40 protein-coding genes are annotated in these 51,562 nt (G+C 56.4%); 6 read left to right on the top strand and 34 right to left on the bottom strand.

Annotated elements, in window-relative coordinates; translation table 11 throughout:
- Positions 1-700 precede the first annotated feature (700 nt).
- The 20 genes from KGA82_RS16285 to KGA82_RS16190 all read right to left on the bottom strand — a co-directional run bounded on the left by KGA82_RS16285 (position 701) and on the right by KGA82_RS16190 (position 27,434).
- Positions 701-1,444, bottom strand: a complete 744-nt coding sequence (locus tag KGA82_RS16285) for an SDR family NAD(P)-dependent oxidoreductase (protein WP_223451231.1) — start codon at positions 1,442-1,444, stop codon at positions 701-703.
- Between the two features lie 117 nt (positions 1,445-1,561).
- Positions 1,562-2,086, bottom strand: coding sequence for a nitrous oxide reductase accessory protein NosL (locus KGA82_RS16280; RefSeq protein WP_223451233.1), 525 nt, complete (start codon positions 2,084-2,086; stop codon positions 1,562-1,564).
- A gap of 32 nt (positions 2,087-2,118) precedes the next feature.
- Positions 2,119-2,949 (bottom strand): ABC transporter permease, encoded by an 831-nt coding sequence (locus KGA82_RS16275; RefSeq protein WP_008032080.1) that lies wholly within the window; start codon positions 2,947-2,949, stop codon positions 2,119-2,121.
- Complete coding sequence (locus KGA82_RS16270) at positions 2,946-3,869, bottom strand: ABC transporter ATP-binding protein (RefSeq protein ID WP_008037453.1); 924 nt, start codon at positions 3,867-3,869, stop codon at positions 2,946-2,948. The genes KGA82_RS16275 and KGA82_RS16270 overlap by 4 nt, the downstream gene beginning before the upstream one ends.
- A complete protein-coding gene (locus KGA82_RS16265) occupies positions 3,866-5,155 on the bottom strand; it encodes a nitrous oxide reductase family maturation protein NosD (RefSeq protein WP_223451230.1) in 1,290 nt (429 codons plus the stop codon). Before KGA82_RS16265 ends, KGA82_RS16270 begins: the two co-directional genes overlap by 4 nt.
- A gap of 27 nt (positions 5,156-5,182) precedes the next feature.
- On the bottom strand, positions 5,183-7,102 hold the full coding sequence (nosZ, locus tag KGA82_RS16260; RefSeq protein WP_223451229.1) for a TAT-dependent nitrous-oxide reductase: 1,920 nt from the start codon (positions 7,100-7,102) through the stop codon (positions 5,183-5,185).
- 64 nt (positions 7,103-7,166) lie between these two features.
- On the bottom strand, positions 7,167-9,347 hold the full coding sequence (gene nosR, locus KGA82_RS16255; RefSeq protein ID WP_223451227.1) for a transcriptional regulator NosR: 2,181 nt from the start codon (positions 9,345-9,347) through the stop codon (positions 7,167-7,169).
- 109 nt (positions 9,348-9,456) lie between these two features.
- Entirely contained in the window at positions 9,457-10,845 is a 1,389-nt protein-coding gene (gene hemN, locus KGA82_RS16250; RefSeq protein WP_223451226.1) for an oxygen-independent coproporphyrinogen III oxidase, read from the bottom strand.
- A gap of 22 nt (positions 10,846-10,867) precedes the next feature.
- Complete coding sequence (locus tag KGA82_RS16245; protein WP_008037459.1) at positions 10,868-12,214, bottom strand: coproporphyrinogen III oxidase; 1,347 nt, start codon at positions 12,212-12,214, stop codon at positions 10,868-10,870.
- Between the two features lie 109 nt (positions 12,215-12,323).
- On the bottom strand, positions 12,324-12,767 hold the full coding sequence (locus tag KGA82_RS16240) for a CopD family copper resistance protein (protein ID WP_008032069.1): 444 nt from the start codon (positions 12,765-12,767) through the stop codon (positions 12,324-12,326).
- Between the two features lie 204 nt (positions 12,768-12,971).
- On the bottom strand, positions 12,972-14,972 hold the full coding sequence (locus KGA82_RS16235; RefSeq protein ID WP_032832365.1) for a peptidase U32 family protein: 2,001 nt from the start codon (positions 14,970-14,972) through the stop codon (positions 12,972-12,974).
- 192 nt (positions 14,973-15,164) lie between these two features.
- Positions 15,165-15,740: a DUF1353 domain-containing protein gene (locus tag KGA82_RS16230; protein ID WP_223451224.1), complete on the bottom strand. Its 576-nt coding sequence runs from the start codon at positions 15,738-15,740 to the stop codon at positions 15,165-15,167.
- Positions 15,741-15,803: 63 nt separating this feature from the next.
- Complete coding sequence (locus KGA82_RS16225; protein WP_223451222.1) at positions 15,804-16,391, bottom strand: tetratricopeptide repeat protein; 588 nt, start codon at positions 16,389-16,391, stop codon at positions 15,804-15,806.
- A complete protein-coding gene (locus KGA82_RS16220; protein ID WP_223451220.1) occupies positions 16,388-16,876 on the bottom strand; it encodes a hypothetical protein in 489 nt (162 codons plus the stop codon). Before KGA82_RS16220 ends, KGA82_RS16225 begins: the two co-directional genes overlap by 4 nt.
- A gap of 63 nt (positions 16,877-16,939) precedes the next feature.
- On the bottom strand, positions 16,940-19,273 hold the full coding sequence (locus KGA82_RS16215; RefSeq protein ID WP_223451218.1) for a hypothetical protein: 2,334 nt from the start codon (positions 19,271-19,273) through the stop codon (positions 16,940-16,942).
- Positions 19,270-20,292 (bottom strand): NAD(P)/FAD-dependent oxidoreductase, encoded by a 1,023-nt coding sequence (locus KGA82_RS16210; protein ID WP_223451216.1) that lies wholly within the window; start codon positions 20,290-20,292, stop codon positions 19,270-19,272. Before KGA82_RS16210 ends, KGA82_RS16215 begins: the two co-directional genes overlap by 4 nt.
- Positions 20,293-20,538: 246 nt before the next feature.
- On the bottom strand, positions 20,539-21,924 hold the full coding sequence (locus KGA82_RS16205; RefSeq protein WP_223451215.1) for an efflux transporter outer membrane subunit: 1,386 nt from the start codon (positions 21,922-21,924) through the stop codon (positions 20,539-20,541).
- Positions 21,921-25,079 carry an efflux RND transporter permease subunit gene (locus tag KGA82_RS16200; protein WP_223451214.1) on the bottom strand — a complete coding sequence of 1,053 codons (3,159 nt, stop codon included), beginning with the start codon at positions 25,077-25,079 and terminating at the stop codon, positions 21,921-21,923. Before KGA82_RS16200 ends, KGA82_RS16205 begins: the two co-directional genes overlap by 4 nt.
- Before the next feature lie 2 nt (positions 25,080-25,081).
- Positions 25,082-26,215: an efflux RND transporter periplasmic adaptor subunit gene (locus KGA82_RS16195; RefSeq protein ID WP_192226428.1), complete on the bottom strand. Its 1,134-nt coding sequence runs from the start codon at positions 26,213-26,215 to the stop codon at positions 25,082-25,084.
- A 319-nt stretch (positions 26,216-26,534) separates the two neighbouring features.
- A complete protein-coding gene (locus KGA82_RS16190; RefSeq protein ID WP_223451213.1) occupies positions 26,535-27,434 on the bottom strand; it encodes a LysR family transcriptional regulator in 900 nt (299 codons plus the stop codon).
- Positions 27,435-27,843: 409 nt separating this feature from the next.
- Between KGA82_RS16190 and KGA82_RS16185 the strand changes: the two genes are divergently transcribed.
- Both KGA82_RS16185 and KGA82_RS16180 read left to right on the top strand, forming a co-directional pair.
- Positions 27,844-28,965, top strand: coding sequence for an amidohydrolase family protein (locus tag KGA82_RS16185; RefSeq protein WP_223451212.1), 1,122 nt, complete (start codon positions 27,844-27,846; stop codon positions 28,963-28,965).
- A 279-nt stretch (positions 28,966-29,244) separates the two neighbouring features.
- The gene (locus KGA82_RS16180; protein WP_008037490.1) at positions 29,245-29,514 is read left to right on the top strand and encodes a DUF2790 domain-containing protein; all 270 of its coding nucleotides are present in this window, start codon (positions 29,245-29,247) and stop codon (positions 29,512-29,514) included.
- Between the two features lie 142 nt (positions 29,515-29,656).
- Here the strand turns inward: KGA82_RS16180 and KGA82_RS16175 are convergent, their stop codons facing one another.
- The 4 genes from KGA82_RS16175 to KGA82_RS16160 form a co-directional block, all read right to left on the bottom strand.
- Positions 29,657-30,793: an FAD binding domain-containing protein gene (locus KGA82_RS16175; protein ID WP_223451211.1), complete on the bottom strand. Its 1,137-nt coding sequence runs from the start codon at positions 30,791-30,793 to the stop codon at positions 29,657-29,659.
- A 54-nt stretch (positions 30,794-30,847) separates the two neighbouring features.
- Positions 30,848-31,960 (bottom strand): alkene reductase, encoded by a 1,113-nt coding sequence (locus KGA82_RS16170; protein ID WP_192226418.1) that lies wholly within the window; start codon positions 31,958-31,960, stop codon positions 30,848-30,850.
- Positions 31,961-31,997: 37 nt separating this feature from the next.
- Positions 31,998-32,642, bottom strand: coding sequence for a DsbA family oxidoreductase (locus tag KGA82_RS16165; protein WP_223451209.1), 645 nt, complete (start codon positions 32,640-32,642; stop codon positions 31,998-32,000).
- Between the two features lie 112 nt (positions 32,643-32,754).
- Entirely contained in the window at positions 32,755-33,672 is a 918-nt protein-coding gene (locus tag KGA82_RS16160; protein WP_223451207.1) for a LysR family transcriptional regulator, read from the bottom strand.
- Between the two features lie 244 nt (positions 33,673-33,916).
- Here KGA82_RS16160 and KGA82_RS16155 point away from each other — a divergent pair, with 244 nt between their 5' ends.
- The 3 genes from KGA82_RS16155 to KGA82_RS16145 are packed head-to-tail and all read left to right on the top strand — an operon-like array spanning position 33,917 to position 37,904.
- Positions 33,917-35,191 (top strand): c-type cytochrome, encoded by a 1,275-nt coding sequence (locus KGA82_RS16155; RefSeq protein WP_223451205.1) that lies wholly within the window; start codon positions 33,917-33,919, stop codon positions 35,189-35,191.
- Entirely contained in the window at positions 35,188-35,652 is a 465-nt protein-coding gene (locus KGA82_RS16150) for a (2Fe-2S)-binding protein (protein ID WP_008037507.1), read from the top strand. The genes KGA82_RS16155 and KGA82_RS16150 overlap by 4 nt, the downstream gene beginning before the upstream one ends.
- Positions 35,649-37,904, top strand: a complete 2,256-nt coding sequence (locus KGA82_RS16145) for a xanthine dehydrogenase family protein molybdopterin-binding subunit (RefSeq protein WP_223451203.1) — start codon at positions 35,649-35,651, stop codon at positions 37,902-37,904. The genes KGA82_RS16150 and KGA82_RS16145 overlap by 4 nt, the downstream gene beginning before the upstream one ends.
- A gap of 220 nt (positions 37,905-38,124) precedes the next feature.
- Here KGA82_RS16145 and KGA82_RS16140 read toward each other — a convergent pair whose 3' ends face one another.
- The 9 genes from KGA82_RS16140 to KGA82_RS16100 form a co-directional block, all read right to left on the bottom strand.
- On the bottom strand, positions 38,125-39,462 hold the full coding sequence (locus KGA82_RS16140; RefSeq protein ID WP_032832366.1) for an OprD family porin: 1,338 nt from the start codon (positions 39,460-39,462) through the stop codon (positions 38,125-38,127).
- Between the two features lie 211 nt (positions 39,463-39,673).
- The gene (locus tag KGA82_RS16135) at positions 39,674-41,329 is read right to left on the bottom strand and encodes a cation acetate symporter (protein WP_008037510.1); all 1,656 of its coding nucleotides are present in this window, start codon (positions 41,327-41,329) and stop codon (positions 39,674-39,676) included.
- Entirely contained in the window at positions 41,326-41,688 is a 363-nt protein-coding gene (locus tag KGA82_RS16130; protein ID WP_008037511.1) for a DUF485 domain-containing protein, read from the bottom strand. The genes KGA82_RS16135 and KGA82_RS16130 overlap by 4 nt, the downstream gene beginning before the upstream one ends.
- Positions 41,689-41,719: 31 nt before the next feature.
- A complete protein-coding gene (locus KGA82_RS16125) occupies positions 41,720-42,940 on the bottom strand; it encodes an FAD binding domain-containing protein (RefSeq protein ID WP_008037515.1) in 1,221 nt (406 codons plus the stop codon).
- Complete coding sequence (locus KGA82_RS16120) at positions 42,937-43,419, bottom strand: VOC family protein (RefSeq protein WP_223434848.1); 483 nt, start codon at positions 43,417-43,419, stop codon at positions 42,937-42,939. The genes KGA82_RS16125 and KGA82_RS16120 overlap by 4 nt, the downstream gene beginning before the upstream one ends.
- Positions 43,420-43,724: 305 nt before the next feature.
- Positions 43,725-44,444 (bottom strand): TetR/AcrR family transcriptional regulator, encoded by a 720-nt coding sequence (locus tag KGA82_RS16115; RefSeq protein ID WP_223451201.1) that lies wholly within the window; start codon positions 44,442-44,444, stop codon positions 43,725-43,727.
- A 67-nt stretch (positions 44,445-44,511) separates the two neighbouring features.
- Positions 44,512-45,156, bottom strand: coding sequence for a DsbA family protein (locus KGA82_RS16110; RefSeq protein WP_223451199.1), 645 nt, complete (start codon positions 45,154-45,156; stop codon positions 44,512-44,514).
- Between the two features lie 89 nt (positions 45,157-45,245).
- Positions 45,246-46,163 carry a LysR family transcriptional regulator gene (locus tag KGA82_RS16105; protein ID WP_223451191.1) on the bottom strand — a complete coding sequence of 306 codons (918 nt, stop codon included), beginning with the start codon at positions 46,161-46,163 and terminating at the stop codon, positions 45,246-45,248.
- Between the two features lie 61 nt (positions 46,164-46,224).
- The gene (locus KGA82_RS16100; RefSeq protein ID WP_223451189.1) at positions 46,225-47,436 is read right to left on the bottom strand and encodes an MFS transporter; all 1,212 of its coding nucleotides are present in this window, start codon (positions 47,434-47,436) and stop codon (positions 46,225-46,227) included.
- A gap of 505 nt (positions 47,437-47,941) precedes the next feature.
- Between KGA82_RS16100 and KGA82_RS16095 the strand changes: the two genes are divergently transcribed.
- Positions 47,942-49,621, top strand: coding sequence for a methyl-accepting chemotaxis protein (locus tag KGA82_RS16095; protein ID WP_223451232.1), 1,680 nt, complete (start codon positions 47,942-47,944; stop codon positions 49,619-49,621).
- A gap of 57 nt (positions 49,622-49,678) precedes the next feature.
- On the opposite strand, the gene KGA82_RS16090 is transcribed toward KGA82_RS16095, so the two are convergent.
- Positions 49,679-51,094, bottom strand: a complete 1,416-nt coding sequence (locus KGA82_RS16090) for a serine hydrolase domain-containing protein (RefSeq protein ID WP_223451187.1) — start codon at positions 51,092-51,094, stop codon at positions 49,679-49,681.
- Positions 51,095-51,562 lie beyond the last annotated feature (468 nt).

Raw genomic sequence — 51,562 nt, 5'->3', positions numbered from 1 at the left:
TAACCCGGCATCCATGCCGGGTTGCCCACTGCGCAGAACCTGCGCTCGGCCTCTCGAGGGGGCGCTCAGATCAAAAGCGGAAGGCGAGCTAACGCTCGGCCTGATGAGTGGTGGGAATCAAAAGCGTGCGTGATTCCCTGTAGGAGCGAGGCTTGCCCGCGAAAAACGACCGGGCAACGCGTTCATTCAGACAGCCCGCGTTATCGTTGACGTCCATCGCCAGCAAGCTGGCTCCTACAATTTTGAATCGTGTGAACCCAATCACCGTGTAGGAGCCGGCTTGCTGGCGATGGCGTTCGTCCAGTCAATAAATATGTTGGCTGACCCACCGCTATCGCCAGCAAGCCGGCTCCTACAGTTGATTGGTGTCATGGCCAATTACCGCGTCTGCTGTTGCTTTGCTTTGCTTTGCTTTGGCTTTTGATTTTGATCTGCCCCGTCGGGAGGCCGAGTGGAGGTTCTGCGCAGTGGGCAACCCGGCATGGATGCCGGGTTAGCCGCCCCCGGCCAGGGATGGCCGATGGCGGCGGGCCCACGGAGCAGGACCGGAGCGAGGGAATGCCGAGCCTAGGCGAGGCACCGTACGTCAGGGGCAAAGCCTTTTGCTTACTTTTCGGCGTTTGGAAAAGTGAGTCGCTGTAAGAGCGAAACCATAAGCCGCCGTTACCGCAGAAATGGATATGTACCCCGATCCCCCCCGTCAGCCCAACGTATAACCGTTATCAACCTTCCAGTCCTGCCCATAAACCCCCCGCGCCCCCTGGGACAGCTGAAAAATAATCACGTTGGCCACCGCAGACGCATCAAGAAAATGCCCCGGCAAAAGACGCTTGCCAAGCGTGTCAGCAACATCGTCAAGCTCACCATCACTCAAGCCCAGGTTGTCCCACATCGAGGTCGCGGTCGGCCCCGGCGAGACCAGGTTGATGCGCACATCGAAACGGGCAAACTCCACCGCCAGCGTGCGCGCCTGGGCCGCCAATGCCGCCTTGCTGGCAATGCAGGCCGCCAGGCCGGGAAAACTCGACCCCGTCAGGAAGCTGCCGACAAACACCACCGACGCCGGGTTCGCCAACTCACTGCGCAACGCCGCCAAGGTGTTCAACGCACCCGCACCGTTGACCGCCCATTGCCGCTGAAAGGCCGGCATGTCCAGGCTGTCGGCCATTTCGGCAATGCCGGCGTTGGGCACCAGATAATCCACCCGCCCCAACGTCGCCGCCCGCCGGGCCAACCCTTGCAGATCGTCCTCGCAGGTAACGTCCCCTGCACACCATTGCAGCCGTTCACCATAGATCTGCTGCAAGGCCGGCAAATCACCGACGGTGCGCGACATCGCCAACACCCTGACCCCACGCGGCAACAGCGCCGCGCACAAGGCCAGGCCAATCCCGGAACTGGCGCCGGTGATCACGGCCAAACGATCCTGAAACTCGGTTTGCATCATGTTCTCCTGGGCATCGTCGATGCCAAGCACTGGGGACCTGGCGGGACCCTATCTTTGAACAGATGCAAAAATTCCGACTTGACGGCGATCAGATTTTCTCAATGGATCGACCGCTCAATGAGTCGAGTGCGACATGGCCGGTTGTTGCAGCACCGACTGATCGATCTCGCTGAACCGCAGCACGCGACCGCCCTGCTCCGTGGCCAGTTTTTCAGCAGCCTGCTGGCTGGAGAACGACGCCAACACCACCCCCATCGCCCCCTTGAGCCGGGTGCCGACCACGTAATACGCATCTTTGGCATCGATCAGCCGGGTATCATCCGGCGCATTCCAAGGGCTGTGCTCCATGTCGTGGACAAATAGTTTGGCATCGCCATGATGGTTTTCCGGCTGCAGCCACCAACCGATCATTTCCGCCGTGGAGCAGAATTTCTTGATGCCGCTGTGCTCGACCACTTCACCCTTGGGGCCGGGGAAGCCGTCGATGATCATGCCGCAGACATGGCACTCATCACTGGGATGAAAGGCGCTGGGGGCATCGCTGTAGCTGGCTTGCACGGGTTTGTCACACGCCGTCAGCAGCACACAGACCATCAGGCCCGCCAGGTTGCGCAGCGTCTTCCAATCAAGCGTTCTCATCATCAGGTGCTCCAAAAAACCAAAGTAAGAATTCAAGTCGCCCGTCGACGGAACAGCAGCCAGGCCGTACCCAACGGCGCCGCCACCCACAACAGCAGGCAGAGCCAGAGCATCGAGCCCGGCACAGGCAAATCGCTGCCCAGGGTCAGCACGCCAGCGGTACTGGCGACGGCGTCAAAACCGGAAAGATTGATCAAGCGATAGAGGTCGGCGGGATTGAACAGCAGCAACCAGGGCAGCACTTTCGGGTTGAAGTGCCCTTCGCTGAGCACCAGCAGGGCGAGCAGCGCCAGGTCGAATACCAGCACGAAAAAGAACCACACGCCCAGCGCCAAACCGGCGGCCGTGGATTTCTCGGCCGCCACGCTGCTCAGCACATAAGCCAGCCCCAGAAAGCCCCAGCCCAGTAGCGTCGACGACACAATGAATCGTCCGAAGGCCCAGAGCAGCAGACTCAGCTCGACGTCGTCCACCAGCACGGCGATCGCGAGCATCGCGCAGCCGAAACCGATCAGCGTCGCCAGCGCCAGGATCAACCCGTGGCCAATGAACTTGCCGAGCAGGATGTGCCCGCGCCCCAGCGGATAGGTCAACAACAGCAGCAAGGTGCCGCTTTCGTCCTCGCCGACAATGGCGTCATACGCCAGCATCAAGGCGATCAGCGGCATCAGGAACGTCGCTAGGCTGGCCAGGCTGGCGATGGTCGCGGGCACCGAGGTAAAGCCCAACTGACCGGACGCCGCCGCGCCCAGCCAGGCAATGCCGGTGGCCAGCACCGCGAACAACAGGCTGATCGCCAACAACCAGCGGTTGCGCAAACCGTCATTGAATTCCTTGCGGGCCATGTTCCAGATCGGGTTCATAGAATCTCTCCACTGTGGGTCGCAGCGGCCCGTCCCATGTAATAGCGGTAGAGGTCTTCCAGGGACGGTGGAGTGATTTCCACGTCAGCCGGCTCGTCCTCATTGAGCAACTGGCGCAACAGGCCCAGTTTGCTGCCATTGAGCGCGGCCACTTCGAGGCCCTCCACGCCCCAACGTTGAGTGACGTGCCCGGCGATGTTCCACGAGGCCTGCAAGGGGCCGGCATGCTTGAGTCCGTTGGCGCGAATCAGCGTCGGCAACCCGGCTTCCTCGCGCAGGCTGCGCAGGCTGCCGAGGGCCAGCAGACGCCCCTGGGTCAGGATCGCCGCACGATTGATATGCGCCTCGACCCCCGGCAAAACGTGGGAACAGAGAATGACGCTGGTGCCCTGGCTGCGCAGACGGTCGAGCAACCGATACAGGTCTTGAGTGGCGATGGGATCGAGGCCGACCGTCGGCTCGTCGAGCAGCAACAGGCGCGGTTCGCCGAGCAAGGCTTGCGCCAGCCCGAGGCGTTGGCGCATGCCTTTGGAGTAGGTCTTGACCCGTCGATGCGCCGCCCCTGCCAGGCCAACTTCCTCCAGCAGCCCGTCCACCTGAGCGAACGCGGCCCCTTTGAGTCGCGCGAAATGACGCAAGGTTTCCAGGCCGCTCATCTGCGGATAAAACGTCACGTTCTCCGGCAAATAGCCGAGCAGACGCCGGACATTCGGATCACTGGGCAAGCGGCCAAACACCCTGACCTGCCCTTCGCTGGCCTGCAGCAAACCGAGCACCAGCTTCATACTGGTGGTCTTGCCCGCGCCGTTGTGCCCGAACAAACCCAGCACTTCGCCTTCGGCCAGGCTCAGGCTCAACTGATGCAACACCGTGGTGTGCCCATAACGCTGGCTGACGCCTTCCAGATCGACGACATTCATGTGACGGGCTCCTTGGTCAGGGTGTGCGTGGTGGATTTCATCAACGGATGGCTGTCGAGTACGCCCGGCGATTTCATCACCGGAAACGCCCGTTGCACCCAGCGCAGCAGTTCAATCCCGGGGCTGTTCATCAACAGCCGCACCTGCGGGTACAGCCACAGCAGGCGGTCGACGTTGTCGTTGGGTTCGTAGGCGATATCGCCCAGGCCATCGTTGTTGCGGTCCCAGCCCAGATAGTCGCTCCAGTAATTGCCCCGGCCATCCGCCGACCATTCCTGCAAGCGGGTGGCGACGTATTTGACCTGGCGCTGGTTGCCGACAAACGCGTTGTCGGCGATGCGGTTGTCTTCGGAGCCGGCGGTGAGGTGAATGCCCACGGCGCTGTGCTCGAAGTGGTTGTGTTCGATGCGGTTGAACAGCGAGTTGTAGATGAACAGCGCCTTGCCCTCGGCGCCGCTGATCATGCTGTCGCCGGTCGAACCGTCGCGCACGTCGGTGACGAAGTTGTCGCGCAAAGTTGAATAGGTGATGTAGTTCATCAGGATGCCGTAGTTCTGATCCTGTTCGGAGCGGTTGCCGATCACCGTGAGCTTGCGGCTTTGCATCAGGGCGTAGCCGGTGCGGGTGCGGCGGGTGGTGTTGCCGATCAGCTGGTTGTCGTTGGCGAACATGTAATGCACGCCGTAACGCAGGTCTTCCAGGGTATTGCCTTGCAGCAGGTTGCCGTTGGAAGTGTCGATGTAGATGCCATCGCGGGTGTCGCGCACCTGGTTGCCGATGACCTTGGCGCCATGCACTGCATACAGGTGAATGCCGTTACCGCGATCCTGTGAACGCATCGCCGGATCGCCCTGGATGCGGTTGTCGATCAGGCTCGCATCCTGAGTCCCATCGACCCAGATCCCGAATCCCTGACCTTGCAGGCGATTGCCTTTGATCACCGCGCCACGCGCCTTGGGCTGGAGGAACACCGCCGCATTCATGGCCGTGAGGTCGTGCCCCCAGTCCAGAAAAGTGCAGCCCTCGATCCCGACGTCCGGTGCGCTGACAATCACCCCGTTGCCCTGCCCTTGCGCCTGAAAAACCGCGCCGGGCTCGCACACAATCTGCATCGGTTGATCGACGCTGAACGAGCCACGGTATTCGCCCGCCGGCACGTGCCAGCGTTGCTCGGCGTCAAGGCGCAACGGCAGCGTAGTAATGGGTTGCACCGCCAGCACGCTGCAGGGCATCAGCAGGAGCGCAAGCGCGATCACCTTGATCGGGTTTCCCTTGATGTCGGTCATCGGTCCGCTCCTGTCGATGCTCAACCGTCAGGCCCGCTCGACCTTCATGCGGCCGACCATTTCCATGTGCAGCGCATGGCAGAACCAGCTGCAGTAATACCAATGCAGGCCGGCCTTGTCGGCGGTGAAGGTAATGGACGAGGTTTGCTGCGGGCTGATCTCCATGCTCGCGCCGTGGTTGGTCATGACGAAACCGTGGGACACGTCCTCGATCTGGTCGATGTTGGTGATGGTCACGGTCACTTCGTTGCCCTGCTTGACGGTGAACTCGGTCAAGCCATACGCCGGCGCCATGGAGGTCATGTAGACCCGCACATGATTGCCGTCGCGGATCACCTTGTTGTCGGTCTCCAGGTTGATGCCATCCTTCTTGGCCAGCTCCACGGTGGCGGCGAAGAACGGGTCGTTACGGTTCCAGATTTTTTGCGTCTTGATCTGATCCCGCCGCGCGAGGATGCAATCGTGCGGTTCGGCAAACGCCGGGCCGTCGTGCACCAGTTTCATTTCTTCGCCGGAAATATCGATCAATTGGTCGTTTTCCGGGTGCAGCGGCCCGGTCGGCAGGAAGCGGTCCTTGGAGAATTTGCACAACACCACCAGCCACTTGCCGTCCGCCTCACTGGTTTCGGTCAGCGACGCATGGTTGTGGCCGGGCTGGTAATGCACGTCGAGTTTTTGCTTGATGTAATTGACCTTCTCGCCCTTGTAGGCACGTACCGCGTCCGCCATGTTCCACTTCACCACCTGGCTGTCGATGAACAGCGTGGTGTAGGCGTTGCCGCGACCGTCGAAGGTAGTGTGCAACGGGCCCAGGCCCAGTTCCGGCTCGGCGGCGATGACTTCGCGCGGGTCCTTGAATTTATCGGCGAACAGGTCGTCCAGGCGGTCGATGGCGATCATCGATACGGTCGGCGACAGCTTGCCGTTGGCGATGAAATACTTGCCATCGGATGAGGTGTTGAGGCCGTGGGGGTTCTTCGGCACCGGGATGTAACGGGTGAATTCGGAGTCCTTGCCATCGGTTTTACGACCGTCGACCACCGGCACTTTCGAGTTTTCCAGGGTGATGAACTTGCCGGCCTTGATCGCGGCTTCGATGCGCGGAATGTTGAACACCACGACCCAGTCGCGCTCGTTGCGCATCATGCCGCCGAGGTCGTAGGCCTTCTCCGAGTTGTAGCAGGTGGACGCGGCGTACTTGCCGGTGTAGTCCATGTCGGCGTTGTCCAGATTGCCGTCGACGATCACCTGAAACGCCATTTCCATTTTTTCGGCATCGACTGCGTTGAACATGGTGAAGCTGTTCTTGTCTTGCAGGTCGAAGGTGTGGCCGTCATTGGGGTGCGGAATGACGAACTCGGCGTTGGCGAACACGTACTTGGTGTACGGCACTTTTTGCAGGCGCAGGCCGTGAATGGCTTGCACGTTCGGCACCGTGAGCATCTTGTCGCACTTCATGATGTCCAGGCGGATGCGCGCAATACGGGAGTTGGCCTTGTCGTTGATGAACAGGTACTTGCCGTCGTACTTGCCGTCCGTCATGGAGATGTGCGGGTGATGGCAATCGCCATTCTGGAACTTCGCGCTGTCGCCCATGATGCGCTTGCTTTCGTTGGTCAGGCCCCAACCGGTGGCCGAGTCGACGTTGAACACCGGAATACGCATCAACTCGCGCATCGACGGCACACCCAGCACCCGCACTTCGCCCTGATGACCGCCGCTCCAGAAGCCGTAGTATTCGTCCAGCTCGCCGGGGCCGACATGGGTTTTCGCCTGCGCATCCTTGACCGCAGCCGCCCATGACTCGCGGCTGAACACCGCCCCGCCCAATGTCGTGGCCCCTGCCAGCACCGCCCCGGTGACGGCGCTGCTGCCGAGAAAGCCGCGACGGCTGAGTCCGGCGTGCTCTTCTTCCTGCACCGGTTTTGTGGATTCTGTGTCAGTCATGCTGCGTACTCCTTGAAGGGATAAAACGGTGTGCGGGTAGAACTCGCTCCCGCAAGGGGGCACATCATTCAGGGGCGGTCACTTCCACGACAGGTATCAGTTGCGCCGCCACAGGTGCCGGTTTGCCGCGCTTCTTGCGCTTGTTGATCAGCGGCGGGCATTTGTGTTCGTTGTGGTAAGTCATCTGGCAATCGAGGCAGTAGTGGCACTCGTTGGCATTGATCCGCCCATCCGGGTGAATCGCCTGGATCTCGCATTCTTTGGCGCACAACTGGCAGGGGTTGCCGCATTCCTTGCGGCGCTTGAGCCAGTCGAACAGGCGCAGCTTGGTCGGGATCGCCAACGCGGCACCCAACGGGCAGATGTAGCGGCAATAGACTTTGCGCGTGAAGATGTTGATGACCAGCAGCGCCACCGCGTAAAGGACAAACCACCATTGGCGGTCGAATCTGAGGGTGATGGCGGTCTTGAACGGTTCCACTTCGGCGAACAATTCGGCGGTGGACATGGATTCCAGGGAGATACCGAACAGCAGCAGCAAAATGATGTACTTGATTGCCCACAACCGCTCATGCACCGCGAAGGGCAATTCGTACTGGGGGATTTTCAGCTTGCGCGCGGCTTCGTTGATCAGTTCTTGCAAGGCACCGAACGGGCACAACCAGCCGCAGAACACCCCACGCCCCCACAACAGAATGCTCGCGGCGGTGAACACCCACAGCATGAAAATCAGCGGGTCGGTGAGAAACAGCTCCCAGCGAAAGTGCTCGAACAACGCATGGACAAAGGTCAGGACATTGACCACCGAGAGCTGCCCCAGCGCATACCAGCCGAGGAACACCACGGTGAAGATCAGGTAACCGCGACGCAGCCAGTGCAGGAAATGCGGGCGGCGGGTGAACTTGTCCTGCAGGAACAGGATCGCCGTCAGCAGCAACAACGCGGTGGCGAGTACGCCGACCTGGAAGTGTTTCTGATACCAGATCGTCAACCACATCGGCCGGTTGGCTTCCTCGATGGCGGCCAGTTCTTCGGCACTCGGTGCGGGGCGCTCAAGGTATTGCTCGGGCAATTGATAAGACAGTTCGAAGCTGCTGAACATGCCGCTGACCGGACCGGTCTGACGCCGTACCAGCAACTCCAGGGACCAGGGCGATCCCGGATCGAAACCCGCCTGCTTGCGCACAATGAACACCGACATCTCATTGAACTCGGGCATGCCCTTGGCGAAGACGTCGGAGAGGCGCTGATGGTCCATGTCGCGAAAGCTGATGACATTGCCGAACTGGCGCAATTGCACCCGGTCGAAAATCCCGCCGCGCACGTAACCCGAGCCTTTATACGAATACAAGCCGCGTCCCAATACAGCAATGGCTTGCTCGCCGGGCTTGAGCTCTTGCATGAGGACACGGTATTGAATGTCGCCCAGCAGCGCGCGGCCAATGGTCGGAGGGTTCAGGTCGGCGGTGTACAGCTCGATAAAGGTGTCATCGACCTGGTCAGGCGCGGCCGTGTCGACGCCTTCGGCCTCGGTGCCTTTGAAGGCGGCATCGACCTGTCCACGGGTCAGGTTCAAGCGGCGGATGGCGCCGTTTCCGCTCAGTTGCTCCCAGGTGGCGGGCTCGAAAAAGTCCTGGCGCACGGTGGCGGGCTTGCTCGCCACTGCCCCCTTGTCTTCGATCAGCTTGAGCGATACGGCCACCTCATGGGCGGCCCGCATGATGACCTCATTGACCACCATGGCGGTGACGGTTGCACCGGCAATGGCATCCACGGTGACCGCACTCGGGTCACTGGAATGGCCGACAACCACTCGCTGGCTGACCTTGATCCCTGTGTAGCGGGCACTGAAACCGTGGAGTTTTTCTTCGGGGATGCCGATCAGCAGAATCGGCTCATGGTGTTCCAGGACGTAGGCATCCTGAATCACACCGGCGGTGTCGAGGATCACTTGGGTGTTGATCGGTTTGCCCGAGTAGGCCGGAATGTCCACCACGTCCAGGCTCTGGAAGACATAACCGATGACCTTGCCGGTCGCTGATATCGTCCGCACCTTGAACGGGCCTTCCGCTGCGGAAACCGAATCGGTTTGCGGGAAGACCTTCTCGATACGCTGCTGCTCGATGTCGCCGTATGACTTGGCCTCAACCACCGCGAACATCGCGAGTATCAGCAAGACCGTCACCACCAGACCAACGCTCCAGATGCGCAGGTTGCCAGGTATCGAAGGCGAAGAGATTGTCATGAGCAGGCTGATTTCAAAGGGTCTGCGCCCATGTTAGGGAGCATTGCGCCCCCGTCCCTTGATTGAAATCAACTTGCCGACAATCCCCGTTCCAGAGCGCCAGAATGTCTCAAACAGTGCGCGAAAACTGGCCTTTTTGCTGATCGCCCAAGTAGGCATCAAACGCCATCGCGGCGCTGCGCATCATCAAATGCCCTTGCGGCAACAGCACCAGCTCGTCACGGTGAATCTGCAAGAGCCCGTCGCGAACGTGCTCGCCGAGTTGGGCCAATGACTCGGCAAAATACTCGGTGAAGCAGATCGCGTGACGTGCTTCGAACTTGGCGAAATCGATCCGGCCATGGCACATCAGGTCGCTGATCACTTCGCGGCGCAACAGGTCGTCAGCGCTCAGGCGATAACCCCGATGCACCGGCAGCAGACCTTGATCGATGCGCGCGTAGTACTGCGAAAGCTCCTTGACGCTCTGGCTGTAGCTGTCGCCGACCTTGCCGATCGAAGACACCCCGAGGCCGATCAAGTCGCAGTCGGCATGGGTCGAGTACCCCTGGAAATTGCGTTGCAGCGTGCCATGGGCGCGGGCCAGTGCCAGCTCGTCATCCGGCAAGGCGAAATGGTCCATGCCGATGTAGACATAACCGGCCTCGGTCAAACGGCGAATGGTCAGTTCGAGCAACTCCAGCTTGCGCTCCGGCGGTGGCATGTCCTCCGGGCGAATCAGCCGTTGCGCGCGCACCATCTCCGGCAGATGCGCATAACTGTAGGCAGCAATCCGGTCCGGGCGCAGGGCAATGATCTTGGCAAGGGTGACGTCGAAACTCTGCACCGTTTGCAGGGGCAGGCCGTAAATCAGATCGACGCTGATCGACTTGAATTGCGCCTCGCGCGCCGCCGCGACCAGCGCATAAATCTGCGCTTCACTTTGCTGGCGATTGACCGCCGCCTGGACGTCGGGATCGAAGTCCTGCACGCCAAAGCTCAGGCGATTGAAGCCCAATTGGCGCAGCGAATGGATCTGTTCGCTGCAGATGGTGCGCGGGTCGACCTCGATGGAAAACTCATGGTCGTCGCTGTCGTCCATGTCGAATGCCTGGTGCAGGCAATCCATCAGGTCGGCCAGTTGTTCCTGGGTCAAATACGTCGGTGTGCCCCCGCCCAGATGCAGCTGCGTAAGCTTGCGCGTGTTGTCGAACAGCGCGGCCTGCATGGCGATTTCACGCTTGAGGTACGTCAGGTATTCGACGGCACGATGGGTCTTTTGGGTAATGATTTTGTTGCAGGCGCAGTAGTAACAAAGGCTTTTGCAGAACGGAATGTGGATGTACACCGACAACGGTTTCGGCACAGCGGCCTGGTTGCTGTCGTGGGCGGCACGCTGATAGTCGTCAACGGCAAACGCCTGATGAAACTGCGGTGCCGTCGGGTAAGAGGTGTAACGCGGCCCGGGCCGGTCATATTTTTCGACCAGGGCACGATTGAAATCGAATGAAGGCTTCATGATCAATCAACTCGCAGGTGGGTTAATGTTTTGCACTGTCCACCTCCTTTTCAAACAGGCTGCAGATAGCATCCACCTCCTGCCGGCCGGCGGGAAGGATGCTGATGAAACGCTCTGACAATTCAATCAAACCGTCACGACTCAATTGCTCCAGCAACGGCCAGACGGATGAGAAATACATGGGGAACACCAGCCCATAGCGCCGCTCGATGGCACGGATATCCAGCTCCTGATCACACGCCAGTCGCTCCATGACCATTTGCCTGATCTGCTCCCCTGCCTCGAAACGCCAGCCACGTGCAGTCGGCAGCTGGTCGTTGTCCAGCTGACGCTGATAGCGCTCAATGGCGTCGGTATTTTGCGTGTACAAATCGTCGATCCGGCTGATGGCGCCCACACCGAACCCGATGTGGTCGCAATAGCCGTGACGGGTGAAACCGTCGCAGGTGCGGCTCAAGCGGCCTCGCTCCTGAGCGATCGCCAGGTCATCATCGGGCCGGACAAACTGCCCCATGCCGATGTAGTGATACCCCGCTGCCAGCAATTGCTCGAAGCAGATCTGACGCATCGCGCCTTTGTCGTCCTGGCTGCACAACGCCCTGGCCTTGTCACCGAGCACAGGCCGATAGCGGCGTGGCGGCCGTGCATAGTCGAAAACCATCAGGCGGTCGGGCTCCAGCTCGATAATCGTCGTCAGCTTCAGCGCAAAACTGTCCGGCGTTTGCCAGGCATGGCCAAACCCCAGATCGACATTGATGGAGCGATAACCAAACGTGCGCGCGGCATCGATGAGCGAATGGATCGGCGCCGGATTCTGGTAGCAAGCCACGGACATCTCGCACTCGGTGTCGATGTCCGGAACACCAATGCTGACGTGATTGAATCCCTGATCGCGCAGCACGCCCATGGTCGACCAATCGGTGTGATGCAAATCCACTTCAACGCTGTAGTCGCCAGACTCATGTGCCAGAAAGTTGAACCGGCGACGCAAATGCCCCATCAGTCGCTGAATATGGGCGATGGTGGGCGTTCCACCGCCCAGGTGAAATTGCTCGACCCGTTGCTCTGGATGGGTGTGGCAACCGACCAGGTCGATCTCGTGTTCCAGACGCCGCAGGTACTGCTCGATGGCGCCCTGCTCGCCGCAGGCATCCGCAAGGGTGCAAAAGGACGGCTTGAGGCTGGAAGGCAGGCGCAAGTTCAGGGAGAGCGGCCGGCGTTTCTGGCGGCTGACGCGCAAGGCACGAAGCAAATCCAGAGAGCCGATGCCGTTGTGAAACTTTTGCGTATCGGCATGGCAGTTGGGGTCGAGCACACCCTGATCGCACCGAGCGACAAGCTCGCCAGGGTTGTGAAAGAAATCGAGCATGACGGGTCTCCCAGACTGGCTGCAGATCTTCAGTGTCCGGGATCGGCAATCATCGCTCCTTGATTTGTATCAAGCCGCCAGCCAAGTGCTTGCAGAGGCCGACCATCGGTCACCACGTCAGGTAAAACATGCCCTTGGCCAGCAAGACGATGGCGACCATATGGCAGAACAGACTGCCGTGGATGAACTGCAGGTATCGAGCGTTCATGCGCCCGCTTTTGAACAGAATCATGGCCACCAGAAAATGCAGGAGCACGCTCACGGCAACGACGATTTTCACCATCAGCAACGTGCCGAACGAGGACGCCAGCGGTGTGGCAAGAGCGGGCAAGTAGCGCTGCCAGACCATGCCGATCCCCGCGCCGAACAACACCAGCAACACCCACGGCATCAGCGTCCGTGCTCGACGACCGATCCCCTGCTCGACCAGCATCATCACCCTGTCGGGCAATTGCTTGCGGATGCTTTCCAGAAACAGGACTTCGAAGAACACCGTGCCGATGAATATCAGCGCGGCGAACAGGTGCAATGTCAAAAAAACGGGATAGACCATGAGAGGGATGGCTCTGATGACTCAGCGAGAGGAACATCAATCCCATTGTGTCGCCAGTGCCGGCGAGCTCCGGCCCAATGGGAACTCGCGCGTTCATCCGCAAGGGCGCGCGAGTGTTGCTTCACAGAATACAGAGCTGCCCGCCCTACCCGTTTGACACCGATCAAGAAACGTCCCTGTCTCTGATGCGGACTAGCCCACCTTTCAGTGGGGCGCGCGAGGAATCGTCTTGAGCAGATCTTCAGGGCTGATGTAACCGACCACCGGCTCCGCGACGCTGCCCGGTAGCGGCAGGTCAAGGATGTGGCCCTTGATCTTGCCGATCACGTGCATTTCGCAAGGTTTGCAGTCGAACTTCAACGTCAGCACCTCGTCACCGTGCACCAGTTGCATCGGCGCGACCTTGGTGCGAACGCCGGTGACGCCTTTGGCCTGTTTGGGGCAAAGGTTGAAGGAGAAGCGCAGGCAGTGCTTGGTGATCATCACCGGCACTTCTCCGGTTTCCTCGTGGGCCTCGAAGGCTGCATCGATCAGCTTGACGCCGTGACGGTGATAGAAGTCGCGAGCCTTTTGGTTGTAGACGTTGGCCAGGAACGACAGGTGCGACTCCGGGTACACCGGCGGCGGGTTTGTCTCGGCCTTGCGACCACCCCGTGGGTGGGCCAGCAGGCGGGCCGCGGTCAGCGCTTCGATCACTTCCCGACGCAGGGCCTTGAGCTGCGAGTTGGGGATGAAGAACGCCTGGGTTGCTTCCAGCTTGATGCCGGTGGCGTGGTAGTCGGTGGTGCCCAGTTGACCGAGCAGATCACGCAGTTGGTCCAGGGCCTGCTCCGGCTTGTTGGCCAGACCGAACGGGCCATCCAGAGACACGCTGGCACTGACGCCCTCCTCGCTGGTGGCGGTGAGTTGCAGGCGCTGCTCGTCCAGCTGTGCGACCCAGGCCAGACCGATACGACGTTCAGCGGAAGTCTTCTGCAAGGCTTGCTGCCAGTTGTGGTCCAGGTTGCGGCTCAGTGGATGGTTGGGCCGCAGCTTGTACATCCCGTCCGGCATCTCGTTGGGCTCGACACGGTAGCGATAACGCTTCTCGCCCTCTTCGAGGAACTCACCCTTGGGCTCGGCGATGTTGGCGCGAAAGCCCACTACTTCGCGCTTGATCTGCACGTTGAGACCGTCGCCGTTGGACAGCGGCTCAGAGGTCACCACCTGCAAATCACGCTTGCCCACCTTCTCCACCACGCCCACTGGCAGGCCGGTGAAAGTCGGTGAATCGAAGGCACCGATGTCGACCTTGCGATCGGTGACAAAGTAGTCGGTGCTGCCACGGTGGAAGGTCTTGTCCGGGTCGGGTACGAAGAAATGCGCAGTGCGGCCACTGGACGCGCGGGCCAGGTCCGGACGATCTTCAAGAACGTCGTCCAGGCGCTGGCGGTAGTAGGCCGTGATGTTCTTCACGTAGCCCATGTCCTTGTAGCGCCCTTCGATCTTGAATGAGCGAACACCGGCTTCCACCAACGCACGGATGTTGGCGCTCTGGTTGTTGTCCTTCATCGACAGCAGGTGTTTTTCGTAGGCGACGACGCGGCCCTGGTCGTCCTTGAGGGTGTACGGCAAACGACAGGCCTGTGAACAGTCGCCACGGTTGGCGCTGCGACCGTTCTGTGCGTGGGAGATGTTGCACTGGCCGGAGAACGCCACACACAACGCGCCATGGATGAAGAATTCGATGGCCGCATCGGTCTCGTCGGCGATGGCGCGAATTTCTTGCAGATTCAGCTCGCGGGCCAGTACCAGTTGGGAGAAGCCCGCCTGGTCCAGAAACTTCGCCCGTGCCAGGGTGCGGATGTCGGTCTGGGTGCTGGCGTGCAACTCGATGGGCGGGATATCCAGCTCCATCACGCCAAGGTCCTGAACGATCAACGCATCGACGCCGGCATCGTAGAGCTGATGGATCAGCTTGCGCGCTGGCTCCAGCTCATTGTCATGCAGGATCGTGTTGATCGTCGTGAACACCCGGGCGTGGTAGCGCCGGGCGAACTCCACCAGTCCGGCGATCTCACTCACTTCGTTACAGGCATTGTGGCGGGCGCCGAAGCTCGGGCCACCGATATAAATGGCGTCGGCACCATGCAGGATCGCCTCGCGAGCGATGCTCACGTCACGGGCAGGGCTGAGCAGTTCCAGGTGATGTTTGGGCAAGGACATATTTTTTATCTGGTTTGTCACGGTCGAGGCACGCATTGTAGCGGGCAAATGTTTGACCGGCATCCGTGGGCTTCTTGGTCAGGGTTGATATCACCTGCCTGTAAGGCGCTTCTGGGCCGCGAAAACGACAGCATCACCCTTCACGATTCCGGCGTTGACCTCGGGCAGCTGAGTGGAACTGCGCGTCAGCCACTATTTGAATTTTATTGTCATCAGCAACTCCCCGGGAGGCGTTTGTTCAGGAATGCCCAGCAGGTTGAAAGCTACGGGTTCGTTGCATATACCCTTCTCCCAGAGCCGTTTCGCTATGGGCGAACTGACGGCTGCAACCACCGATTCAAAAACAAAGTAATTTCGAATCTCAGGACTTATCTCCATCACCGCCTTCAAACCCTCTGCCAGGACGATGTGCGTATTTTTGAACGAGTAATCCTTGTACCCGGGGTAACCACACTCATGAGCCACGAAAAGCCAATCGTGAATGATATAAGCGGGGGCGTACCCCCAAGGGGAATAACCATTGACGCCCCATAAAAATCGAGGAATTGACCCCCCATCGGTATACATGGGGCCAGGGCGAATTACTTCACCATTAGAACGTGTAAATCGAAACGGATCATCCTTGCTTGGAACAAACAGAAAATAGTCATTCTTGATCCAGCGCACATCCAAAGCGCCTTCAAACCTTCCCTCATCGGTTTCGCGATACGATATCGGAGCGCAGGCTTGCAGCGTGAGAACAAGAAACACAAGAATTAGAAAGCGCATATTAAGCCTTCCTTGAAAGACGAAAAATTTGCCATTAAAGATGACAAACACCGCACTTCCACCTTACTTCACCCCTTCAATATTATTTTGGACGGCCTGCTGCCCTCGACTTTTTTCCAGCTTTTCCATCAGCATCAAATTATCTTTTGCATATCCGCTATTATAATCGGATACAGCTTTATCAAAATTTTCCTTAGCCTTGTCATTTTCGTTGCGATACATATAGATCAGCCCTAGATTATTATAAGCCGCCTCAGCCACCTTGGAATCCATATTGCTTTTGTTCTCGATCGCGGCATTGATATCGACAATCGCACCTGCGGTATCACCATTTAAAAACCTGACCCAACCCATAGAGTTATATATTGACGCATCCGCAACATCATTAGTTTCCTTAATAGTTTTGGCTCGCTCAAAATAGTCTATTGATTGTTTATAGTCTCCTTCAAGGGCCGCTGCCTTTCCGAGCGCAGAATACGCATAATAACTTTTCGGATTGGATTCCACGTATGTTTTCAATTTCTCTACGGCGGAGGGGTAACCGTTCTCGGAAATTGTTGACTTTATATCCACAGGAAGCTCTAACGAAGCATCGTCAGCACAAGCAAATGGCATCAAAAAAATACTGATGATGGCAATCATGACTTTCATTGCCCGAACCCTCCCATAGGCGTGCGAGTAGGCAGAAGAGTTTTATTATAATCACTTAACTCTCCCAGTTTATTAACGAGCCTCTCCACCCCGATCCTTATATTGTCCTTATCGCCAACCTGGATTTGTGCAAAACCCTCAACTATTTCAACTTTCGTCTTATCATGACTGACTAAAACAAAGCCCTCATATTGCTTGAGCCCTTCAGGCCAAGGAGAAGGTGTCACCATTACGTTTGCCATGGTTTGATGCGGTGTTGGCGTATAAATTTGTGCGCCAACACCTATCAAAAACAGAGCGAGGCAAAGCCCCATGAAAATCCTCACTTCCTTTAGAAGCCGCCCAAGAATACCGCCCGCTTTCGACGCTACATCCGGCCCCCACATGGCAAGTGTTTTATTAAGGAGTCTGAATGTCAAAATAGCCATTACTATTGCAGCACCATGAAATCCGACCTTGATGACGTCAAGTAGAATCGGGTTCATACAAACCTCCTGTTTATGGCACTAACGACGGGACTAACAACAACCTACCCATATCAACAAACTCTAAAATGTGATCGCCCTGCCTGAATCCCGATCCCAAAGCAAAAACCTGATGGAAGACACGGCAACCAAGAGTCTCTTTGGATCATTTGTATGTTGCGGTGATTTACCACCGTCAGCAAAGCCAAATAAATAGCCACCACCGGGCATGTCTCTGACCTTGGCTTCAGAGGCGGAATAATCATTCAGAAGCGATATGGGCAAGAACTCTTCAGTCTTTAGATCAGACCACCGTTCATAGGATCGGAATACCACAAGCCAGTGACTTGACTTCGAAACCCTGGCGCCTGGACCGTCTAATTTCTCGATAATAAGAGCGAGTGCACGCATTCGGTGCTGCATTTCTGACCGACCGACAGCACGCAACTTATCGAAACATAGGCTGTTGGACAGAGCATTGGTGACATAGTCAGCTCTCATGATGTCGGAAAAGTTGACCATCACGTTCGATCCGTCCGCCACTAAAAATGGTCCATGCTCCCCGTCCCAGCCAGGAGTTGGTTGCCCATTTATCGCAGCCGGGCTATCTGGATGCAGCCCTAGTTCCTCATCTGTCAAAGGGATCGCTGTCGGCGTTTTAGTTCGGTTGAATGTGCGCGATGCATCTGGCGACGCGGCAGCCCACATACCGTTGGCGGCAGCACATAACTTTGCGTCTTCAACAAACGGCGAGCCCAAACCGGCGGTGTGATAATAAGGTGCCGAAAAAACACTGTCTCTGCCGTAGGTCACGTCCCAACCAGGTGCAAAGACATTCGAAGCACCATCCGACAAGGCAGTCGACACATCGACCACTCGCTCCGAGTGGGCCATCCCCTCCCTGCGTGGTGGTCTGCTGACAGCAGTAACGATAGTGTCATCTGAAGTAAAAATCGGTGCCCCTGTGTCAGGGTCAGTCATCCGTGCATTTGCGCCCAACCGTCCTTCGCACAAAGCAGACGGGCCACCCTCCTCAAAATTACTTGAGAACTTTTTGAGTTCCAGGTTTCCAACATATGGGAAAAAGTCAGGGGCCGTAATAATTGAAAAAGCAGGTGTCACGTCGTACTTGTGATCATTACTGCTATACATGGCAGCCACATAACCATCGCAAATGTCATCAAGATAAAGGGCTATATCATAGCGACCTGCATCAAGCACCGACTCAAACTCTGTCGCATCAGGAATGCTGATGTTTATGTCGTTCACAGCGCCGGTTTCATCATTCAGCTGATGACGCATATTAATGAATTCAGAACAGTTGCGCGGTGAAAGGAACGGCCGTTCGTTTGCCGCCACGACTCCGATGATGGCGGCGGAAATATAGTCGAGGCCTGCGCTGAATAATTTCTGCCCAACACGAAGTGTCGAGTACCTTCTGTTCTCGATATAGGCTTCGATCCCGGGTCCCTTCGGAGGCACCTCAGTGGCACCATGTTGAACCTGGCCGCCACCGGTGCCCATCGACACCATGACCTCTCGCACAAGTGGTTGAGGTTCTGCGCAGACTGTAAGGGTTGCACCTTTCAATTCGGCGTTGATCAATAACCCGTCGTTGCGACTTGTGCGCGTATAGGGCGGTTGGCTAAGGTCCGCACTCTTGATGTTCGGTAGTTTTCCGACGGAAAAAAGACGGCGCAGTCGATCAGTGAAGTGGAAAGCAGAGAACTCAACAGTCTCACAGGTAAAGGTGTCCAGTCTCAAACCTGGAAAAAGCTTAACGATCGGAACAAGAAATTGGCGGCTCGCATCGCCAAACTGTGAACCACCTAAATAGCACCCCTCAAGATCACGACCCTCTACACGCTCGCAAAGGAAGGCAGCATAGCGGGCAGGCATGACCCGCACTTCGTGTGATAGATCGGTATCGTGCCGATAGTTGCGTATCGTGGGGTCGTAAAGTGCCGGCGCATTTCCGACACGAGCGATACCAGTGCGACTGAAAACAAGGTCTGCATGCATGTGATGCGGTGTTCCAGCGGCTTCCCGATACTCATAGGCGAAGACGGCCGCCACCCATTTGCGCCGTTGTTGATCAGAAACATCAACCAGGCTGTAGATGTAGTTTTCGACCAGATCCAGATCTTCCTGTGTCGGATAGTCGCTTTGCTCCAAACCTGATGGTTGAACCGCAGGGCTCGCCAGACAGTGATAAAGCAAACTCCTCGCGGGATCACCCGGTTGAATAAGAGCTGCTTTATCCGTACTGAAATCATGGAAGCCAAGGACTGTACGATCCACGGTGAGTTCTGCTGAAAACTCTGTTTGCGCGTTGACACCATGCGCGCCAAGAACCGTTTTCCAACGGGTGGCCAGCAACTTTACCAGCAGATTACGAACATCTTGTTCAAGCGTCATATGACCACTCCAAAGGTAGTTGCCACTCTTGAAGCAAAGCCTATGGGGTCGTCCCGGCCCGATGCGCTCTGATAGAACGCATTGAGCCGTTGGCAGTCGTCCAGGAACCACCCCGTTATCATTGCGCAGTAATCTTCCAGAGCCTCGGTTGAGTTGCGCCCAAGGTAAACACTCACCGCGTTCGCGGCAGCCATTCCCGAAACCAGGGCTCGATACACCCCCCGAGAAGCCGCAGGATCGAGCTTGCAAGCCGCGTCACCCGTTAGTACAAATCGGGGCGAGGCCAATTGATCGGCAATGCGCCAAGTGCTGTCGGCCCTGAGGAAGCCCAAACGCGATGTATGAACTTTACGGCGCCCTTCAAAGGTCATCTCGCACTCGACGTGTCGACCCGATCCAATATTGGATGTCCACCGCCACCCTTGCGAGCCAAGGTGAAAAGACGGATTCATATCATCATCGACCGAGTCGCTATAGCGGTACGCGACCTCAAGAGGGTTACTCAAACACAGCGCTTCAATGCCAGTTTTCTTGCTAAGCCAATTGGCTGAACCCGTACTGTCAATGACAACTCGGGATGTCAATTGACCGCATGTTGAGTTAACGGTGACTAAACCTGCATCGCACAAATCAATTGATCTTGCAGATGCAGGCCGAAAAAGACGAACGCCGGCCCTGGCCGCCGCGGCCAACAACGCCTCGTCCAATTCGATCCGATGCACATGAATGCCACTTTGTGCGAAACCGAAATGATTCAGCCTTTGAGCGTTGTCATCCGTAAATTTGATCGTGTCGTGAGTTGCTTTCGGGAGCTGAGAAAAAGCTTCACTTCCGAGCAATTGAGAAATGAGAAGAGCTGTACCTGGCGCAAGGGATTCTCCAGGTCGGAACCGAGGACCTCCAGAAACTTCGATCACCGCCGTGGACAACCCAAGCTCCGCAGCACGAATCGCTGCCGAAGAGCCTGCTGGCCCACCACCGACCACGATCAAATCAAAGTCCGCCCCAGCACTCTCCATGCCTCTATCTCCCTTGATTCGCTTCCCGGCTCGGGCGGTAGATCGATTTGCATGCCTTGGTAATCCGCCGTTTTGTGATTCGGAGGGAGGCTACATGACGTTAGCCAATGGCCATCACTCTGTCCAATTCCCGCCCCCCTCTGCTTTGGCGCTGCGCAGACGAATACTTAGGCGCTACTGTGTTGTGGGGCGTAAAAGCAGGAGTAATCCATTTCATGGCCAAAAGGAGGATCCGTGGTCGTCATGTCAGCCCTGCCACCCTCCTCCCAGCGCTTTGTACAAATCGATAGTTGCCTCTCGTTCGGCCAACTGATCACTGATCAACGCTTGTTGTGCAGCGAACAGCGTCCGTTGCGCGTCCAAAAGAGTCAAAGAGCTGTCGATACCTGTCAGGTAGCGACTTTCCGCCAGCCGATAGTATTTGGCACTCGCGCTGACCAGCCCTTGTTGCGCCTCAATCTGCTGTCCAAAGGTCTGTGTTGCAGCCAGTCCATCACTGACTTCCCTGAAGGCTGACTGGATCGCCTTTTCGTAACGCGCCACTTGTATGTCTTTCTCGACTTGAGTGACGTCCAGGCTGGCTTGCAAGCGGCCCGCATTGAAGATTGGCAGACTGATCGCGGGGAAAAAGCTCCAGACACCCGAGCCTCCATTGAAGAGCCCTGACAGTTCTTCGCTCGAGGTGCCAGCATCCGCCGTCAGGCTGATTCGGGGAAAGAACGCAGCCCGGGCTGCGCCGATATCCGCATTGGCAGCCTTGAGCAATAACTCTGCTTCCACTATGTCGGGCCGACGGTTGAGCAGATCCGACGGCAACCCCACTGGCACCTCAGGTAAAGATTGTCGCTCCCAATCACCGCTCGACAGATCGGCGGGGAGTTCACCTCCAATCAACAACACCAACTGGTTTCGGTCTTCGGCAACCTGCCGACGATACCGGGCCATCGAGCCGCGAGCGCCTTGCACCAGGGTTTGTGCCTGGCTCAACGCCAAATCTGAAACGGTACCTACTTCAGCGCTGCGACGTGTCAGCTGGTAGCTGTTTTCATAGGTGGCGAGGGTATCGCTGGTCAGTCGCTCCAGCGCTTGATCGGCCTGCAGAATGAGCCAGGCATTTGCAACGCTTGCCACCAGCCCGATACGGGCTGAACGCTGTGCTTGTTCACTGGCCAGGTAACGCTGCAATGCTGCTTGATCGAGGCTGCGCACACGGCCGAACAAATCCACCTCATAGCTCACGTTCAGCCCGACAGAGTACTGACTCTCGATCGTGGCTTTATCACCGGATGCCAGATCTGCCGGAACTCGCTGACGACTACCACTGCCCGCCGTCGAGACGTCCGGCAACAGATCCGCGCGACGAATGCGATAGCGCGCCTGATAGGCCTCGACGTTCAACGTGGCAATCCTGATATCCCGATTGTTGGCCAGTGCGGTCTCGATCAATCGATGCAAGGCCGGATCGGAAAAGAACTCGCGCCAATCGAGCGCTGCGGCACTCTCATCACGTGACACTGGCGCCAAGGGGTAAGTCGCCGCCACCGGTGCCTGAGGTTGCTGGTACTCCGGGATCAGAGAGCAACCACTGAACAACAACGAACTCAGGACCAGAAAACTGAATGGTTTGATCATGACATGACCTCTTCGTGAGCGACTGCGGCCAGAGCGACGGACGATCGACGTGCGAACAGTGACGACACCGACACATAAAAGAGTGGAACCCAGAAGATGGCCAGGACGGTGGCGGTCAGCATGCCGCCGATCACGCCGGTGCCAATGGCATGCTGACTGCCAGAGCCTGCACCGGTGGAGATAGCCAACGGCACAACCCCGAGGATGAACGCAAGCGAGGTCATGACAATGGGACGCAAACGAAGCCGCGCCGCCTCAATCGCCGCTTCGGCATAGCCCATGCCCTGCTCATGCAGTTCCTTGGCGAACTCGACGATCAGGATGGCGTTCTTCGCCGCCAGCCCGACTGTCGTCAGCAGGCCTACCTGAAAGAACACGTCGTTGGACAGGCCGCGCAAGGTGGTGGCAAGCAATGCCCCCACAACACCCAGCGGTACCACCAGCATCACGGCCAAGGGAATGGACCAGCTTTCGTAAAGGGCCGCGAGACAGAGGAACACTACAAGCAGCGAAAGCGCATACATGACAGGCGCTTGAGACCCGGAAAGCTTTTCTTCATACGACAAGCCCGTCCACGCCAGCGCGACACCAGGCGGCAACTGAGCAGCGATGGCCTGTGCTTCAGCCATGGCATCACCCGTGCTGTAACCCGGTGCCGGGCCACCCAGTATTTCCTCTGCCGGCACACCGTTGTAGCGCGCCAGTTTGGGAGAACCGAAGACCCACTCGCCGGAGGCAAAAGCGGAGAACGGCACCATCTTCCCGGCGGCGTTACGTACGTACCATTTGTCCAGATCTTCAGGGGACATGCGCGCGCTGGCCTGGCCCTGTACAAACACTTTTTTGACTCGGCCACGGTCAATGAAATCATTGACGTAGTTGCCGCCGAAGGCCACAGAGAGCGTGGTGTTGATGTCTGCTTGTGAAACGCCCTGCGCCCTCGCCCGCCGGTCATCGATCTTCAACCGATACTGGGGCTCATCGCTCAGGCCGTTGAGTCGAACCGCTGTCAGCACTTTGCTTTCGGAGGCCAGACGCAGGAACTGATTGCGCGCCTGCCCCAGGACTTCGTGACCGACGCCGGCCTGATCCTGAAGGAATAAATCAAAGCCCGAAGCGTTGCCCAACTCACGCACTGCTGGAGGCACCACGGCGAAGACCATTGCATCGCGCATGCCTCTGTATTTCGCTTGAGCGCGCTTGGCCAACGCGAGCGCCGCATCTTCAGGACCGCGCTTTTCCCACGGCTTGAGCAGAACAAACGCCATGCCCGAGCTTTGCCCACGCCCCGCGAAGTTGAATCCATTCACGGTAAACACGGCGTCTACAGCGTTAGCCTCCCCCCCCTGCTCAGGAGTGGCGAGCAAATACTGACGCACACTGTCGAGCACCTTTTGCGTGCGCTCGGCACTGGACCCGGCAGGGGTCTGCACTTGGGTAAAGATCACGCCTTGATCTTCATCGGGCAGAAACGCAGTGGGGATGCGGCTGAACAGCAGGACCATGCCAACGACGATCAACAGGTAAGCCAGGAATGCCGGCGCCTTGTGCCGCAACATTCCGGCGACACCACGCTCGTAGCGTTGCACGCCGCGATCAAACCCACGATTGAATGCACGGAAGAAGCCGAGACGTGCGAGCCCATGCGTCGGGTCATGGGGCTTGAGCATCGTGGCGCACAAGGCAGGCGTGAACACCAGCGCGGTGAGCACCGACAGGGCCATCGCCGATACGATGGTGAGGGAAAACTGACGGTAGATGACGCCGGTTGACCCGTCGAAAAATGCCATCGGCAACAGCACCGCCGACAACACCATGGCGATGCCCACGAGCGCGCCCTGGATTTGTTTCATCGAGCGAATCGTGGCTTCTTTCGCCGACAACCGCTCCTCACGCATGACACGCTCGACGTTCTCGACCACGACAATGGCGTCATCTACCAGCAGGCCGATGGCCAACACCATGCCGAACATCGACAAGGTGTTGATGGTGAAACCGGCGACCGCGAGGACACCGAACGTACCCAGCAGGACGACAGGAACGGTCAGCGTGGTGATGATGGTCGCGCGCAGGTTCTGCAGAAACAGCAGCATCACGAGGAACACCAACACGATCGCCTCACCCAGGGTATGGAACACACCATGGATCGAGTCGCGCACCACTGGCGTGGTGTCGTAGGGGTAGACCACTTTCATACCGCGAGGGAAAAACGGTTGCAGTTGGTTGAGGGTGTCGTGGATCGCCTTGGTGGTGTCCAGCGCGTTAGCCCCGGGGGCAAGCTTGATGGCGATGCCGGACGCCGGCATACCATTGAACTGGGCGTTGACGCTGTAGGTTTCACCGCCCAGTGCGACATCGGCCACATCGGCCAGACGCACTTCGGAGCCGTCAGGATTGACCTTGAGCTGGATGTCCTTGAATTCTTCTGCTGACTGCAAGCGGGTTTTGCCAATGATGGTGGCGTTGAGCTGTTGGCCCGGCAATGCAGGCAGGCCGCCAATCTGGCCGGAAGACACTTGCACGTTTTGGGCTTGAATCGCACTTTTCACATCGACGGGCGTCAGGCCGAAACTGACCAGCTTCGAAGGATCAAGCCAGATCCGCATGGAGTACTGCGCGCCGAACACCTGGAAGTCACCGACGCCGGAAGTGCGCGACAGCGGATCCTGCATGTTGGATACCACGTAGTTGGCCAGGTCCTCGCGGGGCATGCTGCCGTCTTCGGAAACGACGCCAATCACAATCAGGAAGTTCTTGACCGCTTTTGTCACCCGGATCCCCTGCTGCTGCACTTCCTGCGGAAGCAAGGGCGTGGCCAGGTTGAGTTTGTTTTGCACCTGAACCTGAGCGATGTCGGGGTTCGTCCCTTGGTTGAACGTAACCGTGATCGCCATGGTGCCATCGGAGTTGCTTTCCGAACTGACGTAGCGAAGGTTGTCGATGCCGTTGAGCTGTTGCTCGATGACCTGGACCACGGTGTCCTGCACGGTCTGGGCCGATGCTCCTGGGTAGGTCACCTGAATCGAAATCGCTGGCGGAGCGATGTCAGGGTATTGGTTGACGGGCAGCTTGAGGATCGCCAGCCCGCCCGCCAGCATGACGATCAATGCGAGTACCCAGGCAAAAATGGGCCGCTCGATAAAGAACCTGGACATGTTCAGTTCCCCCCAGCCACGGCACCGGCCAACACCGGTGCCACGTTTTGCGCGGCAGTCACGGAGACCTTCATGCCCGGCTTGACGAACTGCAGCCCTTCAGTGATCAAGCGATCGCCCGCTTCGAGGCCACGCTCCACCAGCCATTGGTTGCCCACTGTACGATTGGCCGTCAGGGGACGTTGCTCAACGGTGCCATCAGCGCTGACCACCAGTGCGCTGGGATTACCCTTCAGGTCGCGGGTCACCCCTTGCTGCGGAGCAAGGATGGCGGCTTGTCGGACGCCGCTCTGAAGTTTTGCACGCACAAACATACCAGGGAGTAGCAGGTGCTCCGGGTTGGGAAACACGGCGCGCAGGGTCACCGAACCGGTGGAGGGGTCGACTGACACCTCAGAAAACTTCAAGCGCCCCGGCAGTCCATAGGCACTGCCATTTTCCAACGCGAGGCTCACCACGGCGGCGTCCGCCCCCGCCGTCTCCAGGCGCCCTTGCTTGAGATCATCACGCAGTTTGAGCAGGTTTGCAGATGACTCGGTGATATCGACATAGATGGGGTCGAGTTGCTGAATCGATGCCATGGCCGCTGCCTGGCCGTTGTTCACCAGCGCACCTTCGGTCACGCTGGAGCGGCCGATGCGGCCAGCAATCGGTGCGAGCACACGGGTGTAACGCAGGTTGATCTCGGCACGCTTGAGGTCAGCCTCCGCCGTCAGTTGTCGCGCCTGTGCATCCTCGAACTCTTGACGGCTCACCGCCTTTTCTCCGATCAGCTGTCGATAACGGTCTGCGAGGGAACGGGCCTGTTGAAACGATGCGCGGGCGCGGGCGACGTCTGCTTCGTACGGTGATGGATCAATGCGGTACAGCGGCTGTCCGGGTTTCACCTCACTGCCCTCGTCAAACAGACGCTGCTCGATGATACCATCCACTTGCGGCCGCACTTCTGCAACGCGGAACGGTGCGGTACGCCCCGGTAGCTCGCTTTGCACTGTGTACGTTTGTGATTGAAGCGTCACGACACCAACCTGTGGCGGTGTGACAGCTTGTGCGGGGGCCTCTTGCTTGCAGCCAGCGAGCACGACCGCCAGCGCCAGAGCCGAGAGGATCAAGGGAACCGTCTGCAGGGGTTTCATGGGACATTCCTCATACTTTCGCCAGGCGATAGCGGGCCGTAGCCGGCCGAATCGGGGCGAGTTCCAATTGAAAAAATTTGTCAGTGGCGCGGGGTGGCGCGTTGACGACCGGGGTCAGTTGATGGGCATCACTTTACGAACCCGGGCACGCCGGGAGAATCGCTGCCCACTGCAAGGCTTCGTTGCGCATTCGGCAACGCTGCTGTTGCGCAAGCGCGCAATCAAGGCAGCACGCTGTGTGCCGCGATGGCATCGGCCGGCATTTCGATTCGATCAAAAGCGACGCGCAACGCCGTCTGGTCAAATGCACAGGACGTGCTTAGGGGGCGAGTATTTCCTTGAGAAACTCTATGAACACATTGATGCGGCTGGAACCACGATGATTGGGCAGATACAACGCATTGATGCAGGTGCTTGCACTGCCAGGGTTGACCTCATACTGCTCCAGCACGCGCGTTAGCCGACCTGCGCTGACATCGTCACGCACCAGCCAATCGGCCAACAGCGTCACCCCGCCACCGGCCAACGCCGCCTCGCGCAGAATGTCGGCGTTGTTGCTTTGCAACCGTCCCTGCACATTCAAGCGGATAACTTCTTCGTCACCCTGAAATGTCCAATTGTGGTGACCCGTGCGGTAATCAAAACGCAGACACTGATGGTCCAACAGGTCACGCGGGTGCCGGGGCAGCCCGGTACGCGTCAGGTATTCGGGACTTGCCACCACCCAACGCTGGAAATCACCGATTCGCTTGCTGACGATGTCATCACTGACAACCGATGAACCAAGACGCACGGACACATCGATTTGCTCGCTGAGCAGGTCACTGACCTCGTCGCTCAGCGAAAGGCTGATCTCCAGGCCAGGATGGCGCTCAAGCAACCGCCCCAGATGGGGAGCGATGATACGTCGGCCGAATTCCACCGGGACGCTGGCCCGTAATCGCCCCTGGGCTTCACTGCCGCGGTCGGTAACGACCGCATCGGCCTCGTCGATGGCCTCGAGGATCGCCACGGCTTTATCAAAATAGTTCTGGCCCGCCACCGTGACGCTGGTGTTGCGCGTGGTGCGGTTAAGCAGGCTGGCGCCTAACTCACTTTCCAGTCCGGCTACCTGTCGCGTCACTGACGAAGTGGAGATGCCGAGCTTGCGCGCCGCTGCCGAATAACCACCACAGCGAACCGTTTCGACAAACATTTTGAGCGCCAGCAACTTATCCATGAACGGATTCCGAGATCGAAAAGTTAAGGTAACGACTGTGCATGACCAGGCGGTGGGCGTCTTGCATGGCTGTGCTCAATCGGTAGCGGGTTTGGGGTTGCATGGCTTCTGACTACCTGCGCGGGCGCTCTTGCGGCGATTCCGCCAATCAAGCGCGTCTATCGGATCAGACGTGGAGTCAGTCATTGCCACTCCTTTTTATCGAGCGATCAGTAAGCTCGCGACTATAGCAGAACGTTCATCACCACCAACGCTCCCCCATGATTCCGATTTGGAACGAAGGCCAATTGAAGCCCCTTGCATTATTTCAATTTATCGATTGATAATCAAAATCCAAAAGTAATCGACTGATCAATAAAGGCGTCTCGGCGTTCATCGCCCAACAAAAACAATAAAAAGGAGATTGACCATGCAATGTCCCTGCTGTCTCTCGAAGACCCGTCGCCAACTGCTAGGCATCATGGCAGCTACTGCGGGCGGCCTGCTGGTCACCCGTTTGGTACCCGCCTCGGCGGGGTCGATCAAGAGGGGGGCCGACATCCCGGTGAGATCGGTGGACATCCATGCGCATTACTATCCTGAAGAGTTCTTGCACCTCTTGGGCGGTGATGGCAAAGCTTTCGGTGGAAGCTATACCCGCCAGGAAAATTCATTCAGCTTCGCTACCCCGGCCGGCGGATTAGGGCCTTTGCCCCTGAAATTTATCGATGTGCAAGCGCGCTTGCTCGACATGGATCGCGCAGGCGTCGATGTTCAGGCGCTGTCCTTGAGCGTGCCGATGGTGTACTGGGCAGATCGTCAACTCAATGCTCGCCTGGCACGTGCCTGGAACGATGCCGCGTCAACTGTTCATCGCCAACACCCGCTGCGTTTTGTGGTGCTGGCGACGTTGCCGATGCTGGATGTGCACGACGCCATTATCGAGCTGGAACGCACAGCCGAACTGCCCGGGGTGCGGGGCGTTTATATGGGCACCAACATCAACGGTCTGGACTTGGACGATCCACGCTTTGCACCAGTCTTTGCCCGCATTGAACAGCTGGGACTGCCAGTGTTCCTGCACCCGCAACAAACGGTTGGCGGCAGCCGCTTGAGTAACTATTACCTGAGCAACCTGCTGGGCAACCCGTTTGATACCGCTATCGCGGCTTCACACCTGATTCTCGGTGGAGTACTGGATCGATACCCACAGCTGCATGTGTCATTGCCCCACGCCGGTGGAGCATTGCCAATACTCGTCGGGCGTCTCGACGCAGGCTGGAATTCACGTCCCGAGACACGGCGTCTGGCTCAAAAGCCGAGCAGCTATTTGACGCGATTCAGCTACGACACCGTTTCACACTCCGGGCCGGTTCTGGACTATTTGATCGCCAATGTCGGTATCGACCATCTGGTACTGGACAGCGACTACTGCTTCGACATGGGATACGAACAACCGGTGCGTTTTGTAGAAAGCGTAGGTCTGGGCCCCCGCGAGAAGGCTGCAGTGCTCGGTGGAAACGCGGCCAGAATCCTCGGACTCCGCGGATAACTTTAGCGAAACACTCAATTTCCCTTTGGCCGGTCTGACCGGCCTTTTTTTTGCTCCGATTCAAGCCTTCATGACGAAGTGGAAAAGTGAGCAATACCTGGCGCTTTGTCGATCATGCAACTTATCAGTCACTTGTTGTCAGGCACGTTGGTGACACATCAATTGTGGTAATTACCGGTATTTGAATTGGGTATTTTTATAAACTAACGCTCGACATCACAATTAACTCCAGAAGCACACAAAGAGTTCCTTCTTAAACAACCTCTGGAAATCACCCTCATGAAATACGCAATGCTCGCCTCACTCATGATGTTCAGCGTTTACGCTTCTGCCCAAAGCGCTTCCAACGTCAAGGTCGCCACTCCTGAACCTGAGCACTACAATTACTCCGAACACATGGATATCGCCAAAGTCATCAACATCACTACTGCCGAGGACACAAATAACGCTTGCGGCCCGGTGGATGCGCACATGGTGTATGTGGATCACAAGGGCGCAACGCACGACCTGCAATACAAAATATTCGGTAGCGCTTGCCTGAATGGTTAATGCCTTAAAACATGCAGATGCCAAAAAGAGGAGAAAGCTTCGAGCTGAAGCTTTCTCCTCTTTTTATATTCCAGACTGGAAATACGGCAACAAAAACTCGCCTGTAAACGAACTTTTTCCAGTTAAAGCGGCTGAATCAGGATCAGTTGATGCCCATGATCCGGTCACCCATGCTCACCCCCCAATCCGCCATACGCTTGCCTTCTGCAAGTTGCAGTTGCTGCCAGACCAGCAAGCCTTTATCGATGTCGCCAATGTCGTCGATCGCTTGAGCCAGGGACAGTGCATTGCGGGCTGCCTTGGCCGTGCTGCCGGCCGTATGAGGACGCGGCACAAAAGCGGCATCGCCAGTCAGCAACACGCGACCAAACACCATTTGGGAGACTTTCAGATCAAGGATCGCTTGAACGAAAATATCCTTGGTCTGGCGAATCAGTTCACGAAAAGCCGGGTTGGCATGCTGCTCACCCATGTCTCGCAGGTAAGCATCCTGCTGAGCGGCCAAGGCTCCCGGTGGAATCGAGTGGCTACGCCGATGACCATTGTTATCAGTGAGCACAGCATCTAATGCTGCGCCTTGGGCAGCTTTCAAATACCAGAGCCAGTTGAACCGTCGCTCGCCAGGATTAACCGAGCCATTCAAGCCCGGCACCATGTATTCCAACATCAACGACTCAGGGTCTTGTTGAAAGACAAAGTCTTCGTAAAGCTGCGCTTTGGCGAAGTCTGGAAGTCCGTCTTCATCAACCAGACCACGCCAGACTACATACCCCGAATAGGTGTATTGCGCACCAGGCAACACCAGACTTCGCACGGTTGAACCCGCACCATCGGCACCAATCAGCAGGTCTCCCTCAGCACTGCTGCCATCTGCAAAATTCGCAGTCACTCGTTGCTCATTTTGAGTCAGATCAACCAGCGTCTTTCCACGGTGATAGTGCTCGGCAGGAAAGGCAGAGAACAATGAATTGTAGAGCGTGTTCCAGGACGTCTGAGTTTGCGGCATCGGCTCTTTATGCACGACGGTGCCAGCTCGATTCAAATACAGACGATCATGGGAGCGGACCCCAAGTGCATTGGCCGGTTTGATTCCGGCATAGCGGAAATGCTGAAGGACATCTGCTTGCAGAACAATGCCTCCACCACGGCTATCCATCGCCGCGGGGGATCGCTCGAAAATGTCGACGTGCCAGCCAATCGCACGCAACGCCGTGGCGGCGAACAGTCCTCCCAGGGAACCACCAATGACCAAGGCCTTCGGAACGTCTGAACTCTTCATTACCTCTCTCCTCGTAGCAGGGTGATTCCCACAGCCTCTGGATTTGACGTTGCGTTATGCCAACACCGGATAGTCGATGTACCCCTTGGCGTCGCCGCCAAAAAAGCTGTTGCCGTCCGCCGGGTTGAGTTCGGTACGGCCACGCAAACGCGCTGGCAAGTCGGGGTTGGCAATGAACGGGCGACCAAAAGCGATGAGGTCGGCACGCCCCTGCGCGATGGCCTGTTCGGCCGTTTCGCCGGAGTACCCACCCGCCAGCATCAGAACGCCATGGAAGTCAGTACGCAGCTGCTTGATGATGGCGTCCCAGCGGGGATCGTTGCTTTCGTCGAGCACCGTGCCGACCATCATCGGTTCTACCAGGTGCAGGTAAGCGAGATTCCAGTGATTGAGCCGGGATGCGATGTAGCCAAAGGTCTGTTCCGGAGTGTCATCGCCCATGCCCATGAAACGCCCCATCGGTGTCAGGCGCACAGCAACACGTTCGGCGCCTATTTCTTCGGTCACGGCTTGCACGACTTCGAGCAATAGCCGCGCACGGTTTTCGATACTTCCACCGTAGCGATCGCTACGCTGGTTGCTGGCGCTGTTGATAAATTGGTCAAGCAGATAGCCATTGCCTGCGTGAATCTCCACACCGTCCATACCGGCAAGAAGTGCATTGCGAGCGGCCTTGCGGAAATCGGCGACGATCGCTTCAATGCCTGGAATGTCCAGTTCCTGAGGAACCGGTACATCACCCCAGACCCCCTCGCCCTTTTCATTCAGGATGAACGTCTTGCCGGGGACCGGCTGCGCGGTCGGTGCCACCGGCAGGCCGCCGTCAGGTTGAAATACCGGGTGCGACACCCGCCCCACATGCCAGAGCTGCAGGAAGATGCGCCCGCCTTCTGCGTGCACGGCTTCGCTGACAGCTTTCCAGCCCTGAATCTGCTCGTCGCTATGGATGCCGGGCGTCCAGGCGTAACCCTGCCCCTGCTGCGAAATCTGCGTAGCCTCGGTGATGATCAACGCGGCACTGGCACGCTGACGGTAGTACTCGACGTTCATTGAGGTCGGTACGTTGCCAGGCTGGCCCGCACGGGAGCGAGTCAAAGGGGCCATGGCGACGCGATGATCAAGGGTGAGCAGGCCGAGTTTGATCGGGCTGAACAAGTGATGAGTCATGATGATTTCCTGAATGAATAGGGATTGAAAAAACGGCTTAAGCCGCCTGGCTTCGTCTTAGTATCTGGATCATTACTTCGATGGGCTGAGCACCACTGATGACGTCGTCTGCGATCTGAATACTCGGTACCGAGCGCACACCGGAGGCCTTGGTTATGGCCTCCAGCTTCAGGACTTCAGCGGTGCCTTCCTCGGTGTTGAGAAAGTCGACAACTGCCCCCCGGTCCAGCCCCGTTTCGGCAGCGATGTCGGCCAGCACATTGAGGTCGCCGATATCCCGCCCCTCGCTGAAGTACGCCTTGAAAATGGCCTTGATCAGGAGGGACGCGTCTCTACCCGCCAGTTGCTCTCGCCATACCAGCCGATGCCCTGCCAAGGTGTTGGGGGTTTTTTCGACTCGTTGATAATCGAACTCCAGACCGACAGCCTTGCCGGCGTGGGTCACCTGTGCGTCCATGGCCTGGCTACGCGCCCAGCTGCCGAACTTGCCAGAGCGGTAGGCTTTACGATCCATGCCCTGAACAGGCATGTCCGGGTTCAACTGATAAGGCAGGAACGTAATGTGGCCGTCAGCTGAATAATCCGAAGCGGCAAGCGCGCGTTCGAGATTTTCCTCACCGATCCAGCACCATGGGCAGATGAAGTCGTAAGTCACCTGAATCTTGGATGAGTGCAAACTCATGGCAGTCTCCGTGGTTGAATGTTTTCACACCCCCACGGTAGGCGGCCGGCCCCCGTCAGAGAATCCACCTTCTGCACAACGTTGCGTTTCGCAAAACGCAAAGGTGGGGCGATCAGCCCACGAGCTGACACTCCGATCCGAGTAACTCGGTGAGGAAATCAATGAACGTATTGATACGTTTCGAGCCGCGGTGGTTGGGCAGGTACAGGGCCGAGATCGCCGAACTTGCGCTGTCCGGATTGACGACAAAAGCGTCGAACAAGGACGTCAATCGACCACTGTCGATATCATCATTGACCAGCCAATCGGGCAAAAGCGCCACCCCGCTACCGGCCAGTACCACGTCACGCAAAACCTCGGCATTGTTGCTCTTGAACTGCCCGTCGACGGGCACGCGAATCGCTTGTCCCTTGCCTGTAAATGTCCAGACCTGCTGCGGTGCACCGTAGTTGAAGCACATGCACTCGTATCGCATGAGGTCCATGGGTTGGTCAGGAAGTCCGCGAGCATTCAGGTACTCGGCACTGGCGACCACCCGGCGTCGAAAGCTGCCGATGCGGCGACTGACCACAGCTTCCATCGCCGCCGGCGACCCCATCCGGATCGATAGATCGATGCTTTCGCCGAGCAGATCGACGATGTCGTCAGATAACGTCATATCCAGCATGAGCATTGGGTAACGCTCTAAAAGCGTGGAGATATGAGGGGCGATGAGGCGGTGTCCAAACGCCACGGGGACCGAAATACGCAGCTGCCCTGCGGGCACTTCACCACGATCCGAAACCGACTCGTCAGCCTCCGCCATGGCATTCAGAATATCCCGGCCTTTCAAGTAATAAGCACTCCCAGCATCCGTCAACGTGACTTGCCGGGTAGAGCGATTAAGCAGCACGGTACCGAGGTCACCCTCAAGCCTGTCGATCATTCTGGTCACTGAAGAAGTCGCCAGATTGAGTTGCCTGGCGGCCGCCGAAAAGCCCTTGGAATCTACCGACTGGATGAACATTTTCAGTGCGAGCAGCTTGTCCATGAAACTCCTTCAATGCCATCGGTACATTCCTTGAGGATCCATCTTTGGACAAGCGCGCAAGTGGCGCGAGTTAACGGTTGTTAATTCTGACGTCGTTGCGCTGGGCGCAATGTAGCGTTGCGCCTTGATGGGGTACTCCATCACAACCGCCCTCTCTAAGCTCACGCCACAGAAAGTCGCCGTACGCCAATCGCACGCGGCGGATTGAAAAATCTGTCGTTAACTGAGCTCGAGAGGTAAGGCGATGAAGCGCAATACGATCATCGGTGCCGTTCTGGCAATCGGCATCGTGGGGATAGGGTTTGCATTCTGGATGATGTGGAGACCGGAAATCGCCACTGTCAGCCCGCCCGAAAATGCAGATCGCGAGACCCTGGACAGAGGCCGACGCGTCGTCGAAGCGGGCGATTGTGCGGTCTGCCACACACGACCTGGCGGCGCTTACATGGCGGGAGGATTGCCGCTGGTAACGCCCTTCGGAACACTCTTCACCACCAACATAACCCCAGACCGGGAAACCGGTATCGGCCAGTGGTCGCTGGACGCCTTTGAACGGGCCATGCGTGAAGGCATCGCGCGCGACGGCCATTTTCTCTATCCGGCGTTCCCCTACGTGCATTACCGAAAGATGAGCGATGCAGATATTGCGGATGCCTATGCCTTCCTGATGAGCGTGGACCCGGTCAACTACACCGCACCGGAAAACCATATGGTCTTTCCCATGAATTTCCGTCCGCTGGTGTCTTTCTGGAACCTGCTGTTCCTGCATGGGGATCCACTGGAACCACTTCCCGGGCAAACAGCGCAATGGAACCGTGGACGCTATCTGGTCGAGGGCGCGGGACACTGTTCATCCTGCCATTCGCCCCTGAATTTGATTGGCGGGGAGAAAAGCAGCGAGCTGTTCAACGGCGGTATCGTCGACGGCTGGACGGCCCCTGCCCTGCGCGCAATGGCCTCTGCGCAACATCCCTGGAATGAAGCCCAACTGGTCGCCTACCTGACCGGCGAGGTCGCCGAAGGACACGGCGCAGCAGCGGGCCCGATGTTGCCGGTCAGCCTGAGCATCGCGCAGATGCCGGAGGAAGATGCCCATGCCATCGCGCAGTACATTCTTGACCTCAAGAAAACCTCACCGGACGCGACGTTGCCGCCCTGTACCTCTGAGCCCAAGCCCAGTGCCAAGGCGCTTCTGGGCGCCTCGTTATTCGAAGGTGCCTGCGCGAGCTGCCACGGCACCGCCGCCCCGATGCGCGCCATTGAATCGAGGCCCGCTCTGGCAAGCACTTCGGCAGTAACGGCGGACTCACCACGCAATTTAATCCAAACCATCCTGCAAGGCATTCCGATGTCCAGTGCCGCTCCCAGCCACTACATGCCGGCCTTCGCACACAACCTCGACGATAGCCATCTGGCCGCCATTGCCGAGTATTTGCGCACCGACAGCTGCGCGACCAGACCCTGGACGGACCTGGAGAAAACTATCAAGAGCATTCGCGCTCAGGAGCAGCAACCGTGATCACACTCGACATCAACGGCAAGACTCATGTACTGGACATTGCGCAAGACATGCCGCTGCTTTATGCCTTGCGCAACCAGGTGGGACTCAATGGTGCCAAGTACGGCTGCGGCCTCGGGCAGTGCGGCGCTTGCACGGTTTTAGTAGACGACAAACCGGTGTTTTCATGCCTGACACCGTGCGGCGCGCTGGCGGGAAAATCTGTGCGCACCGTGGAGAGCCTGGGCAGCGCCGACCAACCGGGGCCGTTGCAGAAGGCCTTTATCGACGAACAGGCGGCGCAGTGCGGTTATTGCATCGCGGGGATGATCGTACGGGCACAGGCTTTGTTGGAGGCCAATCCTCATCCGGATGATGAAACGATCCGTCGCCACATGGCACCCAACCTGTGTCGCTGCGGCACCCATGTGCGGATCCTCGCCGCTATCAAGTCGGTCATCGCGCAGGGGGCCAAGGTATGAAAACCTCGACGCAAAACGTCAATCTGAGCCGCCGTGCGTTCGTGATCAATGGTGCGTTGGTGATGGGTTTCGCGATGCTTCCGGGCATTCCGCGCGCCTTCGCCGACACCGAAGTGGACACCTTGGGCACGCAAATCCTGGCACCTGACCTGCCGGGCAGCCTGCGTGCCACTCCCTATCTGGACGCCTGGATCCGCATTGACGCGAAAGATGGCATTACCGTCTACACCGGCAAAGTGGAGCTGGGCACCGGCGTCAAAACGGCGCTCCTGCAGATCGCCGCCGAGCGCCTGGAAGTGTCGCCCGGGCTCATCCGTTTTCTCACCGCCGACACCGCGCTGACACCCAATGAAGGCTATACCGCCGGCAGCCATACAATCGTCGACAGCGGCACTGCACTTTTCAACGCCGCGGCCCAGGTGCGTCAGCTATTACTCGAATCTGCGGCACGGCAATGGCAGCAGAAAGTCGACAGCCTGAGCACGCGGGACGCCGTGATCTACGATGCGCAAGGTCGCAGCATGACCTACGTGCAAGCGGTTGTCGGGGTTCAACTGCATCGCTTCGCATCGGCCAGCTCGCCCTTCAAGCCTGCCAGCAGCTTCACCCTGATCGGCACATCATTGCCTCGACTGGACATTCCAGCCAAGGTCAGCGGCGGTGCGGCTTATGTGCAAGACATGCGTCTGCCCGACATGCTGCATGCCCGTGTGATACGCCCACCCCGGCGCGGCAGTCAGCTGCTGGACATCGACGAGGCGGCCCTCAAAAAACTCCCCGGTGTGGTGAAACTGGTCCGCAACGGCAGTTACCTCGCCGTGGTCGCCACCGATGAATGGCTGGCAGTCAAAGCGATGCGCGAAGGCTACGCCTCTGCCCGTTGGACAGAAGGTAATCCGCTGCCCGACTCAACACATATCCATCAACTCCTCACCGAGTTGCCAGCGCGACGCTACCCGGTGAGTGCCAAGGGCAACCTCGCGCAACCTGCGCCACGCGCCTACAAGGCACGGGTGACCAAGCAATACCTCATGCACGGCTCCATCGGGCCGTCTTGTTCAGTAGCCTGGTTCAGGGACGGAACACTGACCGTCTGGACCCACACTCAAGGCGTCTACCCTCTGCGCATGGGCATCGCCGAGATGGTCGGCCTGCCGGTGGCTCAGGTACGTTGCATCCACGCCGAAGGCTCCGGTTGCTACGGCCACAACGGCGCGGATGACGCCGCAGCCGATGCCGCGCTGATCGCCATGGCCATACCCGGCAAGCCGATACGAGTGCAATGGATGCGCGAGCAGGAAAATCTTTGGGAGCCCTACAGCTCGGCGATGCTTGCCGAAGTGGAAGCAGGACTGGACGACAGCGGGCGCCTTCGGGACTGGAAATACGAACTCTGGAGCACGCCGCACAACGAACGTATCGTCAATGCCGGGCGCTTGTTACCGGCGTGGCTGTTGGCCAGGCCCTTCACCCCAGCCCCTTCGATCCCTATTGCCCAGCCCGAGGGTGACGGCGACCGTAACTCGGTTCCGTTGTACGAGATACCCAACCTGCAGGTCGATCTGAACTTCGTTCTGACCATGCCGTTCAGGACCTCGGCCATGCGTTCGCTCGGCGCCCATATCAACGTGTTCGCCATCGAGAGCACTGTCGATGAACTGGCAGCGCAGGCCGCCGTGGACCCGGTGCAATTTCGCCTCAATCACTTGAGCGATCCACGAGCACGGGCGGTGGTGGAACGTGTGGCCAGCAGCTTCGGTTGGGCGCAAAAGGCAACTGGCCCCGGCAGCGGAATCGGCTTCGCCTTCGCTCGCTATAAAAACATCATGGGTTACTGCGCCATCGCCGTGCAGCTGCATGTGCAACGGCAGACCGGGCAAGTGACGATCGATCGGGTGGTGGCCGCCGTCGATGTGGGGCAAATAGTCAGCCCCGATGGGCTACTCAATCAGGTCCAGGGTGGCATCGTTCAGTCCGCCAGCTGGACGCTCTATGAACGAATCCTCTATGACGCCAGCGGCATGCATAGCTTCGACTGGAGCGGCTATCCGATCATGCGTTTTCCCGAGCTGCCGAAACAGGTCGAGGTGCACATGATTGATCAACCCGGCCAGCCATTCCTCGGCGCGGCGGAAATCGTCCAGGGCCCCATGGCCGCGGCGCTGGGCAATGCCATCAGTGATGCCATCGGCAAGCGCTTGCTGGATCTGCCGTTGGCGCGACGTGGTTGGCTGGATGCTCCGGGATCATGAACGACCCCCGTGCAGAATAAAAAAGGGCGGTGAAGGATCACTTGCACCGCCCTACCCCAACTAAGGGAAACGTTACTCTACTTAAAAACATGCCGTTGGAAGAGAACGACATGTACATGCAACACCTGTTAAAGCGCTGCCTGTCAGTTACAGTGGCCAGTCACAACAGCACTGACTCACCGCATAGTTTCCGCTACAAACTATCGCCTGCGTTTAAAAATCAAAACAATGCCAATTGGTAATTTATAATCACGCGATTCTCATCTTGTTGGCGGGCGTTCGGGATATTATTGCGCACCATTGCATTTTTCCACATGACACCCAAGCCTTTGAAGGGACCTGACTGCACGACATAGGCGAGCGTAATATCACGTTCCCATTCGCTGGAATTGCTAGATGCGACAGTATTGATATCATTACCTTTAACATACACAACACCTGCCGTCGCACCAGGCAGACCCAGTTTTGCGAAGTCAAAAGAGTAACGGGCTTGCCACGACTTCTCGCCAGCACGAACAAACTTCTGAACCTGCATTTCCGTGATGGTGTAGGTGGTGGGGCCGTCCCCCTGGTTCAAATAAGGGAAGTCACTTTTCCCATCACTGACCTCATAGCCTGCTCCGAAAGTGTGACCCGCAACCGCGTAGGTAAACAACCCACTGTACAAATCGTTATCGACTTTTCCTTTCAGCGTGTTACCGCCGTAGTAGCCCGTCGTAAAATACGCAGGATCATGGCCGTTTGCACCATCATCCTTGCTATTAAAGTATCGAACATCACTGGTCAGCACACCAGGTCCGATTGCCCAGTTGTGAATCAGGCCAAGAAAATTCTGCTTATAAAAATCTTTGAGATTGCCGTAGTAGTACTGCAAGGTTAGATCTTTAGTCAGCTTGTAATCGCCACCGGCGTAAATGAATTTATTACTGAAGCGGCCAGTGACTGCATTATTGGCGCCTGCAATGGACATATTTTCATTGTTGCTGGAGTTGCGCCCCTTCACCTCTTCAATTTGCCCACCGATCAAGGTCAGGTCTTTGATGTCGGCCGAAGAAACCTGGGTTCCTTGCCAAGTTTGAGGCAACAAACGCCCGTCATTGCTGAAGATCACCGGCAGTTTTGGGACCAGAGTTCCAAGCTTCAGTTCGGTCTTGGATATTTTCATTTTCCCGGTCAGCCCCAAGTTGGAGAAATCGTCAACCGCATGGTCGCCGTCACTTGGAAATACCACGCCACCGTAGTTCGTGCCCGTCGGATTGCCATGTTTACCGGCGCTTGAATCCAGCCTGACGCCCAGCATACCCAACGCATCAACACCAAAACCCACAGGCCCCGGGGTATAACCCGAGATGAATTCGAGTTGGAAGGCTTGCCCCCACTCCGCTTGATAACTCTGGTTGGCTGCTTTCTGAGCGGGTGTTGCCGAGTCTCGGTAATCGCTATTGATATAGAAGTTACGCAGTTTAATCGCTGCCTTACTATCATCGACAAAACCAGCCGCATGGGCTTGCTGCGCCAATACACACATGGCTGCCGCCACAGCAAAAGTACACTTCATTTATTTTCACCCAAGTTTAAATTGTTATTTTTGTATGAACTATTAAGCGACTTTCCAGACGTAGGTATTCCGACAGCTTATGGTGCGCGAGAAGCACACAGCCAAACCATAGTTCGCTTATTAAAAATCAACTTCTCGCGACCGGCGTTGCAGGAGCTACACTTTCATGCAGAAAATTGTAATTATTTAATATAGACAACTATCACCTGACTTAATCAGCTTTAAGTTGCGCCTTCCATGTTGCCGGCGTACCCAACTCCGTATCGACCAACTGATTTTCGAATCGACTGCGTTCAACTACGGCGCTGGCGGAACGATCAGTAATGGAGAACCAGAAAATACCGATAAATGCGACAGCCATTGAGAACAGAGCCGGGTATTCATACGGGAACCAGGCTTGCTGATGATGGAGAATCTTGACCCAAACAGTAGGACTGAGAATGCACAGGGTAATTGCAGACACCAGCCCCAACGATCCGCCAATCACGGCGCCACGCGTCGTTAAACCCTTCCAGTAAATCGACAACAACAGCACTGGAAAATTGGAACTTGCGGCGATGGAGAACGTTAAGCTCACAATAAATGCGATGTTCTGTTTCTCGAAAGCAATCGCCAGCAGAATCGACAACACACCCAGCACGATGGTTGTAACACGAGAGACGCGCATTTCTTCACGGTCGCTTGCGGTACCACGGCGCAAGGCATGTGCATAAAGATCATGAGAAACGGCAGACGAGCCTGCAAGGGTCAACCCCGCCACTACTGCCAATATTGTCGAGAACGATACCGCACACATAAACCCGAGGAAGACATTGCCGCCGACGTTATGTGCGAGGTGAATCGCAACCATATTAACGCCACCCAATATTCCACCTGACGCATCATGATAGGCAGGATTGCTGGCAACCAGGGCGATGGTGCCGAAACCGATGATGACGATCAGTGCGTACCCTATGCCGACAAGACCGGTGGCATAAAGAATACTTTGGCGCGCAGCCTTGACGTTACCGACGGTGAAGAACCGCATGAGAATATGTGGAAGACCTGCCGTACCGAAGACTAATGCCAGTCCCAGGGAAATCGCAGACACCGGGTCAGTAATCAGCCCTCCTGGACTCATGATTGCTACATGGGATGGATGCACTTGGGTAGCTTGAGTGAACAGCTGGTTCAGGCTGAATCCGAATTCGGACAAGACCATGAAAGCCATGAAGACACAGCCAGTCAGCAATAAGACTGCCTTGATGATCTGAATCCAGGTGGTTGCCAGCATCCCGCCAAAGAAAACATAGATGACCATTAGCGTACCGACGAGAAGCACAGCTGCGGTGTAATCGAAACCGAATAGCAATTCCACCAGCTTTCCAGCGCCTACCAGCTGAGAAACCAGATAAAGCAGAACGATCACGATCGAACTGGACGCCGCAAACGCTCGTATGGGTCGTTGTTTCAGGCGATAGGACAGTACGTCCGCCAGCGTGTAGCGACCTAGATTGCGTAATGGTTCGGCAATCAGGAACAGAATGATCGGCCAGCTTGCAAGGAAACCGATTGAGTAGATCAGTCCATCAAAACCGCTGGTAAACACCAACGCGGAGATACCCAGCAAAGACGCCGCGGACATATAGTCTCCGGCAATGGCCCAACCATTTTGGAAGCCGGTAATTTTTCCGCCTGCGGCATAGTGATCGGCAACACTATTGTTTTTGCGTGCGGCCCATCGTGTGACAAACAGAGTAAAAATAACAAACGCTAGAAACATGCCGATGGCAATGGGGTTATGTTTGTGGACTGTGCTCGGAGCGTCGGCAGCGTATACCGCTACCGAAGCCAGGATGGCTGAGACTGCAATAAGTAGACGCTTCATTTGTTGAAGCTCCTGATGATTGTTTTTATTTTAGGGTCGTAGCAGGTATTAGTTCGCCATACGTAGACAGCAACGAGAAGAATCGTGAAGGCGAGCATTCCAAAGCCAATTGGCACGCCCCATGTCATCGGTTGCCCTTCGATGATAGGTGTACCCAAACGGGCCGGTATAAAGGCTAGAGAAAGAATAAATCCGAAATAAACTGCCAGCATCAGGGCAGTCATACTCCACGAAAATATCCGTCGCTGTTTTACCAAAGCACGAAACTCCGGATTTTCGAGAATCGGGTTTTGAATAGCGTTATCAACCTGTTCAGCGGACAGGGCCGAGCCACCGTCTTGCGGATATGCATGTTCCATGGTTGTCTCCTGCAAAGGGCTTTTGGCTGTATTAAAACTTCACGGGCACCGCTGTCTCGCGCATTACGGCTTCCGGGGTTCGGTACAACTCAGCCATTTCGCGCTCTTCCTCGCTTTTCAGTTGCGCCTGCATATACGCACCCAAATGCCTGGCATGCTGAACAATCGACGCCCCGAAACGACAGCGTTGCTCGCTATAGTCCGCCAGTGCCTCTTCGACGGATGCATGTCGCTCAAGTGCTTCGACGATTGCCAACGCATCACCGGCGGCCTTGGTAACACCCATTCCGCAATGGGGACGCGCCACAAATGCCGCGTCGCCGAGCAAAGCGACACGCCCGAAATTCATCTTCGGTACTTCCAGGTCGTAAATGGGCTGGAATAACGGTTGCGCGGCTTTCTTTACAACTTCGGCGAACTGCGGGGCAAGTAATGTCTCGGCGGACTGGTACATAGTGTCGAGCACATCACGGCGTATCAGCGCCGGAGGAATTCCACCTTCAAATTGTTTCCCGCTTTCGTCCCTCAACAAATCGCGCAAATCGTCGTCGTCACTGGTGCGGTACCACACGAAGTTATAACGGCGTTCGCCTACAAGAGTGCTGTTGGAGTGCCCGGCAACTGGATACCCCAGGATCTGCTCGTGTGGCGGCAAACAAAAAGCGAATTTATCGAATAGCGCTGCGTGGGCAGAGTCCGATAGAGCACTTTCATCGACTAACCCACGCCATGCGATATATCCAGCGTATTGCAGGTGTACGTCAGGTAAAAAATGCTGGCGGATTGTCGACCGAAATCCATCAGCGGCAATAATGACGTCCGCTTGATGAGTTGTGCCATCGGCCAACGTGACGCTGGCATGCGTGTCAGTGCTTTCAACCGAGATGACGCTACCACCGCAGCGGTACAGCGAGTCCGGAAATGCGGCGCGAAGAACCTGGTACATTTTCCCCCACGCGGTCAACGTCTGAGGGAGCGCGTTTTCAAGTACCACATCGCCGTCCTGGGCCAACGTGACACGCGAAAGCACATTGATACCGACAGATGCATCGAGGGGAATTCCCGCAGCGGCCATCGCCTCGAACAATTCAGGGTGTGTAACGATCCCGGCGCCTCGTCCAGCGAGTTCATCCGGAACACGCTCGAAAACTTCAACATCCCAACCTTTGCGTAACAGCATATTTGCTGCAAACAGGCCACCCAGCGAACCACCCACGACAATAGCGCGGGGTTTATTCAACGTATTGATCATGGCCGCTCTCCCACAGTGGCAGCTACATGGGAGGCGTAAGAACCAACCGCTTCAATCTCGGAGGCTGGAAAATTGAGCTCGATGGTGACACCTGACGGATCTTCGATGAAAACCTGATGCAGGCCGAGGCTCGGAACGGTGCGATCACGCCAGGCAATGCCTTCGGCCTTGAAGACGCTCCAGAATGCAACCAGGCCAGTGACCAGAAAGGCAATGTGGTCAACGGTTCCAGTGCCTGTCAGCGGGATTTCTTTATCGCCGAGGTAGTTCTTCAGACCTTCGGGGTTGGAAGGGTCAATCCCGATAATGTGGACCGTGCCAAAGTCCTCCTCATCTCCTCCCATGTACAACCAAACGCCAGGAAAATCGAACGGCGGTCGATAGCCAGGGGTAAAACCGAGCACCCTTTCATAAAATCGGCTGGACTTCTCCAGGTCGAACGACCGGATCGAGTAATGAGCGAGCTTCAGGACTTGCATGGTGCCTCCAACGTTTTTTGTATTTATTTATCACTCGATAAACAATACGTCCTGACGAAATTGAAGTAAATAGCCGATGGGTCAAATTTTTGAGGGCTGGCCTGAACCACCTCATGGCGGCGCAAAGGGGAAGCGGGTTTCAAGCGTTGGGAAAGGGCTTTTCAGGGCTAAATGACATGCGTACGCCCCCTACCACCTGATCAGCTGAAGACTGAAACAGGTGATGAGTGGTCGACAAAAAAGAGAGGCAAAGCAAAAGTTCAGCGGGCGGGTAAAGCAGAAAGACTAACTCAAATTGAAGCCGGTCAATTCAAGCGAGGATTCTCGCCGAGGTCGTTATCGACTTGTTGCAATACGTGGGGACTGCCGTTAAGGAATGCATCGACCATCTGCTCGATCAGCGCATCAATGTCCTCCGTTACTGGAAGATCGTAAATCCATTTGCGCACGCCGATATAGAAAATGCTGGCATGCAAACTCCAGATCAATTCCAGCTCTTTGTCATTGATCGTTTCACCTGAGGAGGGTGCCAATCCATGAGCATGGCGAATCTCCGCGATGACAGGAATGAAGACTCGCTCACGCAATTTGGCGAGATACCGATCGTTGATACCTTCACGTGTCAGCCCGGCGAAAACGAAGATACGAATCCATTCCCGCCGCAGAATCACCCCTGCGTATGAGGTATAGAAACGAACCAGACGAGACTGAAGGGGTTCCGAGCGATCCTTGATCATCGCTTCCCACGAGGAATCCCACTGGTACACCTCGTCGTACACGCGATCTATCAGCGCCTCTTTGCTAGGGAAATATCGATAGAGTAAAGGCTGGGTAACATCAAGTTGTCGCGCCAGCTCACGGGTGCTCCCCGAGAATCCGCACGTCGCAAAATGCTCGATGGCTTTCTGCACAATCTGCTTTTCCCTGACCTCTGGCGAAAGGCGTCGAGTTGTCGATTTGACGAGGCTTGCGGAGTCCTTTGACTTGCCTGGCTCGTTCTCGTCCACATTTTTTGAGTCTTGCATAACGCCTCACTAGAGCTTCATTCAGGCATCATACAAAACAAAAGAATGTGCTGGCTATGAACCACACCTATTTGGCCAGGCGGCTTTCAATATCCGTCTTGAACAATGTGGGTCGACTTAAATAATGCCCCATGGCCAACACTTCCATCTCGCCATCGATTTCCAGCGCAAATGCTGGAAAGCCACGCGCATTCAGGGCTTCCAGCATCCCGTTGCTGCGCTCAAGATGATCCTGCAATGAGTCTGCGGTGACCGAATCAAAAGCCGCCATAAACCTATCTGATTCAAAGCCAAGCTCGCCGGCAATGTCGGCAATCACCCCTCGCTCAGCTATGGCCCGTCCCTCCTGGTAGTACGCGACTTGCAAACGCTTGAGCATTTCAATGCCGCGTCCTGACAGCTGTTGAGCCGTCATCATGGCTGCAATGGGCGGTGAAGAGTCCAGGTAAACGTTTTCATGGTCGAGTACGCCCTGGACGTAAGCGTCTGCGAAGGTTTGTTTGCTGAACGCGGTAATCCGAGCTTCGTGAGGACGAACAAAATCGCGCCATTCACCCGACACAAACTTGCTTTTGTCTCCCGATAACATGCCTACACCATGAGCCTGAATTTCCAGGCCAGGAATCGTGGTGGCCGCCGTGATCATTGGTGCCGCTCCATAGCACCAGCCACAGAACGGGTCGTACACGTAATGCAATGTTGCGGCGCTCATTCAAGCCTCCCGGATCTGCTGTATCTACACAGCGAAAGTGGTCCATTACGTAGAAATCCAACGCTTAAAATTAAGCAACGGTAACGAGATCAGCTCACTGGCAAGCCCTCAGGCCCGAGCAACTCGCTGATGAAATCGATAAATGCATTGACGCGCCTGGAGCCGCGATGATTGGGGAGATACAGCGCAGAGATAACCGAACTCGCGTCGTTCGGATTGACAACAAAAGACTCGAACAATGACGTCAGGTGACCGCTACCAATATCATCGTTGACGAGCCAATCAGGTAAAAGGGCCACCCCTCCGCCCGCCAGCGCGACCTCGCGCAAAACCTCCGCATTGTTGCTTTTAAAGCGGCCTTCAATAGGGACTCGAGTCTTCTCACCGGACTTTAAGAAACTCCAAACCTGTTGCTTTTGGCCATAACTAAAGCGCATGCATTCGTGTTGCATGAGGTCCATAGGATGTTCGGGGAAACCATGCACATTCAGGTACTCGGAACTGGCAACCACCCTACGGCTGAAATGACCGACAGGACGACTGACTACACCGTCCATTGCGGCTGCGGAGCCCAACCGGATCGATAGATCGACGCGCTCACCCAACAACTCAACAATGTCGTCAGAAAGCGTCATGTCCAACACGAGTTGCGGGTAACGCTTCAAAAGCGCGGCGATATGCGGCGCAATCAGACGACGTCCCAGCGCCACGGGTACGGAAATACGAAGATGCCCTGCGGGGACTTCCCCACGGTCAGTGACCGAAGCATCCGCTTCGGCTACAGCGTTCAACACCTCCCGCGCTTTCAAGTAGTAGGCGGCCCCGGCATCTGACAATGAGATTTGCCGCGTGGAACGGTTAAGCAGGACAGCGCCCAGCTCAGCCTCAAGCCCGTCGATCATCCGGGTCACGGAAGACGTCGCCAGGCCCAACTGTCGAGCGGCGGAAGAAAAGCCCTTCGAATCCACAGCCTGGACGAACATTTTCAATGCGAGCAACTTGTCCATGACACTCCTCGACTATCCCCGTTCTCATCTTGGGCATTGCGCGTTCCAGCGACCGATCGACTCAGTGAACCTGCCCGGCTCGATGAGAAACAATCGAGAAGGCGATCAGAGCGACCAGCGACAAGGCGCTTCCCACCGCTGCAATCGCCAACCAGCTGGCATGTTCATAAAGCGAACTGGCCACCGAGGAACCGATTGCACCGCCAACGAAGATACTGATCATGTACAACGCATTCAGGCGGCCTCTGTTGGCGGTGCCCAAGGCGTAGACGGCTCGTTGGCCAAGTACCATGTTCATCTGCACAGCAAAGTCCAGAGCAACACCGGTGACAGCCAAACCAATCACACCGTAAAAGGGATTAATGAAGGCTGGAAGGAAACTCACCACGCCCAGCACCATGGCCAACTGTGAGGCTCGTCGAGTGTGCCCTGCATCAGCGAGTCGACCACTGATAGGTGCAGCGACTGCACCGATGGCGCCGACCAGAGAAAACATCGCAATCTGACTTTGCGTGAGGCCGAACTCACGACTCAACACCAGCGGTACGGCGGTCCAGAACAAACTGAACGATGCAAACATCAGCCCTTGATAAAGCGCTCGCTGACGTAATACGGGTTCGCGGCAAAACAATTGTCCAAGGGACATCAGCAGTTGACCATACGACGCACGATGGGCTGGCTGCCATTTGGGCATGGTCATGCCGATCACTATGGAGATGATGAGCATCAAGGCAGCAGCCCCGATAAACACTGCCCGCCAGCCCAAATGATCAGCAATCAGGCTCGACAGCGGCCGCGCAAGCAAAATCCCCAGCAGCAAGCCTCCCATGATCCCGCCAACCACTCGGCCGCGAGACTCTTCCGGAGCCAGATGCGCGGCCAATGGAATAAGCATTTGCACGGAGACCGAGCTGAAACCGATGAGTGCCGATACGACAAGAAATACGCTCGGCTGCCGGGCTAAACCAGCGGCGACCAGACTGAAGATCGTAATCACGATCGTCGCTATCATCAGTCGGCGGTTTTCGACCAGGTCCGCCAAGGGCACCAGGAAAAACAATCCGAGCGCATAACCAATCTGAGTCAGCGAAACAATAAGACTCGCGTGGCCACTCGACATACCGATATCCGGGGCAATCAAGCTGATGATCGGTTGTGCGTAATAGATGTTGGCCACGATGGCACCGCAACAAAATGCAAACAGAAGCACCAGCCCTCTGGTCATTGAAGCTTTTTGTATCGTCGTTGCTGTACCACTTGTAGAAACGCCCATGCCATAGACTCCTGAAGTTCGACAGCGGTGACTTTCCAATGAAAGGTCACTCGCTTTACTGTTTGTCAGGTCAACAAAATAGGCGGCACTCCCCCTCGAGAGAATATGGGCAGGACGCAACGTCACGTTGCGTCCTGCGCAAAAGATGCGCGGCGTAGTCAACGTCCCCCTCTTGAATCAATGGCGCGCAATTGAGCGAGATACCTCATTGCCGGCACCCACCTTTCTGCATCGCGCCTGCTCATCTCCAATATCAGCACCTGGCTTGAGGGTGACTCAGCCATCGTCCTCACCGGCCATCGACAAGCCGTTTAAGCTGAGCGTAGACTACTATTGATCGTTCGATCATTAACAGCATTTTTAAAAAAAGAAGGCCTTAAATCGCTCCAGGCTCAACCGCTCCAACCTAAAAGCTTCCCTCCTTTTATGCGTCGTCGAGCCAGCCTTGGCCGAGATAAAAATGGGTGGATAAAAATAAAATCTCTTGAGTGAGGCGAAACTCATCGTGACGCTAAGTCTTCGTAGCAAAGTCATCCTTCTGACGATCATCCCTGGCCTTTTGCTGGCTGCAGTGATCAGCGGCATTACTTTTTGGGTTTTGCAAAAGCTGGCATCCGAGGAGGTTGAGCAGACGCGCGACCTCTTGATCAATGAGCGAAAAACTTCACTGAAGCACTATATGGAAATTGCCCAAGCGTCGATTCAGCCCATATACGACGCTTCCAAAAATGGGGATTCCGACGCTCGGGATCAGGCTGTGAAGATTCTGCGAACGCTGAGTTTTGCTAAACAAAACTATTTTTACGGCTATGACTCTTCGTCTGTTCGAGTGTTCTCCGCCAACCTGAACACCGATATCGGCAAGAGCTTTGTTGATAGCAAAGATGCCAACGGCGTGTATGTGATTCGAGGGCTGGTTGAAGCGGCCAAGACGGGGACACATTTTTTCCGGTACGACTGGCAAACCCCCGTCAGCCCGAAACCTACGCCCAAGCTCGGTTACACCGTTTATCTGGAGAAGTGGGACTTGATCGTGGGCACGCAAGTGAATCTGGATGATCTTGAAGTTCAGGTACAGGCCATCGCCAGTGAGCGCTATGAGCGCATCGGTCAGTACACCGCGTACATCCTTTTCCTCGCCGTTTGCGTGCTGCTCCTTGTGGCGCTGATTGGCATTTGGCTAGGAAACAGCATTGTGAAACCTTTACTGGCCATCAAGAAGAACCTGGACGACATCGCCGCTGGAGATGGCGACCTGACACACCGCCTGCCAGTTTCGAGCAACGATGAGCTGGGCGATTTGGCTCACTCGTTCAACTTGTTTGTGGAAAAAATTCATAACCTTGTGCGTCAAATCGTGGAGATGACCGGGCAACTGACGGCACTGGTCGAAGATATGTCGGCCCAGGCACAGCGCTCAGAGCAGGCCATGGATCGTCAGCGCCAAGAGACTGATCAAGTGGCGACAGCCATTCATGAAATGTCCACGGCTGCGCATCAGGTTTCCGTCAGTGCCCAAGGTGCTTCGCAAGCAGCACGAGAAACCAGCGATGTAGGTGGGCAGGCAAGAGATGTCGTCAACAAAAGCATCGAAAGCATTCATTCGTTGATCGAGGAAATAGGACAAAGTAGCTCGTCTTTGGACAGCTTGAACAAGGACGTGCAGTTGATTGCCGGTGTAGTTGACGTCATTCGCTCTATTGCGGAGCAAACCAATCTATTGGCTTTGAACGCCGCCATTGAAGCAGCACGGGCCGGCGATGCGGGTCGTGGTTTTGCAGTGGTCGCCGACGAAGTTCGAGCCTTGGCCAGCCGTACGCAAAAGAGCACCCAGGAAATCCATGGGATGATCAGCCTGCTTCAAAAAGGTACCCAAGATGCCATGATCACGATGGGCCGCTCCAGCGAAACAGGCCGAACAACAGGGGAACTGGCAAACCAGGCGGGATTGTCGCTGGATGCCATCAGCCAACTGATTTATACAATTAACGACATGAACGCTCAGATGGCCAGCGCATCCGAAGAGCAGACCGCTGTGGCCGAGGAAGTAAACCGTAGTATGACTCACATCTCCCTGGCGGCTGATGTGGTCGCCGGGGACGCCAAAGATGGTGCAATAACTTCCAGAAGTCTCAGTGAGTTAGGTAATCGCTTAGGTCGTTTGATTAGCCAGTTTCGGATCTAGAAGTGAGCCACCGCATCAAGTCATCGGACTTGATGCGGTCCTCTGTAAAATCACCAACTACTCAGAGGAAAATTTCAATCCTACGATCTTGTTTTCCAACACTGCAACATCTATGTAATTTACTTTTCCAGAGCTGGCTTTGTAAGTACGGTGAGTGACAGCGTCAATTTTTTCTTCTCCGACTTGCACCAACTGAGTGTCATTGGTGACTTTGTTAAATGACGCCTCTATTTCTGTTACGTGTTTTTCATCAAACACCTTGCGTATATCGGAACTCAGTAAAGGATCGTTTTTGCCACCCATCAAGGCAACTATTGCCGTTTTGGTTTTTTCAGTGGTAGCCGCTGAACCTTCAATTTCTTTTTCAAGAGGCAATAGGCCTGGATCAATAACACCAGCGATACGCTTAACTATATAATTGCTACGAGCAGTCTCAAGGTTTGCCAAAAAGCCAATGGAAAGGCCATTGTCAAACCTGGCATAGTGCGCATGAAATCCCTGAAACGACCCACCATGATCGATAAGCCGATGTCCGTTCACAATATTGTTGCGCCAACCAAATCCATAACCGGTAATGGGTGGAGTCCCGTCGGCCATCAAAGGCACTTCCCACTCGGCGTCGATTGACTCTTTAGACAACGGTTTATTTTTGGACAAGCATGCGTCCCAGGCAGCCAGGTCATTGATCGTCAGCAGCAGGCTTCCATCGGCGGTTTGAGCCAGGCTCTGCGAGACGGGCCCCGGATTTTCCAACTGTCCGTTATTGGAAACGTAACCGGCCGCCCGATTCGGGATAACGGTTTTCAACACGTTGACCTGCGCCGTTTGCATATCGCACTGACTGAACAGCCTTTCCCGCAGAAGATCGCCGTAGAATCTCCCGCTTGCACGCTTGATCAACATTCCCAGCGCGACATAGCCTGAGTTGCTGTAGCGATACTGAGTCCCCGGAGAGAAATCCAGTTTCTTGGACGCGAGAAGGCCAATGAGTTGCTCGTCTGTGTAGTCTTGTTTTATATCGATACTATTGAATTGCTCATAGTCGGGTATGCCAGAACGCTGTTGCATGACTTGGCGAATAGTTATTCCGTCCCACATACCTTTGGCTTCAGGAAAATAAGGTGCAATAGGATCGTCAAGCTGAAGCTTTCCGTCTTGTACCAACAGCATGATGACGGAGGAAGTAAACATCTTTCCGACCGAACCAGACTGGAAGACAGTCGCCGTCGTTGCAGGCGTTTTGCTCTCCAGATTACTAAATCCATAAGCGGAAGTATAAAGTGGCTTGCCATCTTTAAGAATTGTAATTGCCGCCCCAGGGATACGCTGCTCCCTCATGAGGAAACCCATAACGTCATCTACTTCATGGGCACTTGAGAAAGGCGCGGCATTACAAGCCGTTACCCACACTAAACTTGTGAGCAACAAACCTTTTGAGAATACAGATGTTCGTTTTTTAGAATTTTTATCCATTGTAAATCTCCAGAAAATTTCTAGTGGCTGATCATTTCTGTTATCGGTTCAAAGCTGGTCGATGGGTATGAGTATTCAGTTCTCCTTCACGCAGAAACCTACTATGGGCTTCACCTTTGATTTGTCTGATCACGCTATGGATTAATTTTTCCATAATGGATTTAAAAGTCTATTACGTCAAGCCTTAGGGAGGCAGCTTGTTCGATCCGAGAGATAGAAAAATGAGGGAATTAGCGGACGCACTGCCTGTGAATTCGACTGTCGCCGTAGAGTCGTGCCACTTCAGCACCAAGCCTGGAGGGGCGCGCCCCTGATAACTAACCTTTCGGTCACCAGAGGAAGCACACCCTGGATGCTCGGCGTTCCAAGAAAGGAAGAAAAAGGAGTCTATGGATCGCAAGAAAGTGTCAAAGCCGAGAATCGCGCTTTGGAGTGTGAGCCCCCCCCCCCCCCCCCCCCCCCCCCCCC

This window comes from Pseudomonas sp. BF-RE-22 (assembly GCF_019956155.1).
GTDB classification, from domain to species: Bacteria; Pseudomonadota; Gammaproteobacteria; order Pseudomonadales; family Pseudomonadaceae; genus Aquipseudomonas; species Aquipseudomonas migulae.
This window is presented reverse-complemented; position numbering and strand designations above follow the sequence as displayed.

What these genes read in the sequence shown, in the direction of transcription:
- KGA82_RS16285 (WP_223451231.1), bottom strand. Translation starts at nt 1,444, where the DNA reads ATGCAAACCGAGTTTCAGGATCGTTTGGCCGTGATCACCGGCGCCAGT.
- KGA82_RS16280 (WP_223451233.1), bottom strand. Translation starts at nt 2,086, where the DNA reads ATGAGAACGCTTGATTGGAAGACGCTGCGCAACCTGGCGGGCCTGATG.
- KGA82_RS16275 (WP_008032080.1), bottom strand. Translation starts at nt 2,949, where the DNA reads ATGAACCCGATCTGGAACATGGCCCGCAAGGAATTCAATGACGGTTTG.
- KGA82_RS16270 (WP_008037453.1), bottom strand. Translation starts at nt 3,869, where the DNA reads ATGAATGTCGTCGATCTGGAAGGCGTCAGCCAGCGTTATGGGCACACC.
- KGA82_RS16265 (WP_223451230.1), bottom strand. Translation starts at nt 5,155, where the DNA reads ATGACCGACATCAAGGGAAACCCGATCAAGGTGATCGCGCTTGCGCTC.
- nosZ (WP_223451229.1), bottom strand. Translation starts at nt 7,102, where the DNA reads ATGACTGACACAGAATCCACAAAACCGGTGCAGGAAGAAGAGCACGCC.
- nosR (WP_223451227.1), bottom strand. Translation starts at nt 9,347, where the DNA reads ATGACAATCTCTTCGCCTTCGATACCTGGCAACCTGCGCATCTGGAGC.
- hemN (WP_223451226.1), bottom strand. Translation starts at nt 10,845, where the DNA reads ATGAAGCCTTCATTCGATTTCAATCGTGCCCTGGTCGAAAAATATGAC.
- KGA82_RS16245 (WP_008037459.1), bottom strand. Translation starts at nt 12,214, where the DNA reads ATGCTCGATTTCTTTCACAACCCTGGCGAGCTTGTCGCTCGGTGCGAT.
- KGA82_RS16240 (WP_008032069.1), bottom strand. Translation starts at nt 12,767, where the DNA reads ATGGTCTATCCCGTTTTTTTGACATTGCACCTGTTCGCCGCGCTGATA.
- KGA82_RS16235 (WP_032832365.1), bottom strand. Translation starts at nt 14,972, where the DNA reads ATGTCCTTGCCCAAACATCACCTGGAACTGCTCAGCCCTGCCCGTGAC.
- KGA82_RS16230 (WP_223451224.1), bottom strand. Translation starts at nt 15,740, where the DNA reads ATGCGCTTTCTAATTCTTGTGTTTCTTGTTCTCACGCTGCAAGCCTGC.
- KGA82_RS16225 (WP_223451222.1), bottom strand. Translation starts at nt 16,391, where the DNA reads ATGAAAGTCATGATTGCCATCATCAGTATTTTTTTGATGCCATTTGCT.
- KGA82_RS16220 (WP_223451220.1), bottom strand. Translation starts at nt 16,876, where the DNA reads ATGAACCCGATTCTACTTGACGTCATCAAGGTCGGATTTCATGGTGCT.
- KGA82_RS16215 (WP_223451218.1), bottom strand. Translation starts at nt 19,273, where the DNA reads ATGACGCTTGAACAAGATGTTCGTAATCTGCTGGTAAAGTTGCTGGCC.
- KGA82_RS16210 (WP_223451216.1), bottom strand. Translation starts at nt 20,292, where the DNA reads ATGGAGAGTGCTGGGGCGGACTTTGATTTGATCGTGGTCGGTGGTGGG.
- KGA82_RS16205 (WP_223451215.1), bottom strand. Translation starts at nt 21,924, where the DNA reads ATGATCAAACCATTCAGTTTTCTGGTCCTGAGTTCGTTGTTGTTCAGT.
- KGA82_RS16200 (WP_223451214.1), bottom strand. Translation starts at nt 25,079, where the DNA reads ATGTCCAGGTTCTTTATCGAGCGGCCCATTTTTGCCTGGGTACTCGCA.
- KGA82_RS16195 (WP_192226428.1), bottom strand. Translation starts at nt 26,215, where the DNA reads ATGAAACCCCTGCAGACGGTTCCCTTGATCCTCTCGGCTCTGGCGCTG.
- KGA82_RS16190 (WP_223451213.1), bottom strand. Translation starts at nt 27,434, where the DNA reads ATGGATAAGTTGCTGGCGCTCAAAATGTTTGTCGAAACGGTTCGCTGT.
- KGA82_RS16185 (WP_223451212.1), top strand. Translation starts at nt 27,844, where the DNA reads ATGCAATGTCCCTGCTGTCTCTCGAAGACCCGTCGCCAACTGCTAGGC.
- KGA82_RS16180 (WP_008037490.1), top strand. Translation starts at nt 29,245, where the DNA reads ATGAAATACGCAATGCTCGCCTCACTCATGATGTTCAGCGTTTACGCT.
- KGA82_RS16175 (WP_223451211.1), bottom strand. Translation starts at nt 30,793, where the DNA reads ATGAAGAGTTCAGACGTTCCGAAGGCCTTGGTCATTGGTGGTTCCCTG.
- KGA82_RS16170 (WP_192226418.1), bottom strand. Translation starts at nt 31,960, where the DNA reads ATGACTCATCACTTGTTCAGCCCGATCAAACTCGGCCTGCTCACCCTT.
- KGA82_RS16165 (WP_223451209.1), bottom strand. Translation starts at nt 32,642, where the DNA reads ATGAGTTTGCACTCATCCAAGATTCAGGTGACTTACGACTTCATCTGC.
- KGA82_RS16160 (WP_223451207.1), bottom strand. Translation starts at nt 33,672, where the DNA reads ATGGACAAGCTGCTCGCACTGAAAATGTTCATCCAGTCGGTAGATTCC.
- KGA82_RS16155 (WP_223451205.1), top strand. Translation starts at nt 33,917, where the DNA reads ATGAAGCGCAATACGATCATCGGTGCCGTTCTGGCAATCGGCATCGTG.
- KGA82_RS16145 (WP_223451203.1), top strand. Translation starts at nt 35,649, where the DNA reads ATGAAAACCTCGACGCAAAACGTCAATCTGAGCCGCCGTGCGTTCGTG.
- KGA82_RS16140 (WP_032832366.1), bottom strand. Translation starts at nt 39,462, where the DNA reads ATGAAGTGTACTTTTGCTGTGGCGGCAGCCATGTGTGTATTGGCGCAG.
- KGA82_RS16135 (WP_008037510.1), bottom strand. Translation starts at nt 41,329, where the DNA reads ATGAAGCGTCTACTTATTGCAGTCTCAGCCATCCTGGCTTCGGTAGCG.
- KGA82_RS16130 (WP_008037511.1), bottom strand. Translation starts at nt 41,688, where the DNA reads ATGGAACATGCATATCCGCAAGACGGTGGCTCGGCCCTGTCCGCTGAA.
- KGA82_RS16125 (WP_008037515.1), bottom strand. Translation starts at nt 42,940, where the DNA reads ATGATCAATACGTTGAATAAACCCCGCGCTATTGTCGTGGGTGGTTCG.
- KGA82_RS16120 (WP_223434848.1), bottom strand. Translation starts at nt 43,419, where the DNA reads ATGCAAGTCCTGAAGCTCGCTCATTACTCGATCCGGTCGTTCGACCTG.
- KGA82_RS16115 (WP_223451201.1), bottom strand. Translation starts at nt 44,444, where the DNA reads ATGCAAGACTCAAAAAATGTGGACGAGAACGAGCCAGGCAAGTCAAAG.
- KGA82_RS16110 (WP_223451199.1), bottom strand. Translation starts at nt 45,156, where the DNA reads ATGAGCGCCGCAACATTGCATTACGTGTACGACCCGTTCTGTGGCTGG.
- KGA82_RS16105 (WP_223451191.1), bottom strand. Translation starts at nt 46,163, where the DNA reads ATGGACAAGTTGCTCGCATTGAAAATGTTCGTCCAGGCTGTGGATTCG.
- KGA82_RS16100 (WP_223451189.1), bottom strand. Translation starts at nt 47,436, where the DNA reads ATGGGCGTTTCTACAAGTGGTACAGCAACGACGATACAAAAAGCTTCA.
- KGA82_RS16090 (WP_223451187.1), bottom strand. Translation starts at nt 51,094, where the DNA reads ATGGATAAAAATTCTAAAAAACGAACATCTGTATTCTCAAAAGGTTTG.